Origin of the sequence: Propionicimonas sp. T2.31MG-18, from assembly GCF_964266745.1 — a bacterium.
GTDB lineage: Bacteria > Actinomycetota > Actinomycetes > Propionibacteriales > Propionibacteriaceae > Propionicimonas.
The window spans coordinates 1-55,829 of the sequence record NZ_CAXWGX010000004.1 but is presented as its reverse complement, the minus strand read 5'-3'; the positions used below and the strand labels follow the sequence as shown (position 1 = coordinate 55,829).

Annotated in this window: 52 protein-coding genes (1 of these 52 running past the window's edge); 21 read left to right on the top strand and 31 right to left on the bottom strand. The window is 71.0% G+C overall.

Annotation, left to right across the window (positions count from 1 at the left end):
• Window positions 1-903, bottom strand: the 5' portion of a protein-coding gene (locus ACFQQJ_RS04135; RefSeq protein WP_377104401.1) for an alpha-ketoacid dehydrogenase subunit beta. The gene continues 90 nt to the left of window position 1, outside the view; only the first 903 of its 993 coding nucleotides appear in the window; the start codon lies at window positions 901-903; its stop codon lies beyond the left edge, outside the window.
• Window positions 900-1,898, bottom strand: a complete 999-nt coding sequence (locus ACFQQJ_RS04130; protein WP_377104399.1) for a thiamine pyrophosphate-dependent dehydrogenase E1 component subunit alpha — start codon at window positions 1,896-1,898, stop codon at window positions 900-902. The genes ACFQQJ_RS04135 and ACFQQJ_RS04130 overlap by 4 nt, the downstream gene beginning before the upstream one ends.
• Window positions 1,899-2,083: 185 nt before the next feature.
• Between ACFQQJ_RS04130 and ACFQQJ_RS04125 the strand changes: the two genes are divergently transcribed.
• From ACFQQJ_RS04125 to ACFQQJ_RS04115, 3 genes are read left to right on the top strand one after another with little or no spacing between them, the layout of a single operon-like run.
• On the top strand, window positions 2,084-2,788 hold the full coding sequence (locus ACFQQJ_RS04125) for a triose-phosphate isomerase (RefSeq protein ID WP_377104397.1): 705 nt from the start codon (window positions 2,084-2,086) through the stop codon (window positions 2,786-2,788).
• 8 nt (window positions 2,789-2,796) lie between these two features.
• Window positions 2,797-3,645, top strand: coding sequence for a class II fructose-bisphosphate aldolase (locus tag ACFQQJ_RS04120; protein WP_377104395.1), 849 nt, complete (start codon window positions 2,797-2,799; stop codon window positions 3,643-3,645).
• A 16-nt stretch (window positions 3,646-3,661) separates the two neighbouring features.
• On the top strand, window positions 3,662-4,192 hold the full coding sequence (locus ACFQQJ_RS04115; RefSeq protein WP_377104393.1) for a YjbQ family protein: 531 nt from the start codon (window positions 3,662-3,664) through the stop codon (window positions 4,190-4,192).
• Window positions 4,193-4,198: 6 nt separating this feature from the next.
• Here ACFQQJ_RS04115 and ACFQQJ_RS04110 read toward each other — a convergent pair whose 3' ends face one another.
• The 14 genes from ACFQQJ_RS04110 to ACFQQJ_RS04045 form a co-directional block, all read right to left on the bottom strand.
• Window positions 4,199-5,161 (bottom strand): sugar-binding transcriptional regulator, encoded by a 963-nt coding sequence (locus ACFQQJ_RS04110; protein WP_377104391.1) that lies wholly within the window; start codon window positions 5,159-5,161, stop codon window positions 4,199-4,201.
• A gap of 180 nt (window positions 5,162-5,341) precedes the next feature.
• On the bottom strand, window positions 5,342-6,637 hold the full coding sequence (locus tag ACFQQJ_RS04105; protein ID WP_377104389.1) for an NAD(P)H-dependent oxidoreductase: 1,296 nt from the start codon (window positions 6,635-6,637) through the stop codon (window positions 5,342-5,344).
• A gap of 24 nt (window positions 6,638-6,661) precedes the next feature.
• Window positions 6,662-7,105: a transcriptional regulator GutM gene (locus tag ACFQQJ_RS04100; RefSeq protein ID WP_377104387.1), complete on the bottom strand. Its 444-nt coding sequence runs from the start codon at window positions 7,103-7,105 to the stop codon at window positions 6,662-6,664.
• A gap of 3 nt (window positions 7,106-7,108) precedes the next feature.
• Entirely contained in the window at window positions 7,109-7,486 is a 378-nt protein-coding gene (locus ACFQQJ_RS04095) for a PTS glucitol/sorbitol transporter subunit IIA (RefSeq protein ID WP_377104385.1), read from the bottom strand.
• A 66-nt stretch (window positions 7,487-7,552) separates the two neighbouring features.
• Window positions 7,553-8,557, bottom strand: coding sequence for a PTS glucitol/sorbitol transporter subunit IIB (locus ACFQQJ_RS04090; RefSeq protein WP_377104383.1), 1,005 nt, complete (start codon window positions 8,555-8,557; stop codon window positions 7,553-7,555).
• Window positions 8,554-9,156, bottom strand: a complete 603-nt coding sequence (locus ACFQQJ_RS04085; protein WP_377104381.1) for a PTS glucitol/sorbitol transporter subunit IIC — start codon at window positions 9,154-9,156, stop codon at window positions 8,554-8,556. The genes ACFQQJ_RS04090 and ACFQQJ_RS04085 overlap by 4 nt, the downstream gene beginning before the upstream one ends.
• 250 nt (window positions 9,157-9,406) lie before the next feature.
• Window positions 9,407-10,123 (bottom strand): HAD family hydrolase, encoded by a 717-nt coding sequence (locus ACFQQJ_RS04080; protein WP_377104379.1) that lies wholly within the window; start codon window positions 10,121-10,123, stop codon window positions 9,407-9,409.
• 13 nt (window positions 10,124-10,136) lie between these two features.
• Window positions 10,137-10,622 (bottom strand): CarD family transcriptional regulator, encoded by a 486-nt coding sequence (locus ACFQQJ_RS04075; RefSeq protein WP_377104596.1) that lies wholly within the window; start codon window positions 10,620-10,622, stop codon window positions 10,137-10,139.
• A gap of 246 nt (window positions 10,623-10,868) precedes the next feature.
• Window positions 10,869-12,929, bottom strand: a complete 2,061-nt coding sequence (locus tag ACFQQJ_RS04070; RefSeq protein WP_377104377.1) for a fructose-specific PTS transporter subunit EIIC — start codon at window positions 12,927-12,929, stop codon at window positions 10,869-10,871.
• A gap of 43 nt (window positions 12,930-12,972) precedes the next feature.
• Entirely contained in the window at window positions 12,973-13,932 is a 960-nt protein-coding gene (gene pfkB / locus ACFQQJ_RS04065) for a 1-phosphofructokinase (protein ID WP_377104375.1), read from the bottom strand.
• Window positions 13,929-14,699, bottom strand: a complete 771-nt coding sequence (locus ACFQQJ_RS04060; protein WP_377104373.1) for a DeoR/GlpR family DNA-binding transcription regulator — start codon at window positions 14,697-14,699, stop codon at window positions 13,929-13,931. Before ACFQQJ_RS04060 ends, pfkB begins: the two co-directional genes overlap by 4 nt.
• Before the next feature lie 167 nt (window positions 14,700-14,866).
• A complete protein-coding gene (locus ACFQQJ_RS04055; protein WP_377104371.1) occupies window positions 14,867-15,820 on the bottom strand; it encodes a ribose-phosphate diphosphokinase in 954 nt (317 codons plus the stop codon).
• A 117-nt stretch (window positions 15,821-15,937) separates the two neighbouring features.
• The gene (locus tag ACFQQJ_RS04050; RefSeq protein WP_377104369.1) at window positions 15,938-16,615 is read right to left on the bottom strand and encodes a response regulator; all 678 of its coding nucleotides are present in this window, start codon (window positions 16,613-16,615) and stop codon (window positions 15,938-15,940) included.
• Window positions 16,612-17,733, bottom strand: coding sequence for a sensor histidine kinase (locus ACFQQJ_RS04045; protein WP_377104367.1), 1,122 nt, complete (start codon window positions 17,731-17,733; stop codon window positions 16,612-16,614). Before ACFQQJ_RS04045 ends, ACFQQJ_RS04050 begins: the two co-directional genes overlap by 4 nt.
• A 189-nt stretch (window positions 17,734-17,922) precedes the next feature.
• On the opposite strand from ACFQQJ_RS04045, the gene phoU reads away from it, so the two are divergent.
• Entirely contained in the window at window positions 17,923-18,588 is a 666-nt protein-coding gene (gene phoU / locus ACFQQJ_RS04040; RefSeq protein ID WP_377104365.1) for a phosphate signaling complex protein PhoU, read from the top strand.
• An 82-nt stretch (window positions 18,589-18,670) separates the two neighbouring features.
• On the opposite strand, the gene ACFQQJ_RS04035 is transcribed toward phoU, so the two are convergent.
• Window positions 18,671-19,420 carry a phosphoglyceromutase gene (locus tag ACFQQJ_RS04035; RefSeq protein ID WP_377104363.1) on the bottom strand — a complete coding sequence of 250 codons (750 nt, stop codon included), beginning with the start codon at window positions 19,418-19,420 and terminating at the stop codon, window positions 18,671-18,673.
• Between the two features lie 66 nt (window positions 19,421-19,486).
• Between ACFQQJ_RS04035 and ACFQQJ_RS04030 the strand changes: the two genes are divergently transcribed.
• The gene (locus tag ACFQQJ_RS04030) at window positions 19,487-20,233 is read left to right on the top strand and encodes an SDR family NAD(P)-dependent oxidoreductase (protein ID WP_377104361.1); all 747 of its coding nucleotides are present in this window, start codon (window positions 19,487-19,489) and stop codon (window positions 20,231-20,233) included.
• Between the two features lie 418 nt (window positions 20,234-20,651).
• Here ACFQQJ_RS04030 and ACFQQJ_RS04025 read toward each other — a convergent pair whose 3' ends face one another.
• The 4 genes from ACFQQJ_RS04025 to ACFQQJ_RS04010 are packed head-to-tail and all read right to left on the bottom strand — an operon-like array spanning window position 20,652 to window position 24,359.
• Window positions 20,652-21,014 carry a biotin/lipoyl-containing protein gene (locus ACFQQJ_RS04025; RefSeq protein WP_377104359.1) on the bottom strand — a complete coding sequence of 121 codons (363 nt, stop codon included), beginning with the start codon at window positions 21,012-21,014 and terminating at the stop codon, window positions 20,652-20,654.
• A gap of 14 nt (window positions 21,015-21,028) precedes the next feature.
• Window positions 21,029-21,286, bottom strand: coding sequence for a hypothetical protein (locus ACFQQJ_RS04020; RefSeq protein WP_377104357.1), 258 nt, complete (start codon window positions 21,284-21,286; stop codon window positions 21,029-21,031).
• Between the two features lie 5 nt (window positions 21,287-21,291).
• Window positions 21,292-22,851, bottom strand: a complete 1,560-nt coding sequence (locus tag ACFQQJ_RS04015) for an acyl-CoA carboxylase subunit beta (RefSeq protein WP_377104355.1) — start codon at window positions 22,849-22,851, stop codon at window positions 21,292-21,294.
• Window positions 22,852-22,862: 11 nt separating this feature from the next.
• A complete protein-coding gene (locus tag ACFQQJ_RS04010) occupies window positions 22,863-24,359 on the bottom strand; it encodes a methylmalonyl-CoA carboxytransferase subunit 5S (protein WP_377104353.1) in 1,497 nt (498 codons plus the stop codon).
• 298 nt (window positions 24,360-24,657) lie between these two features.
• Between ACFQQJ_RS04010 and ACFQQJ_RS04005 the strand changes: the two genes are divergently transcribed.
• The gene (locus tag ACFQQJ_RS04005) at window positions 24,658-27,087 is read left to right on the top strand and encodes a leucine-rich repeat domain-containing protein (RefSeq protein WP_377104351.1); all 2,430 of its coding nucleotides are present in this window, start codon (window positions 24,658-24,660) and stop codon (window positions 27,085-27,087) included.
• A 2-nt stretch (window positions 27,088-27,089) separates the two neighbouring features.
• Here ACFQQJ_RS04005 and ACFQQJ_RS04000 read toward each other — a convergent pair whose 3' ends face one another.
• The 3 genes from ACFQQJ_RS04000 to ACFQQJ_RS03990 all read right to left on the bottom strand — a co-directional run bounded on the left by ACFQQJ_RS04000 (window position 27,090) and on the right by ACFQQJ_RS03990 (window position 29,941).
• A complete protein-coding gene (locus ACFQQJ_RS04000) occupies window positions 27,090-28,211 on the bottom strand; it encodes a GTPase family protein (protein ID WP_377104350.1) in 1,122 nt (373 codons plus the stop codon).
• A 102-nt stretch (window positions 28,212-28,313) separates the two neighbouring features.
• A complete protein-coding gene (locus ACFQQJ_RS03995; protein WP_377104348.1) occupies window positions 28,314-29,270 on the bottom strand; it encodes a hypothetical protein in 957 nt (318 codons plus the stop codon).
• Entirely contained in the window at window positions 29,270-29,941 is a 672-nt protein-coding gene (locus ACFQQJ_RS03990; RefSeq protein ID WP_377104346.1) for a hypothetical protein, read from the bottom strand. The genes ACFQQJ_RS03995 and ACFQQJ_RS03990 overlap by 1 nt, the downstream gene beginning before the upstream one ends.
• 173 nt (window positions 29,942-30,114) lie before the next feature.
• Here ACFQQJ_RS03990 and ACFQQJ_RS03985 point away from each other — a divergent pair, with 173 nt between their 5' ends.
• From ACFQQJ_RS03985 to ACFQQJ_RS03975, 3 genes are all read left to right on the top strand, one after another.
• Window positions 30,115-31,638 (top strand): amino acid permease, encoded by a 1,524-nt coding sequence (locus tag ACFQQJ_RS03985; RefSeq protein WP_377104344.1) that lies wholly within the window; start codon window positions 30,115-30,117, stop codon window positions 31,636-31,638.
• 68 nt (window positions 31,639-31,706) lie between these two features.
• Complete coding sequence (gene typA / locus ACFQQJ_RS03980; protein ID WP_377104342.1) at window positions 31,707-33,569, top strand: translational GTPase TypA; 1,863 nt, start codon at window positions 31,707-31,709, stop codon at window positions 33,567-33,569.
• A gap of 189 nt (window positions 33,570-33,758) precedes the next feature.
• A complete protein-coding gene (locus ACFQQJ_RS03975; protein WP_377104340.1) occupies window positions 33,759-34,958 on the top strand; it encodes a DUF480 domain-containing protein in 1,200 nt (399 codons plus the stop codon).
• Here ACFQQJ_RS03975 and ACFQQJ_RS03970 read toward each other — a convergent pair.
• Genes ACFQQJ_RS03970 through ACFQQJ_RS03960 form a run of 3 tightly spaced genes read right to left on the bottom strand, consistent with a single transcriptional unit; the run spans window position 34,955 to window position 37,159 of the window.
• Window positions 34,955-35,728: an alpha/beta hydrolase gene (locus ACFQQJ_RS03970; RefSeq protein WP_377104338.1), complete on the bottom strand. Its 774-nt coding sequence runs from the start codon at window positions 35,726-35,728 to the stop codon at window positions 34,955-34,957. The genes ACFQQJ_RS03975 and ACFQQJ_RS03970 overlap by 4 nt on opposite strands.
• 1 nt (window position 35,729) lies before the next feature.
• A complete protein-coding gene (locus ACFQQJ_RS03965) occupies window positions 35,730-36,665 on the bottom strand; it encodes a YgfZ/GcvT domain-containing protein (RefSeq protein WP_377104336.1) in 936 nt (311 codons plus the stop codon).
• Window positions 36,662-37,159, bottom strand: a complete 498-nt coding sequence (locus tag ACFQQJ_RS03960) for an FABP family protein (RefSeq protein ID WP_377104334.1) — start codon at window positions 37,157-37,159, stop codon at window positions 36,662-36,664. Before ACFQQJ_RS03960 ends, ACFQQJ_RS03965 begins: the two co-directional genes overlap by 4 nt.
• A gap of 254 nt (window positions 37,160-37,413) precedes the next feature.
• Here ACFQQJ_RS03960 and ACFQQJ_RS03955 point away from each other — a divergent pair, with 254 nt between their 5' ends.
• The 4 genes from ACFQQJ_RS03955 (at window position 37,414) to ACFQQJ_RS03940 (ending at window position 40,520) form a co-directional block, all read left to right on the top strand.
• Window positions 37,414-38,370, top strand: coding sequence for a hypothetical protein (locus tag ACFQQJ_RS03955; RefSeq protein ID WP_377104332.1), 957 nt, complete (start codon window positions 37,414-37,416; stop codon window positions 38,368-38,370).
• 203 nt (window positions 38,371-38,573) lie between these two features.
• Window positions 38,574-39,371, top strand: a complete 798-nt coding sequence (locus tag ACFQQJ_RS03950; RefSeq protein WP_377104330.1) for a DUF4184 family protein — start codon at window positions 38,574-38,576, stop codon at window positions 39,369-39,371.
• Window positions 39,325-39,756 carry a D-aminoacyl-tRNA deacylase gene (gene dtd, locus ACFQQJ_RS03945; RefSeq protein WP_377104328.1) on the top strand — a complete coding sequence of 144 codons (432 nt, stop codon included), beginning with the start codon at window positions 39,325-39,327 and terminating at the stop codon, window positions 39,754-39,756. The genes ACFQQJ_RS03950 and dtd overlap by 47 nt, the downstream gene beginning before the upstream one ends.
• Window positions 39,757-39,848: 92 nt before the next feature.
• Entirely contained in the window at window positions 39,849-40,520 is a 672-nt protein-coding gene (locus ACFQQJ_RS03940; protein WP_377104326.1) for a DNA-binding response regulator, read from the top strand.
• 15 nt (window positions 40,521-40,535) lie between these two features.
• Here ACFQQJ_RS03940 and ACFQQJ_RS03935 read toward each other — a convergent pair whose 3' ends face one another.
• Window positions 40,536-42,815 (bottom strand): FlgD immunoglobulin-like domain containing protein, encoded by a 2,280-nt coding sequence (locus tag ACFQQJ_RS03935; RefSeq protein ID WP_377104324.1) that lies wholly within the window; start codon window positions 42,813-42,815, stop codon window positions 40,536-40,538.
• 114 nt (window positions 42,816-42,929) lie between these two features.
• On the opposite strand from ACFQQJ_RS03935, the gene mshD reads away from it, so the two are divergent.
• The 3 genes from mshD to ACFQQJ_RS03920 are packed head-to-tail and all read left to right on the top strand — an operon-like array spanning window position 42,930 to window position 46,834.
• Window positions 42,930-43,832: a mycothiol synthase gene (mshD, locus tag ACFQQJ_RS03930; RefSeq protein WP_377104322.1), complete on the top strand. Its 903-nt coding sequence runs from the start codon at window positions 42,930-42,932 to the stop codon at window positions 43,830-43,832.
• Window positions 43,829-45,940 carry an RNA degradosome polyphosphate kinase gene (locus tag ACFQQJ_RS03925; RefSeq protein WP_377104320.1) on the top strand — a complete coding sequence of 704 codons (2,112 nt, stop codon included), beginning with the start codon at window positions 43,829-43,831 and terminating at the stop codon, window positions 45,938-45,940. Before mshD ends, ACFQQJ_RS03925 begins: the two co-directional genes overlap by 4 nt.
• 6 nt (window positions 45,941-45,946) lie before the next feature.
• Window positions 45,947-46,834, top strand: coding sequence for an NUDIX domain-containing protein (locus ACFQQJ_RS03920; RefSeq protein ID WP_377104318.1), 888 nt, complete (start codon window positions 45,947-45,949; stop codon window positions 46,832-46,834).
• Between the two features lie 19 nt (window positions 46,835-46,853).
• Here the strand turns inward: ACFQQJ_RS03920 and ACFQQJ_RS03915 are convergent, their stop codons facing one another.
• A complete protein-coding gene (locus tag ACFQQJ_RS03915) occupies window positions 46,854-47,894 on the bottom strand; it encodes a LacI family DNA-binding transcriptional regulator (protein ID WP_377104316.1) in 1,041 nt (346 codons plus the stop codon).
• A 165-nt stretch (window positions 47,895-48,059) separates the two neighbouring features.
• Here ACFQQJ_RS03915 and pstS point away from each other — a divergent pair, with 165 nt between their 5' ends.
• The 5 genes from pstS (at window position 48,060) to ACFQQJ_RS03890 (ending at window position 53,147) form a co-directional block, all read left to right on the top strand.
• Window positions 48,060-49,145, top strand: coding sequence for a phosphate ABC transporter substrate-binding protein PstS (gene pstS, locus ACFQQJ_RS03910; protein WP_377104314.1), 1,086 nt, complete (start codon window positions 48,060-48,062; stop codon window positions 49,143-49,145).
• A gap of 239 nt (window positions 49,146-49,384) precedes the next feature.
• Window positions 49,385-50,362 (top strand): phosphate ABC transporter permease subunit PstC, encoded by a 978-nt coding sequence (gene pstC, locus ACFQQJ_RS03905; RefSeq protein ID WP_377104312.1) that lies wholly within the window; start codon window positions 49,385-49,387, stop codon window positions 50,360-50,362.
• The gene (pstA, locus tag ACFQQJ_RS03900; RefSeq protein WP_377104310.1) at window positions 50,362-51,420 is read left to right on the top strand and encodes a phosphate ABC transporter permease PstA; all 1,059 of its coding nucleotides are present in this window, start codon (window positions 50,362-50,364) and stop codon (window positions 51,418-51,420) included. The genes pstC and pstA overlap by 1 nt, the downstream gene beginning before the upstream one ends.
• Before the next feature lie 10 nt (window positions 51,421-51,430).
• Window positions 51,431-52,210 (top strand): phosphate ABC transporter ATP-binding protein PstB, encoded by a 780-nt coding sequence (gene pstB / locus ACFQQJ_RS03895; protein WP_377104308.1) that lies wholly within the window; start codon window positions 51,431-51,433, stop codon window positions 52,208-52,210.
• A gap of 34 nt (window positions 52,211-52,244) precedes the next feature.
• A complete protein-coding gene (locus tag ACFQQJ_RS03890) occupies window positions 52,245-53,147 on the top strand; it encodes a DUF2510 domain-containing protein (RefSeq protein WP_377104306.1) in 903 nt (300 codons plus the stop codon).
• Between the two features lie 9 nt (window positions 53,148-53,156).
• On the opposite strand, the gene ACFQQJ_RS03885 is transcribed toward ACFQQJ_RS03890, so the two are convergent.
• Complete coding sequence (locus ACFQQJ_RS03885) at window positions 53,157-54,356, bottom strand: glycoside hydrolase family 3 N-terminal domain-containing protein (protein WP_377104304.1); 1,200 nt, start codon at window positions 54,354-54,356, stop codon at window positions 53,157-53,159.
• Window positions 54,353-55,627 (bottom strand): FAD-dependent oxidoreductase, encoded by a 1,275-nt coding sequence (locus ACFQQJ_RS03880; RefSeq protein ID WP_377104302.1) that lies wholly within the window; start codon window positions 55,625-55,627, stop codon window positions 54,353-54,355. Before ACFQQJ_RS03880 ends, ACFQQJ_RS03885 begins: the two co-directional genes overlap by 4 nt.
• Window positions 55,628-55,829 lie beyond the last annotated feature (202 nt).

Below are 55,829 nucleotides of genomic sequence, written 5' to 3'. Positions count from 1 at the left end.
CGGGGTGTCGAGGCCGCAGAGGCGCCGCACGGGCGCCTGGAGGGCACCGAACGCGCGCGACTCGGTGATCGTGGCCGACACCTCCGACATGAACCCGCCGAACTTCACGGCCTCCTGAACCAGCAGCACCCGTCCGGTCTTCTCCACCGACGACAGGATCAGCTCGGTGTCCAGCGGACGGATCGTCCGCGGGTCGATCACCTCTGCGCTGATGCCCTGGGCGGCCAGCTGCTCGGCGGCCTCGAGCGAGCGTTGCACCTCGACGGAGGTGGCAACGATGGTCAGGTCGCTGCCCTCGCGCTCGATGCGTCCCTCGCCCAGGCGCGCCTTGGGGAACGTCGCCGGCACCGCGAAGCTCTGCTTGTAGAGCAGCTTGTGCTCCAGCACGATCACCGGGTTGGGGTCCTCCAGCGCGGCCAGCAGCAGCGCGCCGGCGTCCGTGGCGTTGGACGGCATCACGACCTTCAGGCCGGGGACGTGCGCGAACCAGGCCTCCAGCGACTGGCTGTGCTGGGCCGCGGCGCCGGTGCCCGAGCCCCCGGGGGCGCGGATCACCAGCGGGACGCTGGCCTGCCCGCCGACCATGAAGTGGATCTTCGCCGCCTGGTTGACGATCTGGTCCATCGCCTGGGCGGTGAAGTCGGAGAACTGGATCTCGACGATGGGACGCATGCCGGTGAGCGCCGCGCCGACGCCCATGCCGACGATGCCCAGCTCCGAGATCGTCGTGTCGCGCACCCGCTCGGTGCCGAAGCGCTCGTAGAGGTCGTTCTCGACGCCGAAGGCGCCGCCGTAGATCCCGACGTCCTCACCCATCAGGAAGACGCGCTCGTCGGCCTCCATCGCGATCGCCATCGCCTCGCGGACGGCCTCCGCGTACGTCATCGTGCGCATCTCGCTCATGCCCGTGCCTCCGCACCCTGCTCGTCGACCGGCGCGTACACGCCGGCCAGCATCGACTCGACGGTCGGCTCGGCGCCCCTGGTGCCGAACACGACCGCGTCCCTGATCTCCTGCCGGACGGCGGCCTGGATCGCGTCGAGGTCTGCGGCCGTGAGGACGCCCGCCTCGATCACCTGGCCCGAGTAGCGCGCGATGGGGTCCTTGTCCCGCCACTCGGCGATCTCGTCCTTGCTGCGGTAGAGGTTCTTGTCCGACTTGGAGTGCCCGCGCCAGCGGTAGGTCACCGCGTCGACGAAGCTGGGCCCCTGCCCGGCCCGCGCCCGCTCCACGGCGCGGCCGACCGCCGCGGCCACAGCGTCCACGTCGTTGCCGTCGACCGTCTCGCCCGGCATCCCGTAGCCGGCTGCCTTGTCGCTGAGCTTCTCCACCCGATAGGCGGCCAGGCTGGGCAGCGACATGCCGTACTGGTTGTTCTCGCACAGGAACACCACCGGCAGGTCCCACATGGACGCGAGCACCATGGCCTCGTGCCAGGCGCCCTCGCCGACCGCGCCGTCACCGTGGACGCACAGCGTCACCCGGTCGGTACCGCGCATCTTCTGCGACAGCGCGGCGCCGGCCGCGATCGGCAGGCCGCCCGCGACGATGCCGTTGGCGCCCAGGTTCCCGGTCGCCACGTCGGCGATGTGCATGGAGCCGCCGCGGCCCTTGCAGTAGCCGTTCTCACGGCCCAGCAGCTCGGCCATCATGCGGCCGAGGTCGGCACCCCGGGCGATGGTGTGGCCGTGACCGCGGTGCGTGCAGGTGATCACGTCCCCGTCCTCGAGGCACAGGCTCGCGCCCACCGGCACCGCCTCCTGCCCGATCGACAGGTGCATGGTGCCGTGCATCATGCCCCTTCCGTAGAGGTCCTCGACGGCCTCCTCGAAGAGCCGGATCCGCCACATGTCGGTGAGGACGGCGGTGGCCCGCGTTGTCTCTGACGCCACAGTCATGCGTGTCATCGTACGTCGATCGCGCAAGAACTGCCACACTCTCTGATCCCATTTGCATATTCATGCACGAAGGGCCGATATCGGTGGTGAGACGCGTTGCCAACGCGGTGGCCTTGCTGACATACTGAATACGCACATTCGTTCACATTTTAATGCACTATTGTGCAGACTGAGGAGAGAGCGCCATGCTCACCGCACCGAAACTGCGGACCCCGTTCCTGATCGTCAACCCCAAGGCCTACCTCGGCGGCGCCGACACCCTGCGCCTCGCCCTGCTCACCGACGAACTCGCCGGCCAGTTCGACATCGACGTGATCTTCACCTCGCAGGACGCCTACCTGGTCGAGATCGCACGTCGCACGACCCACCTCACCGTGACGGCCCAGCACATGGACCCGATCACCCCGGGCCGGGGCATGGGCCACACCCTGCCCGAAGCGCTGGCCGAGGCGGGCGCGTCGGCGGTCGTGCTGAACCACGCCGAGCACCCGATGACCCTCGCCGAGCTGGACGCGACCATGCGCCGCGCGGACGAGCTGGGCCTGATGACCATCGTGTGCGCCGATTCCGAGCGCCAGTGCCGGGCCGTCGCGCAGCTCGAGCCGAAGGTGATGATCTGTGAGCCGACCGCCAACATCGGCACGGGCTCGATGGACACCGGCGACTACATCGCACGAACCACCCGCGCGGTAAAGCAGATCGACCCCTCGATCCTCGTGATCCAGGCCGCCGGCGTCACCTCCGGCGCCGACATCACCCGCGTGCTCGAGCAGGGCGCGGACGGCTCCGGCGGGACCAGCGGCATCATCGCCGCCCCGGACTGGCGCGTGGTGCTCGAGGACATGTTCACCGCCCTCAAGGGCTTCCAGGCAACCCGCGGCAACCGGTAGGAGCCCACATGATCATCGGCTTGGGCGAGGCCCTCGACTACGCACGCACGCACGGCATCGCCATCGCGGCGGTGAACACCCCCTTCTTCGAGGGTCTCGTGGCGACGATCGACGCCGCGGAGGCCGCCGGGGTGCCGGTCATCCTCCAGCACGCGCAGGTGCACGAGAACGTGATGTCCATCGAGGACATCGGCCCCGCGATGGTCGCGCTGGCCGCGCGCAGCGAGGCACCCTTCGTGCTGCACATCGACCACGGCGAGGACATCGACTACATCGCCCGCGGCCTGGAGGTCGGCTTCAACTCCGCCATGATCGACGGCTCGCTGCTGCCCTTCGAGGAGAACGTCGCCCGCACCGCCGCCGTCGTGGCACTGGCTCGGGAGCGCGGCGTCGGGGTCGAGGGCGAGCTCGGCGTGATGACCGGCAACGAGAACGGCGACCCCTCCCAGGGCGTGGCCGACGCCGACCTCTACACCGATCCCGCGCAGGCCCGCGAGTTCGTGACCCGCACCGGCGTGACCGCGCTGGCCGCGTCCTTCGGCACCGTGCACGGGGTGTACCACCGCGAGCCGGAGATCAACTACCCGCTCATCGACCGGCTCTGCGACGCGACCGGCGTCCCGTTGGTGATGCACGGCGGGTCCGGGCTCACCGCGCAGGAGTACCGCGCCTGCATCGCCCACGGCGTCCGCAAGATCAACTACTACACCTATGCGGCCAAGGTCGCCCTCGACGCCGCCCGCGAGGCGGCGTCCGATCCCGCGACGATCCTCTTCCCGAAGGTCGCCGCCGCCGCCACTCGCGCCGTCGAGGCCGACGTGGCGAGGTTCATCCGCACGCTGGCCGGCCAGGCCTGATCCCGAGGAGCACCCGATGACCGTCCACCTCGAGACCGTCTCCCTGATGTCCCACGGCGGCACGCCCACCTACCTCGACGTCACCCCCGCGGTGAGGTCGGCCGTCGCCGCGAGCGGCATCACCACCGGCACCTGCACGGTGATTTCGCCGCACACCACGTGCGCGGTGTTCTTCGAGGAGTACGTGCACGACCGGCTGGCCGACGGCAGGGAGTTCCTCCAGGCAGACCTCGACGACGCCCTGGCCACCCTCTTCCCGGACCAGACAGCGGTGCCGCCGGCGGGCGAGTACCGCTACCCCGGCCCCGAGCACTACGCGGACGTGGCCTCCTGGCCGGACGCGGAGGCCTACCTCCCCGGTGGCGACAGGACGCAACTGCTGAATGCCGAGGCGCACCTGAAGGCGACGCTGCTCGGCTCCAGCCAGGTGTTCGCCGTCGCCGACGGCGCGCTGGCCGTCGGCGTCACGGGGTATGTGTACTTCGTCGACTTCGACCGCACCCGGCCGCGTCCGCGGCGTTGCCAGATCGTGGTGATGGGCGAGTAGCCCGTCTCACTCCGCGCCGGCGAGGTTCAGCACGGCGCGCGCCAGGTCCTCGTCGACGACCACGCTGTCGAGCGCGCCCGTGCGCAGGGCACCGATCACGCCGGGCGCCTTCTCCACGCCGCCGGCGAGGCCGATCACCTCGGGGACGCCGCGCAGCTGGTCGAGCGTGATGCCGATCACTCGCTCGGAGGTCGGCAGCCCGACCGGCCTGCCCTGGAGGTCGTAGTAGCGGCCGCAGATGTCCCCGGCCGGTGCCTGGCCGGCGAGCTGCGCCGCCTCCTCCTCCGACAGCTGCATGGCCTGCACGACGCGCCGGGAGTTGTGGACACCGTAGGAGCCGATGCCGACGAACGCGACCTCCACCTCCGCGGCCCGCTCGATGGCCCGGACGATGGTCGACTCGTGGTTCATCGCGGCCCAGGTCTGGCGGGACTCGACCACGGCCGGCGACTCGAAGCGGTAGGACTTCGCCCCGCACTTGCCGGCCAGCACCTCCAGCGAGGTGTTGCCGGCCGGTCCCGCATCCGACGGGAGACCGCCGACCAGCGGACAGATGACCAGCCCGCGGCTGATCGGCTCGAGCTCGACGTGCTCAACGAACCGGTCGACGGTGTTGCCCCAGCTCAGTGCCACGGAGGACAGGCCGGTGACGCGCTCCTCGAAGAGCCGGGCGGCCGCCTGGCCGACCACGTCCACCGGCGACTCGCCCCGGCGGCGCGGGACGACCACGGCCGAGGTGATGGCGAACGCCTGGCAGAGCGCGTCCCCCAGCTCGGGGACGCGGGCCAGCGCGCTCGGGTCGTGGATCCGCACCTCGACCACACCCTGCTCGCGGGCGGCGGCGAGGATGCGGGAGATGCTGGAGCGGGAGAGGCCGAGTTCCTTCGCGACCTCGCCCTGTGACTTGTCCTGGAGGTAGTACAGCCGTGCGGCCCGCACCAGGACGTCCTGGGGTCGGGGGGCGGGCATGGTGGTCCTCCTCCTCAGGCGGGCTGCTCCTGCCGGGGCCCCGGGCCCGCCCGCTGCGGAAAAGGATAGCCGCCGGCCCCGGTGGCGGCAGGGAAAGCCGGGGCCCTCCCCCCGGGGAGGGCCCCGGTCGCCTGTCCGCTCCCTCGCTCGCGCGACGGGCAGGCGACGTCTTCGCCCCGCTCAGATCACGTGCGAGGCGATCAGCGCGTCCTGCAGGCGCCGCATGGCGACCAGCGGACGGGTCTCGTCGATCTCGACGTCGTCGTAGGTGAGGATCGCATCGGCGGGGAGGTCACGCGTGAGGCGGCAGCCGGCGACCAGGCCGATCGGGATGGCGTTGAGGCTGCGGGCCTCCTCCGCGTCCACCGTCCAGCCGCGGACGTGGTGCCCGCCCATGCCCTCGAGGGTGATGCCGGCCTTCAGCGGGAACTTGGTCTTGGCGGTCACCTCCGAGCGCCAGGTCTTGGTCTGGAAGTCGGCGCGACGGTCGAGCACGGCCTCGCTGATCGACAGGTGCGCCTCGATGGAGGCCAGGTGGTGGGGGCGGTACACCGCGTAGTACGGGCCGGTGCCGAACTTCAGGTAGTCGAGCTCGTGGGTGACCACGGGGTCCTCGGAGCGGACCACGACGAAGATGCCGGGAGCCACGTCGCCCTCGACGGTGTACTCCACCGCGGGCGTGCGGTTCAGGATGCCGCCGTCGGCGACCGGGATCAGCTTGGTCGCCAGTTCGTCGATCGTGCAGGACGGGCCGTGCATGCTCGCGACGTCGACCGGGATGCCGGTGGCGTTCGACAGCGCGCACATCTCCAGCTGGGTCTTGGTGCCGTCGGTGAACTCGCACAGCATGCGGGGGTTCATGTTCTTGGCCTTCGCCTCCTCCATGACATCCTCGGGGACGTCGGTGGGGCGGTTGGGGTTGTTCTTGCCCTTGCCTGCGGCCACGACGGTGAGCCCGAGGTCCTCGGCGTACTCGACGAGCTTCAGGCACTCCACCGGCTCGTCACCGCGGCAGATCGTGTACACCTGGTTCCCGGCGTTGGCCACGCTGGAAAGCAGCAGGCCGACGGTCACGTCCGCCTCCACCGTCATCAGGGCGACGTCCTTCTTGCCCAGGAGCGAGGCGTAGGCGATCTGGGCGGCGATCTCGGGAACACCGGAGACCTCGAGGACGATGTCGACGGGCAGCTTGGGCATCAGCAGGCCGTCGTTGATCACGACGGGAGTACCCGCGGCGACGAGCTCTGCGGCCCTGGCCAGGTCGGTCTCGACGACGACGTCGGTCCGTCCGGCCTTGGTGAGCGCCTCCACCCCACGCTCGACGGCGATGTCGGCGACGGCGGCGACCTGCATGCCCCTCGCCCGCTCGATCTGCGCGATCAGGCCGCTGCCCATCTGCCCGGCACCGACGACACCGACGCGAACCGGGTGCCCGACCTTCTCCTGCCGCTCGAGGAGCCGCTGGGTGTAACTCATCTCATCTTCCTCTCGATATCTCTTTCAGTGGGTACTGCTCTGGGCCCGCGGGATCCGGATGCGGCCCGCAGGGGAGGTCTGAGGCGCCCGGGCCTCGCCGGAACGCTCGGGAAGCATGCCGAGCGCGCTTTCGACGGCGGCCCGCAGCTGCTTGTCGTCGCCGGCGCGTGCGACCACGTCGCTGACCGGTCCGGCCAGCTCGGACGCGGGACGCAGCCGGGCGAAGATTGTGGAGCCGACCATGGCGCGGGCCTCCACGACCTCACCGGCCGCGGGGTCCACCAGCAGGACGACGACGGCGCCGCGCAGGCGCCCCTTGGCGCGGCCACTGACCAGCCGGAGCCGGCGGCCGGCGTTCGCGCGGGCCATCTCGTTGACGACCTTCATGTACCTGCTGTGCTGCCACAGCGACAAGGCGATGCTCGCCAGGAGCGCGCCGATCAGGATCGCAGCGAATTGCCAGCCCATGGTTCAGGCCTCCGTGGTGCGATGGATGGTGAGGGTGTCGCCGACGGCGGGCACCGGGATGTCACCGGATGCCTTCACGGCCCCTGGCAGGAGCTCCTGGTCGCCGACGTTGAGGTAGATGACGATGTGGCCCAGCTGGCGGAAGTTGTCGTTGGCCATCGAGCCCACCTCCTCGATCACGACCCGGCTGTCACCGATCCACAGCTCGTCGCCGGCCTCGATGGGCTGGAACTCGGCGTCGGGCCCGGTGTGGATCAGGCTGACCTCGGCGAGCGCATCGGGGACGGGCTGGGCGAAGAAGATGAACACTCCGGCTTCGAAGAGTTCCTGGGCGTCCTTGCCGATGAGGACGACGGAGGATTGCCAGACGACCTGGGTCATGGAGTCGGGTCCTTTCGTGCGGTGCCCTGGCGGGCGGGGGGACCCCGCCAGGGCACCAAGGGCGGGCTAGATGAGGAAGGAGGCGAAGTAGGCGATGATCACCGCGACCGGCGAGGTGATCTGCCGGGAGAACAGCACCGCGGGCACGCCCACGGCCACCGTCTCGGGTTCCGACTCGCCCAGGGACAGGCCGACGGGGACGAAGTCACAGCCGACCTGGCCGTTGATCGCGAAGAGCGTCGGCAGCGAGTACTGCACCGGCAGTGACCCGGCCGCGATCTGGGTGCCCATGAGCACGCCGATCACCTGGGCGATCGCGGCACCGGGGCCGAGGATCGGCGACAGGAACGGCAGGCCGACGATCACGCCGAGCAGGATCAGGCCGAACACGTTGCCCGCCAGCGGGGTGACCGCGTTCGCGATCCACTGCGACAGGCCGGTGTAGGTGACGATGCCGATGAGCAGCGACACGTACGCCATGAACGGGATGATCGTGTTCAGCGTCAGCTTGACCGCCTGGCGACCCGAGGACAGCAGTGTGTTGATCAGGTAGCCGATCGCGTTCCCGAACTTCACCACGAAGCCCATGAAGCCGGTGGCCTGGACGGCCGCCTTGGGCGCCATGCCCTGCTCGACAGCTGCCGTCGCGGCCGCGGCGGTGGTCTCGCCGGCCGGCTCGTGGCCGATCGCAACGGCGCCGGCCTCGGCGACGCTGACCTCGTTCGGCGTCACCGCGGAGACGAAGATGTCGTCGGTGATGAACTGGGCCAGCGGGCCACCCGGCTCCCCCGGGTAGATGTCGACCGTGGGGATCCGCTTCTTCGGGTAGACCCCGATGCGGGCGGTGCCACCGCAGTTGATGACCGCGCAGAGCACCCGGTCGTCGGCGATGTTGTTCACGAAGCCGTCCACGGCCTCCGCGCCGCTGAGCTCCGCGATCCGGGCGGCCACGGGGTGGATCCCGCCGCCGGTGACCGAGAGCACGACGTTCTTCGTCTCTGTGGGCTTGAGGGTGAGGCCACTGCCCCAGCCGCCGCGGCCCTTGACGATCTTGACAGCCTGGTAGCTCACAGCACGCTCCCCTCGGTCTTGGCACCCTGGATCTGGCCGGCCTCGTACATCTCGTCGAAGCGCTTGAAGGTCTCCTGGTGGCCACCACGGTTGATGAGCAGGCGCGTGATCCACTGCGTGAGGATGCCGCGCATGAGGATGACGATGATGCCGACGAGGAAGTACAGCACCGCGAGGCGGGCGTAGGACTCGGGGGCGATCTTCAGCACGCCGGCGGAGACGCCGGTCCAGACGAAGAGCTCACCGGCATTGGCGTGCGGGAAGAAGGCCGTCACCGGGTGGACGAAGGACACCGCGGCGTCGTAGAACGCGGGCTTGTACTTCTCCGGGAGGAACCGGCCGAAGGTGTAGGCCATCGGGTTGGTCAGGATGATCACCGCGATGATCGGCATGATCGTGTAACGGGTCACGGAGTACTTGCCGGCCCACTTCACCGCACGCGTCACGCGCTCCTCACCGATCCAGGTGGTGATCGCGTACATGGCGGTCAGCAGCACCAACAGGGTCGGCAGGATGCCGGTGATCAGGCCGAGCAGGCTCTTCGCCGACTCATTGAACAATCCGATGAAATGCTCGGCGAACCATGCGATCTGATCCACTACCGCTCACCCCCCAGGCTCAGCGCCGCCGCGGACGCAACGAAGCTCGGGCTCGATGCCGCGAGCAGGAACGAAACCATCAGTAACTCCTTTGTACTGGTGTTTGCACATCGGTGCACATGAATGCGGGAATATGTGCACGCGATGAGGAGTCTGGCACACCACGCGGGGCATGGCAAGAGGATCGCCGAAATCGAGGAGAAGGTGCGGGCCCCTGAACGCGCGGGGCTCCCGGGGGAGCTGCGAGCCCTCAGGCCGCGAGGATGAAGGCGAGGATGCGCCCGGCGTCGGCCGTGGCCATCCCGCCGGGGAAGAGCAGGTGCGCGCGGGCGAACTCCGGGTCGAGCGGGTTGGTGATCGTGGGGATGGCCACGCACCGCATGCCGGCGGCCAGGGCGGCTCGCAGGCCGGGGACGGCGTCCTCGACGACAACGCATCGCTCCGGGGGGACGCCCAGCCGGCGCGCCGCCTCAAGGAACACGTCGGGCGCCGGCTTGCCGCGGGGGACCTCTTCCGCGCTCACGCGGATGGTGAAGCAGTCCGCCAGACCGACGGCCTCCAGGGAGGCGTCGATGTTCTCCGGCGTCGAGCCGGACGCGACTGCGATCGGGATTCCTGCGCCGGCGAGCCGGCGGACGAGTTCTCCGGTCGCAGGGAACCCGTCCATGTCGGCGATGAGGACGCGCTGGTGGCGCGCCTTGGCCTCGGCGAGGTCGTCGATCGTGGCGTCGATGCCGAAGAGGTCCTTCAGGCCCTGCATGATCTCGGTGTTCGCCAGGCCGACGAAACGCTGCTTGGCGGCCTTGCTGAGCTCGTGGCCGTGCTCGGCGAGCATGGCCTGCTCGGCGGCCAGGTGGACGGGCTCGCTGTCGGCCAGCACCCCGTCGAGGTCGAAGATCACCGCCCGGGAGACGCCGAAGCCCGCTGTCGCCGCGTCAGCGGCAGCAGCGGGCAGGGGTTCGATCACCGACGGCGAGGGCTCAGGAAGCCAGCACCTCGTCCAGCAGCACCTCTGCACGATCCTCAGCGACCTTCTCGGCCAGCGCGAGTTCGGAGACGAGGATCTGCCGGGCCTTGGCCAGCATGCGCTTCTCCCCGGCGGAGAGACCGCGCTCGCGCTCGCGGCGCCACAGGTCGCGGACGACCTCGGCCACCTTCAGCACGTTGCCGGAGTGCAGCTTCTCGAGATTCGCCTTGTACCGGCGGGACCAGTTGGTCGGCTCCTCGGCGTGCGGTGCACGCAGGACGGTGAAGACCCGCTCCAGCCCGTCAGCGTCGACGACATCCCGGACCCCGACCAGGTCGAGGTTGCAGGCCGGCACGCGCACCACCAGGTCGTTCTGACCGACGATGCGCAGAACCAGATAGAGCTTGTCCTCGCCTTTGATCGTTCTGGTTTCCAGGGCCTCGATGACTGCCGCGCCATGATTGGGGTAGACCACAGTTTCACCGATTGTGAACGTCATTTCAGCTTTGACCACCTTTCCCGACTTCCCAGTCTAGCACAATGGCCCCGACAGCCGGAACGTCTCTCCTAGCCAGAGGCGGTTTTGGGGGTTGACAGTGCGTCAGATCTGTGTATCTCACAAGCGGTTCGGGACAGCGCTCCTTGCCAGACCCACATCGGTGCCCACGCCACCGGCCGGCCCTCCGGACGGACGCGAACAACGGGCCCGCCGGAATGCTCCGGCGGGCCCGCGTCCTCAGGTGCGTCAGGCGGTGATCTCCTCGACGACCTTTGCCGGCCAGAACTGCTTGAGCGCGAGCACTGCCGCGGCCCCGACAACCGCACCGATCACGATTGTCAGCAGGAAGAGGAAGAAGTTCTCGATCGCGAAGAACACGAACACACCGCCGTGGGGAGCCTTGCTGGTCACGCCGAGCGCCATGCTCAGGGCACCGGTCACCGCACCGCCGAGCATCATCGACGGGATCACCCGCAGCGGGTCGGCCGCGGCGAACGGGATCGCGCCCTCGGAGATGAACGACGCACCCAGCAGCCAGGCCGCACGGCCGTTCTCGCGCTCGGCCTCGGTGAACTGGTTCTTCCGCACCACCGTGGCCAGCGCCATCGCGATCGGGGGCACCATTCCGGCGGCCATCACCGCGGCCATGACCTTCAGCGAGGCCGGATTGGTGACCGCGAGGTTGGTGGTCGCGAACAGGTAGGCCGCCTTGTTGACCGGGCCGCCGAGGTCGAAGCACATCATCAGGCCGAGCACGATGCCGAGCACCACGGCCGAGCCGGTGGACATGCCGTTCAGAGACGCCTGGAGCGAGTCGGTGACCAGCTTCAGGGGCTGGCCGAGGACGAAGTACATCAGCGAGCCCACGATCGTGGTGACCACCAGCGGGATGATCACCACCGGCATCAGGCCGGCGAGCCAGCGCGGCGCCTTGAAGTCGGAGATCCACATGGCCAGCAGGCCGGCGAGGAGGCCGGTGATCAGCGCACCGAGGAAGCCGGCGCCGACGGTGCCGGCGATGGCGCCACCGACGAACCCGGGCGCGATGCCCGGACGGCCGGCGAGGGCGTAGCCGATGTAGCCGGACAGGGCCGGGAGCAGGAAGCCGAAGGCCGCGGCACCGATGGAGAACAGGATGTAGCCGAGGTAGTTCGACCCTGCGGCCCACCCGGCCTGCATGGCGAGCTGGCCGATCGTGCTGGCGCCCGCGGCGCAGGTGTCGGCCGACGCCCAGACCAGGTCGGCGCAGGTGCGCACGTCCGTGCCCGCGGCGGTGGCCGGCTTCATGACGATGTCGAAGCCGCCGAACAGGAAGCCGAGGGCGATCAGCAGGCCGCCGGCGGCAACGAACGGGATCATGTAGGACACGCCGGTCATCAGCGCGACGCGGATGCGCTCGCCCCAGCCCTTCTGGCTGGCGGCGGCCATCTTGGCCGCGGTGTCGCGCCCGGCGACGTCACCGGCCACGCGGACGGCCCGCGGGTCGGACGCGGCGGACAGGGCCTCCGCGACCAGCTTGTCGGGTTCGTTGATGGCCCGCTTGACGCTGGCCTCGATCACCGGGAGGCCGGCGAACCGGGCGCGCTCGCGCACCGGAACGTCGGCGGCGAAGATCGCCGCGTCCGCACGGGAGATCGTGGACTGGTCGAGCCACTCGACCTTGCCCGAGCCCTGCGGCTCGACGACCAGCTCGATGCCGGCCTTGCGTCCGGCCTGCTCGAGGCCGTCGGCGGCCATGAAGGTGTGTGCGATGCCGGTCGGGCAGGAGGTGACGGCGACGATCAGCTTCTTCGCCCCCGCGGCCTCGACCGGAGCGGCGGCGGCGGCCGGAGCCGTGGCCGGGGCCGGCGGGGTCTCCCCCGCGGTGGCCTCGTTCACCAGGGCGACGATCTCGGCAGGGGTCTTCGCGCTGCGCAGGCCCTCGAGGAACTCCGCCCGCATCAGGGAACGGGCCAGCATGGCCAGCAGCGTGAGGTGGGCGTCGTCGGAACCCTCGGACGCGGCGATCATGAACGCCACGTCCGCGGGGCCGTCGGCCGCGCCGAAGTCGACCTTCGGGCTCAGCCGGGCGAAGGCGAGGGTGTTGGTGTTGACCGCTGCCGAGCGGCAGTGCGGAATGGCGATGCCGCCACCGAGGCCGGTGACCGCCTTCTCCTCCCGCGCCAGGGCGTCGGCGGCCAGCCCCGCCTCGTCGGCACGTCCGGACCTCGCCACGAGCGCGGCCATGTTCTTGATGACTTCGGTCTTGTTGCTGCCCAGATCGACGTCCAGAAGGACGAGATCGGGAGTGATGAGCGGTTCGGACACGGTGTTCCTCTTCTGTGCGGGTGCGGGTGCGGTGGGCGGACGGTCAGCCGACGTCGGTGATCGTGACAGCGGCGGTATTCAGTTGTTCGGGATGCGGCAGGGCCGTCCCGGCCAGGGAGGCGGCGGCGGAGCCGTAGGCGACGGCCAGCCGGAGGCGGTCGGGGGCGTTCAGCCCCCTGGTCTCGGCGAGCACGTAGCCCGCCACGGAGGAGTCGCCGGCACCGACGGTGCTGCGCAGGGTGATCGGCGGCGGGGCGGCGTGCCACGCACCGTCCGCTGTCACGAGGACGGCCCCGGCAGCGCCGAGGGTCGCCATGACCGCGCCGACTCCCCGCGCGACCAGGGAGCGTGCGGCGTCGACGCACGCGCTCGGGTCACCCGCGGCGGCCGCGGCCTCCAGGGTCTCCGGATCGGCGCCGGTCAGCTGGGCGAGTTCCTCGGAGTTGGGCTTGAGCAGGTCGGGCGCGGCGGGCGGGAACTGGTCGGCGAGGGCCAGCAGCGGCGCGTCCGAGGTGTCGACGGCGATCTTGCACCCCCAGGGACGCAGCGCGCGCACCAGGCCCGCGTACCAGTCGGCGGGGACGCCGGGCGGGAGGGAGCCCGACAGCACCACCCAGTCGGCCCGCTCGGACTCGAGCACCAGCAGGTGCGCGAGCCGCTCGACGGTGTCGGCGTCCAGGCTGGGGCCGGGCTCGTTGATCTTGGTGGTGGTGCCGTCCGGCTCGGTGAGGGTGAGGTTGGTGCGCACGGCCTCGAGGAGGGGGACGATCCGGTAGGGCACCCGCAGCGCGTCCAGGCCCTGGAGGATCGGGTCGCTGGGCCCGGCCGGCAGGATGGCGCGGACGGGGTGCCCGGCGTAGTGAGCGACGCGGGCGACGTTGATGCCCTTGCCGCCTGGCTCGACGGTGACCGAGGTGACCCGGTGCACGTCGCCCCGGGTCAGGGGCCGCTCGAGCGTCGCGGTGCGGTCGATGGAGGGGTTGGCGGTGAGCGTGACGATCATGCGATCACGACCTCGATTCCCGCGCCGGCGAGCTCGGCGCGATCGTGGGGCGAGATGCCGGCGTCCGTGATCAGCACGTCGACGGCGGAGAGGGGGGCGAAGGTGACCAGCAGCTCGACGCCGATCTTGGAACTGTCCGCGAGCACGATGACCCGCCGCGCTGCGGCGACCATCGCCTCCTTGACCGCCGCCTCGTCGGGGTCGGGGGTCGAGAAACCGTGGCGGGCGCTGACGCCGTTGGTGCCGACGAAGGCCACGTCGCAGCGCAGGCGGCCGAGAGCAGCCACCGCCTCGCCGCCGACGGTCGCCTGGGTGATCCCGCGGACGCGGCCGCCGAGCAGGTGCACCTGGGTGCCGCCGTTGCCGGCCGCGAGCTGCGCGGCGACGGGGACGGAGTTCGTCACCACGGTGCTCACCGCGCCGGCGGGGATGGTGGCGGCGAGGCGGGCGATCGTCGTGCCTGCGTCGAAGATCACCGTGGAACCGGCCGGCGGCAGGTACTCCAGCGCCACCTCGGCGATCCGGGTCTTCTGGGCGACGAAGGCGGGCTCCCGCTCGGTCAGCGCGGTCTCGACGAGCGCCACGTTCTCCGCCACGACCGCACCGCCGTGCACCCGGCGCAGGATGCCGCGCTTGTCGAGGGCGTCGAGGTCGCGGCGGATCGTCTCTGTGGTGACGTCGAACCGTGAGGCGAGGTCGGCGACCGAGACCCGGTCGTAGCGCAGGGCCAGGTTCACGATGGTGCGGTGCCGTTCCTCTGCGTACATCCGGTCCTCCTGGCGCAACGCCGATGTTGATATGTCTTGTTTTATCTGGTTTTGCTTGTGGTTGTCAAGAGTCTGATCCGAACATCCTCGTGGGAATGGTTGGGATCAGGGGGATGCGAAAGGGCCGGCCGCCCATCGGCGACCGGCCCTGGAGACCGCAGGAGGGACTACTCCCCGTAGGTGTCCTCGTCGGAGAAGAGCCCGGAGACGCTCTCGCCGCAGTTGATGCGGCGCACGGCCTCGGCGAACAGCGGGGCCACCGAGACGGTCGTCAGCCGCTCCAGGCCCTCGGGCGGCGGCACGGTGTCGGTCGCGACGATCTCGACGATGTCGTCCTGGGCGTTCAGCCGCTCGACGGCCTTGCCCGTGAACAGGCCGTGCGTGGTGGCGATGGAGATCGAGTTCACGTGGTAGCGACGCACGGTGTCGATCAGCTCCACCACCGAGCCGGCGGTGGCGATCTCGTCGTCGAGGATGATCACGTCCTTGCCGCCCACCTTGCCGACGATCGCGTCGATGACCACCTTGTCGTCGGCCTGGCGACGCTTGGAGCCGGCGGCCATGCCGACGCCCAGCATCCGGGCGAACTGGTTGGCCTCCTTCGCGTTGCCGAAGTCCGGCGAGACCACCACGGTCTTGCTGAGGTCACGGGTGCGGAAGTGGCGGGCGAGCACGGGGAGGGCGGTGAGGTGGTCCACCGGCATCGAGAAGAAGCCGTGCACCTGCTGGGCGTGCAGCGCCATCGTCAGGACGCGGTTCGCCCCCGCGGTGTGGATCAGGTCGGCCACCAGGCGCCCGCCGATGCTGATCCGCGGGGCGTCCTTCTTGTCCGAGCGTGCGTACGCGTAGTGCGGCATCACCACCGTGACGTGCGCGGCCGACGCGCCGCGCGCGGCGTCCACCATCATCAGCAGCTCCATCAGGTTCTCCTGGGTGGGAGGCACCAGTGGCTGCACGATGTAGACGTCGCGCTGGCGGCAGTTGGCGCGCAGCTGCACCTGCAGGCAGTCGTTGGAGAATCGCGACAGCCGTGACGGCGCCAGCTCGACCCCAAGGATCCGGCACATGTCCTCCGCGAACGAACGGTGGGCGTGGCCAGTGAACACGGTGATGTCGGTCACAAGGGAGCACCCTAGTCGGCGACACAACCGCGACGTCCCGGCCGCGGTCGCGCGAGACGCGTCCGGGACGTGGCCGAAACCGTGCTCACCCGCCCTGCCCCGTCCGCTCGGCGGCCCTCAGGTGTTGAACTTGTAGCCCAGCCCGCGGACGGTGAGCAGGAGCTCGGGGTTGGCCGGGTCGGCCTCGAGCTTGGCGCGCAGGCGCTTCACGTGGACGTCCAGCGTCTTGGTGTCGCCCACGTAGTCGGGGCCCCAGACGCGGTCGATCAGCTGGCCGCGCGTGAGCACCCGTCCGGCGTTGCGCAGCAGCAGCTCAAGGAGCTCGAACTCCTTCAGCGCCAGCTGCACCGGCGTGCCACGGACGGTGGTCTCGTGCCGCTCGACGTCCATCCGGACGCCGCCCGCCTCGACAACGTCGCTGATCAGCTCCACCTCCTGGCCGCGCCGCAGCACCGCCCGGATCCTGGCCACCAGCTCGCGATGGCTGAACGGCTTGGTGACATAGTCGTCCGCGCCGAGCTCCAGGCCGACCACCTTGTCGATCTCGGTGTCGCGCGCCGTCACCATGATGATCGGCACGCTGCCGCGGGCCCGCAGCTGCCGGCACACCTCGGTGCCGCTCAGCCCCGGCATCATCAGGTCGAGCAGCACGATGTCGGCACCCTGCCGGTCGTAGGTGGCCAGGCCTGCGATGCCGTCGGCGGCGAGGGCGACCTCGAACCCCTCCTTCTGCAGGAGGAAGCCCAGGGTCTCCCGGTAGGTCTCCTCGTCCTCGATGATCAGCACCCTGGTCACGCCGGGGCTCCTTCCTGGCTGGCGGGCAGCCTGAGGGTGAACGTCGATCCGTGGCCGAGCCGGCTCCACACCGTCACCTCGCCCCCGTGGGCGTGGGCGACGTGCTTCACGATGGACAGCCCCAGCCCGGTGCCACCGCTGGCGCGGCTCCGGCCGGCGTCCACGCGGTAGAACCGCTCGAAGATGCGCTTCTGGTCGGCCTCGGAGATGCCGATGCCGTTGTCGGACACGCGGATCTCGACCCGTCCGTCCGTGGCGACGCTGCTCACCGCCACCCGTGCGCCGGGCTCGGAGTAGGCGACAGCGTTCTGCACGAGGTTCGTCACCGCCGTCTCCAGTTCCTCCGCGTCCCCGATCACCGACAGGCCGGGCTCCGCGGCCACCGAGAGGCTGATGCCCCCGGCGTGGGCGATCTCGCGGCAGCGGGCCACCGCGGCGTCGATGATGGCGGTCACGTCCACGGTGCGGGCCGCGAGCAGCGGGTCCTCGGCCTGGAGCCGGGACAGCGCGATGATCTGCGACACCAGCTCGTTGAGACGGCGGGCCTCCTTGGAGAGCTTGCCGAGGAAGCTGTGCACGGCGTCCGGGTCGTCCGCGGCCGCGTCGGCGGCCTCGGCGAGCAGCGTGATGGCGCCGATCGGGGTCTTCAGCTCGTGGGTGATGTTGGCCACGAAGTCCCGGCGGGTCTCGCTGAAGCGCAGGTCGGCCGAGCGGTCCTCGCCGACGACGACGGCCGCACCGTTGCTCAGCGGCACCACGCGTACCTCCAGCTGCACGGCCGGGCTCGCCGGGCCGGCGGGGAGCCGGAGGTCGAGGCCCTCCGCGCGCTGGGCCTGACGGGCGCGGGCGAGCGCCTCCACCACGACGGACGGGCCCAGGGACGATCCGCGGGCCAGCCCGCAGGCCTTCGCGAAGGTGGACGCGGCGAGCACGGTGTCGTCCGCGCTGACCACGACGACGGCGGCGGTGAGCGGGCCGAGGATCTCCCCGAGCTGCTGGCGGGCGATCACCTGGCTGGCCGCCCGGGACGCTGCGCGGCGCACGCCCAGCCACACGGCCAGGGCTCCGAGCCCGGCGCCCAGCACCAGGCCCAGCAGGGCCAGAGCGATGGGCGTCATGTTCCGGAGTCTAGACAGGCTTGCGGGGGCCCGAACGCCGAATCCCGGCCGTCCGGGGCCGGCTTCGGCGAAGATTCACCGACTGTTCACCTCCCGTTCCCGACGGTGCCGATCCGGGCACCGGCCACCTGTCTAGCCTTTCGGAGGGACAATTGCGCCAACAGCGGCGCCGGAGACGGAAGAAGCAGGATGCGCGACAACTACCACGAGAGCTTGCAGAGTGTGGTCACCGACCTGGTCGGGATGAGCGAGGCGGTGCAGGTGGCCGTCCGCGACGCCACCAAGGCCCTGCTCGAGGCCGACCTCGCCACCGCCGAGCGGGTGATCAGCCAGGACGCGGCGATCGACCGCACCCACGACGAGCTCGAGGCCCGGTGCTTCTCGCTGCTGGCCCGTCAGGCCCCCGTCGCCGGCGAGTTGCGGACGGTGGTCGCCGCGATGCGCATGGTCGCCGACCTGGCGCGGATGGGCGACCTGGCGGCGCACGTGGCGAAGATCGCCCGCCTGCGCTACCCCGAGCACGCCGTTCCCGACGGCCTGGTGCCCAACTTCACCCTGATGGCGCGGGTCGCGGAGGACATGGTCTCGACGGCCGGCCGCTCGCTGCGCGAGCGCAACGCCCACGACGCGGGCAAGCTCGCCGACAGCGACGAGGAGATGGACGAGCTGCGCCGCAGCCAGTTCCGGGTGATGCTCGGCAGCGAGTGGTCCTACGGCGTCGAGGCCGCGGTGGACGTGGCCCTGCTGGGCCGCTACTACGAGCGGATCGCCGACCACGCCGTGCTGATGGCCTCCCGCGTGATCTACGTGGTCACCGGTCTGCTGCCCGAAGGCGAGAACTGGCCCGTCGCCTGACCGCCCCACCCCTCCCGTTCAGCAAAGTGGACCGAAACCGCCGATCTCGGCGGGTTCGGTCCACTTTTCGTGATGGCGGGGGTTACTTCTTGCCCTGGTTCTTGACGGCTTCGATTGCTGCGGCGGCGGCCTCGGGGTCGAGGTAGCGGCCACCGGGGACGGTCGGACGCAGGTCGTCGTCGAGCTCGTACACCAGCGGGATGCCGGTCGGGATGTTGAGGCCCGCGATGTCGGCGTCGCTGATCCCGTCGAGGTGCTTGACCAGCGCACGCAGCGAGTTCCCGTGCGCGACCACGATGGTGACCTTGCCCAGGCGCAGGTCGGGCACGATCGCGTCGTACCAGTACGGCAGCATCCGGACGACGACGTCGGCCAGGCACTCGGTGAGCGGCCGGGCCTCGGACGGGAGGTCTGCGTAGCGCGGGTCGGCGTACTGCGAGAACTCGTCGTCGGCGGCGATCGCCGGCGGCGGCGTGTCGTAGGAACGACGCCAGAGCATGAACTGCTCCTCGCCGTAGGCCGCCAGGGTCTGGGCCTTGTCCTTGCCCTGGAGGGCGCCGTAGTGGCGCTCGTTGAGCCGCCAGGAGCGCTTCACGGGGATCCAGTGGCGGTCGCACCCGTCGAGGGCGAGGTACGCGGTGTGGATGGCCCGGCGCAGCACGGACGTGTGCACGACATCGGGCAACAGCCCCTCGGCCTTGAGCAGCTCGGCGCCGCGCTTCGCCTCGCCGACGCCCTTCTCGTTGATGTCGACGTCCACCCACCCGGTGAACAGGTTCTTGGCGTTCCACTCACTCTCGCCGTGGCGGAGCAGGATCAGCGTTGCAGTCATGGTCTGAGCCTATCGGCCCTCGGCCGCGCCGATCCGCCGGTCTTCGAGGCTGGCAGAATCGCGCCCATGGGACGAGGACGTGCAGTGGTGACCGGGGCGAGCAGCGGCATCGGGGCGGCCACGGCGAGACAGCTCGCCGCGCAGGGGTTCGAGGTGGTCTGCGCGGCCCGCAGGGCCGATCGCGTGCAGGCGCTGGCCGACGAGATCGGCGGGCGCGCGCTCGCCTGCGACATCACGACCGACGACGGCGTCGCCGCGCTCGTCGAGGCGGCCGGCCCCCGGCTCGACGTGCTGGTGAACAACGCCGGTGGGGCGCTCGGCCAGGAGCCGGTCGCCGAGGCGGACGTCGACGCCTGGCAGCGGATGTACCAGGTCAACGTGATCGGCACGGAGAAGGTGACCCGCGGCCTGCTGCCGGCGCTGGTCGCGGCCCGCGGCGCGATCGTGTTCGTCACCTCCGTGGCCGCCGACGGCCCGTACGAGGGCGGCGCCGGCTACTGCGGGGCCAAGGCTGCCGAGCGGATGATCGCCGGGGCCCTGCGCCTGGAGTTCTGGGACCAGCCGGTGCGGATCACCGAGATCTGCCCCGGCATGGTGCACACCGAGGAGTTCTCGCTGACGCGCTACGGCGGTGACCGGTCCCGCGCGGACGCGGTCTACGCCGGCGTCCCGGCGCCCCTGACCGCAGAGGACGTCGCCGAGGCGATCACCTGGATGGCCACCCGCCCCGCGCACGTCAACATCGACCGGCTGACGATCCGTCCGGTCGCCCAGCCCGCCCAGCACAAGGTGTTCCGCGGCACCTACGAGTGAGCGGAAGGGAACCGTCCTTGGGGTGAGGAGGCAGCCGAGGTCACCTTCGTCCAAGCACGGACGAGGCGGAAGGGGCTGGCGTCCGGCCGCATGGAGGTCGACGCCGCAACCCGGACGATGATCGGCAACATCCCGGCGCGGACCGGGCGAAGCCTGGATGAGTGGTTCGCCGTCCTCGACGCGCCGCAACCGGCTCAGCCTCTGCCCTCCGCTCAGGGAGGACGTCGAGGTGGCGCCGAAGAAGACGTCCGTGTCGCTGCGTCGGTCCACACAGTTCGCCCTGCTCGAGGCGCCGAGCCGCACCCGACGGCGATCGAGTCGGGACGGTTCCGGCGACCGGACCGGTGACGGTCCCAGGACTCCGCACAAAGCCGAAGGGACGGCTCCGAATCCCGGAGCCGTCCCTTCGTCGAAAAGGTCAGTCGAGCTCGACGAGCGCGACGCCGGCCTGGACCGCGGTGCCCTTCTCGACCAGGATGCGGGCCACGATCCCGGCCTTCGGCGCGGTGATCTCGGTCTCCATCTTCATGGCCTCGAGCACGCACAGCACCTCGCCGGCCTCGATCTCCTGGCCCTCCTCGACCAGGACCCGGGCCACCGTGCCGGCCAGCGGCGCGACCACGGCGTTCGCCGAGGACGCCTGCACCGACGCGGTGGTCGGCGCGACCGGCCCGTGGGACGACCCGCCGATCACGATCGCGCCCAGTGAGGGAGTCTCCTGCTCCTCGACCTCGACGTCGATGTCGTACGCGACGCCGTTGACAGTCACCTTCAGTTTCATTGGTCTTTCCTTACTCAGCGCGTGTACAGCGGGTGGTGGGTGTGCTGGGAGCGACGCGTGTTCGACGCCCAGTTGCGACCCGTGGCGAAGCGCCGCTGGCGACGCCGGGCGCGGTGGCCGAGGTACGCGGCGACCGCGGCGGCGATGGCCACCATGGTGTCCTCGGGGACGTCCTTGGTGTGCACCTCGAGCGACTTGATCTTGACCTCGAGCCCCTCGACCCGCTCACTGAGCGACTTGACGAGCTCCAGCAGTTCCTCGTTGGTGGACATGGCGATCACACCGGCCCGAGGCCGTGCTTCTTCGCCGGACGCAGCTCGCGCTTGGTGGCCAGCAGCTCCAGGGCCATGGCCACCTTCCGACGGGTGTCACCCGGATCGATGATGTCGTCCACGAGGCCACGCGCGGCCGCGACGAACGGCGTCGAGAAGGTGCTGCGGTACTCCTCCACCAGCTCGGCCCGCTTGGCGACGGGGTCCTCGGCGGCAGCGATCTCCTTGCGGAAGACGATCTCCGCGGCACCCTCGGCACCCATGACCGCGATCTCCGCCGTCGGCCACGCGAACACCTTGTCCGCACCCAGGTCCTTGCAGGACATGGCGATGTACGCACCGCCGTAGGCCTTGCGCAGGACGACGGTGATCTTGGGCACGGTGGCCGCGGAGTACGCGTACAGCATCTTCGCGCCGTGGCGGATGATGCCGCCGTGCTCCTGGGCGACGCCGGGCATGTAGCCGGGGACGTCGACGAAGGTCACGATCGGGATGTTGAAGGCGTTGCAGAACCGGACGAACTTGCTGCCCTTGTCCGAGGAGTTGATGTCGAGCACGCCCGCCATCACGTTCGGCTGGTTCGCGACGATGCCGACGCTGCGACCGTTGATGTGGGCGAAGCCCACCACGATGTTCGCCGCGTAGCCGGCCTGCACCTCGAGGAAGTCGCCGTAGTCGACCACCTTGGCGATGACCTCGCGCACGTCGTAGCCCTGCTTGCCGTCCACCGGGACGACGTCGTGCAGGGACGGGTCGTAGTCGACGCTGTAGTCGCCGTCGACGAGCGGCGGCTCCTCGTTGTTGTTCTGCGGCAGGAAGCTGAGCAGCTTCTTCGCGATCAGGATCGCCTGCTCGTCGTCGTCGGCAACGAAGTGGTTGACGCCGGAGACGGACATGTGGGCGTCCGCGCCGCCGAGGCGGTCGGAGTCGACCTCCTCACCGGTGACCTGCTTGATGACGCTCGGCCCGGTGATGAACATGTGGGCCTTGCGGGTCTGGATGACGAAGTCGGTCAGCGCCGGGGAGTAGGCCGCGCCGCCGGCGCACGGGCCGGCGATGATCGAGATCTGCGGCACCACGCCGGACAGCAGCACGTTGGCGTAGAACACCTGGCCGTAGCCGGACAGGGAGTCGATCCCCTCCTGGACGCGCGCGCCGCCCGAGTCGTTGATGAAGACGAACGGGGTGCCGGTCTCCAGCGCCGCGTTCATCATCTCGACGACCTTCTTGGAGTGCGTCTCGCCCGCGGACCCACCCATGACGGTGAAGTCCTGGCTGGCGATGTGCACCGGGCGTCCGAGGACAGAGCCGGTGCCCGTGACGACGCCGTCGGCCGGCATGACCGCGGTGTCCATCCCGAAGGTGACGGTGCGGTTCTTCCGGAACAGGCCGATCTCCTGGAAGCTGTCCGGATCGATCAGCGCGTCGATCCGCTCCCTGGCGGTCATCTTGCCGGCGTCGCGCTGCTTCTGCAGGCGGGCCTCGCCACCGCCGGCGCGGGCGGTGAGCCGGGCCTCGAGCAGGTCCTCGACCCGCTTCTTCATCGGTACTGGCTTCTTGCTCATCTCAACTCACCTCACGCCATCTCGACCTGGACGCTGTGCTCGCGCCCGCCGAAGGAAACCTTGTACTTGATCGGACCGCGGACGGCGTTGGCAGCGCCACTGGCGGCGTCCGCCTCGGCCTTCAGCTGCTCGGCCGACTTGCCGACGTTCGTCGGGCCGTCGTCACGCGCGCTGAAGAAGCCCGGGGCGACACCCGGGAACATGGCGTAGGTGAGGACGTCCTCGTCGGTGCCGTCGAAGCCGTCGAGCTTGGACGCGTCCTCGACGAGCTTGTTCCACTCCGGCGGGATCAGGTCGGCCGGACGGACCGTGATCGGGTCCTTCTTGGCCTGCGCCTGGGCGATCGCCACGACCTCGGGGTTGCGCTCGCCGATGCACTCGCCGTAGTAGCCGAGCATCAGGTCGGCGAACTCGCCGGTCATCACCTTGTACTTGCCCATCAGGACGTTGAACACGGCCTGCGTGCCCACGATCTGGCTGGACGGGGTGACCAGCGGCGGGTGGCCGGCGTCCGCCTTGACCAGCGGCACCTCCGCCATGACCTCCTTGATGCGGTCGCCTGCACCCTGGGCCTTCAGCTGGCTCTCCATGTTCGAGAGCATGCCGCCGGGGATCTGGCTGGAGAAGATGTCGGTGTCCACCAGGGTGGCCGACTCGAACTCCGCGTACTTCGGGCGGATCTTGGTGAAATGGTCGCGGATCCGCAGCAGGCGCTCCGGGTCGAGGTCCGTGGTGTACGGGGTGCCCTCGAGCATCGCGACGAGGGACTCGGTCGGGTTGTGGCCCGGGCCGAGCGACATCGAGCTGATCGCGGTGTCGACGACGTCCGCGCCGGCCTCGATCGCCTTCATCAGCGAGACGAGGGTCACGCCGGTGGTCGCGTGGCAGTGGACGTTGACCTGCACGTCCTCGCCGTAGGTCTCCTTGATGCCGCGGATGATGTCGTAGGCGGGCTGCGGCTGCAGCAGCGCAGCCATGTCCTTCAGCGCAAGCGACTCGGCACCCATGTCGAGCAGCTGGCCGGCCAGGTGCACGTAGCCCTCGACGGTGTGCAGCGGGGAGATCGTGTAGCAGATGGTGCCCTGGGCGTGCTTGCCGGTCTTCTTGACCGCCTGCATCGCGTGGGCCATGTTGCGCGGATCGTTCAGCGCGTCGAAGACGCGGAACACGTCCATGCCGTTCTCGGCGGACTTGTCCACGAACCGCTCCACCACTTCGTCCTCGTAGTGGCGGTAGCCGAGCAGGTTCTGGCCGCGCAGCAGCATCTGGAGACGGGAGTTGGGCATCAGTTCGCGGAAGGTCCGCAGACGCACCCAGGGATCCTCGTTGAGGAATCGGATACAGGCATCGTAGGTAGCGCCGCCCCAGCACTCGACGCTCCAGTAGCCCGCCTGGTCGATGTCCTCGCACGCCTCGACCATGTCTTCGAGGGCCATGCGGGTCGCCATGAGGCTCTGGTGGGCGTCGCGGAGGGCGAGCTCGGTCACACCAATGGTTCGCTGACTCATGGTGCAATCCTCTCAGACCCACTACTACGCCTCGTCGTATCCGGCCGATTCGGGACAGGCGTGAGACGCGTCGTCTCATGTGTGAGAAATGGTGCTCGGACCCGCCTCCGGGCCCACTCCACAACCCCGTCCGAATCACCGCTTCGCTACGTGTAGTGCTTCTTCGCGACGCAAGCCCGGGCAGCGAGGCGGAGGACGCGTAGCGAGGCTCCCGACGAAGGTGTACGAAGTCGACCGTTCCGGCGCCGGGTGGGCAGCGGGCTACATATCCTCCTGGGGGAGAGGCTCGGAGGTAGCGATGAAGGCACGCGCACTCTGCGCGCTGGCGTCCGTGCTCGCGCTCGGGATCAGTGGACTGGGAGCGGCACCAGCGAGGGCCGACGATACCGCCGCGGTGCCGGACGCGAGCTTCCGTCACTGCCTGCAACGCAACCTGAACCTGCAGGAGCTCCCGCCGGAACTGACCGCGGAGAACCTGGCGCGTCTGCGACTGGTCTCGTGCTGGGAGTACGGCGACGGTGTGATCCGCGATGTCACGGGCGCGGAATTGCTTACCGGGACGACCGTCCTCTTCCTCGAGAGCACCGCGCTGACCGACCTCGCCCCGATCACCGGGCTCGGCGCGGTCGAGCAGTTCGTCATCCAGACCAGCGAGCCAGTGGACCTGTCGCCGATCGCCACCCTCCCCAAGCTGTGGGCGCTGGGCCTGAAGCTTCCGGAGGTGTCGGATATCGGCATCGTCCGGCACCTGCCGCAGCTCCGCGCGATCCAACTCAGGCTCGACCCGTCGACCTCGCTGGCCCCGCTCGCGGACCTGCCGCTGCTGGACCAAGTGCTGCTCGAGTCGGGCTTCACCGACCTCTCCGTGCTGGACGGCCTGCCCGCCCTCGACCTGCTGCACGTCCGCGTCGACGGCGCGACGCCGGCCGGGCTGCACCTGCCCGCTTCCGTCGCGAGGCTCGACCTCTCCGGCCCACACCTGGAGCGGCTCGACGGCATCCCGGCGGGATCGTCCGTGAAGAACGTCGACATCCGCGCGGCCGGACTCACCAGCCTCTCCGGAATCGGCGCGCTCGAGGACGTCACCCACCTGAACGTCCGCAGCGCGCAGATCACCGACCTCGCCGGGCTCGCGTCCCTGAGCGAACTCGAGAGCCTCGACCTCGGCGAGAACGCGATCACCGACCTTTCTGCGCTCGCGTCCCTTGAGAAGCTGAAGAATCTCCAACTCGCCGGGAATGAGATCACCGACATCTCGCCCCTCACCGGGCTGCACGCTCTCACCACGCTGGACCTGTCCCGCAATCCGGTCGCCGACCTCCGGCCACTGCGCGGCCTCTCTGGTCTCGCCACCCTTGCGCTCGACGAGACGGGTGTCACCGACGTCAGCCCGCTCGGCGAGGTGCCGCACCTGGCCAGCCTCAGCGCCACGGGGAACCACCTTGCCGATCTCGGCTCGCCCGGCACCCTCGCTCACCTCACCGTCGCCCGGCTCTCAAGCAACGGACTCCGCTCCATCGAAGGACTGCGCGGCGCGCGTCTGACTTCGGTGGCGCTGCACCGCAACGAGATCGAGGACGTGGGCCCGCTCGCGTCGGTCGCCGGCGGGGCGGGGGTCGGGCTCGACTTCAACCACGTCCGCGACCTCAGCCCACTTCCGGACACGGCGCTGGTCCATGCGGCCTGGCAGACCCTCACGCATCCCGCCGCAACCGTCGGCGTCCCGAGCGACCTCGGCCTTCGGGACGTCCGGGGCGAGAAGCTCTGCCCCACGTTCACCCCCGCCGCGCCCTGCACCGACGGTGCGGCAACCTTCCCCCTGTCCGGGACCTATCGGGGGGCGGTCCAGGTCAATGACTCGTCGCAGACATTCAGTGCCTCCTACACCGTCGCCGCCGGACCCGATCGCGAGTTCAGCCGGACGTACACGCCGACCGTCGGCGGCGTACCGACGGTTGGCCTTTCGGTGGGCGCGCAGGTGAGGGAGTGGAGCCCGAAGGTCGACCACTTCACCTACCGCTGGTACCGCGACGGCACGGCCATCCCCGGCGATGCCGCGACCAGCTACTACTACAACGCCGTCGGCGCCGACCGCGGCGCACATCTCTCGGTCTGTGTCACTGGGCACCTGGACGGTTACGCCGACACCACTCGCTGTTCGTCTCGCACTCGCGCCACCCTGACCGGGTGGATCAGCTTCCCTGCTCGGCCGAAGGTCGCAGGCCCGGCAGCGACGGACGCGACGCTCACCGCCGTGGCCTCCACGTACAACAAGGAGGTGCGGCTGACCTATCAGTGGCAGCGCAACCGCAAGGACATCAAGGGCGCGACCGCCGCGACGTACACGGTGACGTCCTCGGACGTCGGCGACGAGTTGCGGGTGAAGGTGAGGGGGACCGCTTCCGGCTACTACGCCCACACCGAGTATTCGAAGTCGGTGACGGTCCACAAGGCCCTCCTCCTCCCGGTCGTGCCGACGGTCAGCGGGGACGCGAAGGCCGGTTCCACGCTCACCGCCGATCCCGGTGCCTGGGGACCCGCCCCCGTCAACCTGGCCTACCAGTGGTATGCGGACGGACGCGTGCTGGCGAGGCAGACCGGTAGGACCCACGTCGTCTCTTCCGCCGAACTGGGGAAGACGATCACCGTGACCGTGACCGCGACGAAGCGGGGCTACTACACCTCGCGCCGCACGTCGGTGCCGACCGCGGCGGTCGTCGCGGCCTGACGTCAGTCCTTGTGGCGGATGCGCGGCATCCGCTTCGCGAGCTCGGACTCGAACAGCCGGCCGACGGCGGACGCGTCGAGCTTGCCGTCCAGGGTCGGCAGCGACTTCGTGAACGCCCGCTGGCACACCACCACCCACGCCTGTCCCATGGCCAGCGTGAACGAAGAGGCGACCGAGGCGTTGATCACGCCGCCGACCACGCTGCCCGCGCCGGGGATGAACTTCAGCAGGCCGGCGGCGGCCGCCCGTCCGGCAGAGGTGGCCACAGAGGTGGACGCGATCGCCAGCAGCGCCGACTTGTCCAGGCCCAGGCCGTGCAGCTGGGCGATCCGGGCCATCATCGACAACTGGATCGGCACCAGCATGGCCGCGGAGGAGAACGGGATCGGGACGGCGGCGGCCGCGGCAGCGGCGGTCACGGCAGCGGCGATGGCCTTGTTCGACTGGCTCGCCTTGAGCTGAACATCGATCGCCTGGGCCGCGACGAGGGCTCCCTGGACCGCCTCCGGAGCGCGGCGAAAGGTGGCACCGAGGACCTCCATCAAGCCGTAGGGCGGCTGACCGGTGAACTGGTCCCTCATCGCGTAGGTCAGGTACGGGCGGCCGTCGACGATGGGGAGGCCTCGGGCTTCGAGCTGGCGGGCCAGCTCGATCGCGTCCGGGTGGTAGACGCCGTCGCGCATCGGCACCTGGGTGAGCACCACGACGACCGGGAGCCCGAGGGAGTCCAGGGTGCGGATGAACCGCTCCTCGAAGTCCTCGAAGCGACGGTCCATGCCGCGCAGGCAGTACCAGGCGACGTGGATCTGCTCGTCGATCGGCTTGCCGCGGCTCTGGTTCACCGCCTTGGTGAGCTCGCCGATGATCTTGTCGTCGTCCCGTCCGAGCTCGAGCCCGCGGGTGTCGATGACCCCCAGCGAGCCGCGCTTGTCGAGGTAGAGGTGCGAACCGTTCGTCACGGGGGCGCCGATGCCGGTCACCGCAACCGGCTCGCCGAAGATGGCGTTCACCAGCGTCGACTTGCCGACGCCGGTCTTGCCGAACACGGCGATGTTGACCCGGCCGAGCTCGGCCTCCTGCTTGGCGAACTCTGCCCGGAAGCTCTCGGTGAACCATTGCGTCACCGGGCCAGCCTATTCAGCGGGCCGCGACGGACCATGCCGGGCATGCCCTGAATCGCCCCCGGGTTCGGGCCCTGACCGCGGCCCCGGCGTCCGAGACGGCTGTCAGCCCGGGATGGTGTCCACGGGCCGGTCGGTGAGGACGGCGACGACGGCGTCGATGGTCACCTGCAGGTAGCTGCGCCCGTCGGAGCCGATGACGTTCGGGTCGTAGTAGTGGGCCTTGCCGTTGTGGTGCATCGGGCCGAGGTCGATGATGTCGATCCGCCCCTCCTTGAGGGCGTCGCTCCACGGCGAGAAGGCTGCGCGCGGCCACCGTCCGGCGAACATCACCCCGCCGAGCTTCTCGAACACGTCCTTGGTGCCGCGCAGGTGCCACAGGTGCTCCACCCGCGCCAGGCCCGGGTCGTCGGACATCATCCCCCCGATGGACACCACCCGGACGGGGATCTTCCCCATCCCGAGGTACCAGGCCGCACCGATGGAGATCTGCGCGCCGCCGCTCCAGCCGATGAGCGTGACCGGCTTGCCGCCGTCCAGCTGGTAGCCCTTCCTGCGCAGCGCCTCCACCACCTCGCGGGCGGTGCCGAGGTTGTACGCCGGGCCGTAGCGCCGGTCGGCACTGACGAACAGCTGCATCGCGTTGCGGGCGTTGACGAGCATGCCGGCGAGGGCTTCCGGCTTCTTCAGCCGGGCCTTCTCGATCCGGCTCCACAGCCAGCTGAGGGCACGCTGGCCGGTGAGCCCCTTGTTCGTCACCGAGTACGGGAAGACGTCGCGGATGACGGCGGTGTTCGGCAGCGCCTCCAGCGCCTCCACCAGCGGGAGTTCCTCTGGCGGGATGGAGCGGCCGTCGATCGCACCGATGCCGGAGAGGTAGACGATGTAGTGCTCGAACGGCTCCGGCGTGTCGTCCCCGTCGTCGTCCACCAGAATCTGCTGGACGGTCTGCGCCGCCTCCTCCGCACCACGTTTCGACCACCAGCCCAGCGCCTCCAGGGGCGCCACGGTGAGCGCGAGGAGGACGAAGACAAGGAGCCCAACCAGCAGGATCGTGAGCATCAGTCCCGCCCTCCCTTCGCGGGGTGCTCCTCGACCGGCAGGAACGGGTGGCCGGAGAGCAGGTCGCGGCCGGTGAGCATCACGGGGTGCCCACTCACCAGACGGAAGATCCGGCTGCCGAGGTAGGCGACCGGTCTCGCCAGGGCCCAGGACATCAGCTGCATTGACCCCCATGCCAGCAGGGTGACCACGAGCGCGCGCCACAGGCTGGTGTCGTACAGCACCTGCACGATCACCCACAGTGCCACCACCGACCAGGCCTGGAGGAAACGGGCGATCGCCGGCCCGAAGTACGGGACGAGGGCCAGGACGCCGAACACCATCGGGGCGGTGGACAACAGCATCCCGCGGATCACGAACGGCGCGATGGGGTCGTGGCCGACGACCCAGTCGCCCACGAGAACCAGCACGACGGCCTGCACCAGGTAGAGGCCGATCATGCCCAGCCCGTTGAGCAGCAGCGAGACCCCGAACCGGATCCCGCGCACGCGGTTGAAGAACAGCACGGCCGAGTCGCCCAGGAGCATCGAGATCCCGGCGAGAAGGGCGACGGTGAGCGCGATCTGACCGTTCGCCGGATGGGCGGCGAACCACTCCGCCGTCGAGCGGTCGAGCGTGAAGACCCCCCACAGGGCACGGCCGACCGCTCCCCAGAAGTCGAGGAAACCCACTTCGGCCTCCCTGCTTGTAGGAGTGTGACGCGACGAGGCTAGCAGCGCGGCTTGTCCGTGGCGACGACCGAATGGTGACCACGGCGACCGCCATTCGAGAGACGGGCATAAGTTCCTCAGGTTGCACGTGGGCCGCGAGGAGGCGGCCCCGGTACCCCCGTGAGAAGGACCCCATGAGCCTGCTGCGCACCAAGTCGATCGAGCAGTCGATCGCCGACACCGACGAGCCCGAGTACCAGCTGAAGAAGTCGCTGAGCGCCCTCGACCTGACGGTCTTCGGCGTCGGCGTCGTCATCGGCGCAGGCATCTTCACCCTGACCGGCCGGGCCGCCCACAACGTGGCCGGCCCGTCCATCGTGATCAGCTTCGTGATCGCGGCGATCTGCTGCGCGCTGGCGGCCATGTGCTACGCGGAGTTCGCCTCCACCGTGCCGGTGTCGGGCTCGGCCTACACGTTCTCCTACGCCTCGCTGGGCGAGATCTTCGCCTGGATCATCGGCTGGGACCTGATCCTGGAGATGTTCCTCGGGGCGTCCGTCGTGGCCCAGGGGTGGAGCGCCTACCTCGGCGCGTTCCTGGGCAAGCTGGGCATCACGCTGCCCGAGGCCCTCAGCTACGGCGGCGTCGTGGACCTGCCGGCGATCCTGCTGGTGATCGTGCTCGGCTTCCTGGTGACGATCGGCATCAAGGAGTCGCTGCGGGTCAACCTGGCCCTGGTCGGGCTGAAGCTGTTCATCGTCTTGTTCGTGATCTTCGCCGGCATCGGCTTCATCAACCCCGCGAACTACACCCCGTTCATCCCGCCGGCGGCGCCGACGGCTTCCGGCACGGGTGCAGAGGTGTGGACGCAGCCGCTGCTCCAGTTCGTCACCGGCGCTGTCCCGTCCACGTTCGGCGTGGGCGGCGTCCTTGCGGGCGCGGCCCTGGTGTTCTTCGCCTACATCGGCTTCGACGTCGTGGCGACCACGGCGGAGGAGACCAAGAACCCGCAGCGCGACCTGCCGATCGGCATCATCGCGTCCCTGGCGATCTGCACGGTGCTGTACTGCGCGGTGGCCCTCGTGGTGACCGGCATGGTGCCCTACGACCAGCTCGACCCGAGCGCTGCCCTGGCCAACGCCTTCGCGTTCCACGGCCAGGCCTGGATGGCCACCCTGATCTCCGCCGGCGCGGTCGCGGGCCTCACCACGGTCGTCCTCACGCTGATGATCGGCGCGACCCGCCTGATCTTCGCGATGTGCCGCGACGCGCTGCTGCCGATGGGCCTGGCGAAGGTGCACCCGAAGTACCGCACCCCCTGGCTGATCACCGCGATCGTCACCGGCGTGGTCGCGGTCGTGGCCGGCTTCACCCCGGTCGGCGTCCTCGAGGAGATGGTGAACATCGGCACGCTGTCGGCGTTCGTCCTGGTCTCGATCGGGATCGTGGTGCTGCGCAGGAAGCGTCCCGACCTGCCCCGGTCGTTCCGGGTGCCGCTGTCGCCGTGGCTGCCGATCCTCTCCGCGGTGATCTGCGGCTACCTGATGCTCAACCTCTCTGTGGAGACCTGGCTGAGGTTCCTGATCTGGCTGGTCATCGGCTTCCTCATCTACTTCCTCTACTCCCGCAGCCACTCCCGGCTCGCCACCGGCGTCCGCATTCGTCCCGACATGCTCGCCGCGATGGAGGAGGGCCACGCCCCGCACGACCCGCGTTAGCCCCCGCCGGGGGGCGCGGAGCGGCGTCCGGTAGGCTTGGCTGGTTCCCTGAAGATCCGGAGTCCGGCATGCCCGCACGCGCAGACCTGCGCAACGTCGCCATCATCGCCCACGTCGACCACGGCAAGACCACCCTGGTGGACGCCATGCTGTGGCAGTCCGGCGCCTTCCGCGAGAACCAGGACGTGAACACCCGCGTCATGGACTCCATGGACCTGGAGCGTGAGAAGGGCATCACGATCCTGGCCAAGAACACCGCCGTCGACCACGTCCTCGGCGACGGCTCCACCGTCACGATCAACATCATCGACACCCCCGGCCACGCCGACTTCGGCGGCGAGGTCGAGCGCGGCCTGGAGATGGTGGACGGGGTCCTGCTGCTGGTGGACGCCTCCGAGGGGCCGCTCCCGCAGACCCGCTTCGTGCTGCGCAAGGCGCTGGCCAAGAACCTGCCGATCATCGTGGTGATCAACAAGGTCGACCGCCCCGACGCCCGCATCGCCGAGGTGATCGACGAGGTGTACGCCCTGTTCCTCGACCTGCTCGAGGACGACGAGGCACACCACCTGGACTTCCCGATCATCTACTGCGCCGCGAAGGCCGGCCGGGCGTCGATGACCAAGCCCGAGGACGGCGGCATGCCCGACTCGCCGAACCTGGAGCCGCTGTTCCAGCTGATCATGGAGACGATCCCGGCCCCCCTCTACACCGAGGACGCCCCCCTCCAGGCGCACGTGACCAACCTCGACGCCTCCCCCTACCTGGGACGGCTGGCGCTGTGCCGCATCGTCGAGGGCACCATCACCCGCGGCCAGACGGTGGCCTGGTGCCGCCACGACGGGACGATCAGCAACGTCCGGCTGTCCGAGCTGCTGATCACCAGGGCGCTCGAGCGGGTCCCGGCGGAGTCGGCCGGCCCCGGCGACATCGTGGCCATCGCCGGCATCCCGGAGATCACCATCGGCGAGACCCTCGCCGACCCGAACGACCCGCGTCCGCTGCCGCTGATCCACGTCGACGAGCCGTCGATCTCGATGACGATCGGCATCAACACCTCACCGCTCGCCGGCCGGGTGGGCAAGCTGCTCACCGCCCGCCTGGTGAAGAACCGCCTCGACACCGAACTCGTGGGCAACGTGTCGATCCGGGTGCTGAACACCGAGCGTCCCGACACCTGGGAGGTCCAGGGACGAGGCGAGCTCCAGCTCGCCGTGCTGGTGGAGATGATGCGCCGGGAGGGCTTCGAGCTGACCGTCGGCAAGCCGGAGGTGCTCACGCGCGAGATCGACGGGCACCTCCACGAGCCGGTCGAGCGGCTCACGGTGGACATCCCCGAGGAGCACGTCGGCACGATCAGCCAGTTGATGGGCACGCGCAGGGCGCGCATGGAGCAGATGGTGAACCACGGCACCGGCTGGGTGCGGGTGGAGTACGTCATCCCGGCCCGGGGCCTGATCGGGTTCCGCACCGAGTTCCTCACCGAGACCCGCGGCACCGGCATCATGCACCACGTCTTCGAGGGCTACGAGCCGTGGGCGGGCGAGATCCGGACGCGGCTGACCGGCTCGCTGGTCGCCGACCGGCTGGGCACGGTCACCTCCTACGCGCTGTTCAACCTCCAGGAGCGGGGGACGCTGTTCGTCGCCCCCGGCGACGAGGTGTACGAGGGCATGATCGTCGGGGAGAACCCCCGCGCCGACGACATGGACGTGAACCCCACCAAGGAGAAGAAGCTCACCAACGTGCGCTCCTCCACCGGCGACGAGCTGGAGCGGCTGATCCCGCCGCGCCTGCTCAGCCTCGAGCAGTCGCTGGAGTTCTGCCGCTCGGACGAGTGCCTGGAGGTCACGCCGAAGAATGTGCGCATCCGGAAGGTCACCCTCGGCGCGGACGAGCGGGCCAAGCTGCGCAACCGCGCCAAGAAGGCCTGACCACCGGTCTGTACGGACACGGCGTCCGCTCCCGCCACACCGGCGGCACCGCCCTAGACTCTGGGCGGACAGCTGACCCCCGGGAGCGCGCATGACCAGTGGCTGGGACGGCATACCCGATCCGGAGTCCTGAACCCGACGGTGCCCACGGCCGGCGACGCACGCCGCCGGGCTGGCTAGCCTGCTGCCATGTCCCTTCCGGTGCTCGACGCCACCGACCAGCGCATCCTCGGCAGCCTGCTCGAGAAGCAGCACACCGTCCCTGGGAGCTACCCGCTCACCCTGAACGCGCTGCGCACGGCCTGCAACCAGACGTCCAGCCGCGAACCGGTCACCGACTACGACGAGAAGACGCTCACCGAGGCCCTCAAGGGGCTGCGGGACCGGCGGCTGGTGCGTGTGGTCTGGGCCGAGAAGGGCTCGCGGACGCTGAAGTACCACCAGCTGCTCGACGCCGAGCTCGCGCTGGCCGACGACGAGCGGGCGCTGCTCACCGTCCTGCTGCTGCGGGGCCCCCAGTCGCCCGGGGAGCTGAGGACGCGCACCGAACGCCTCCACCCCTTCGCCGACAAGGACGCCGTCGCGGCCTGCCTGGCCCGGCTGGCGTCGGCCTCGCCGCCGCTGGTGCGCGAGCTGCCGCTGCAGCGCGGCCAGCAGGACCGGCGCTGGGTGCACCTGCTGGGCCCGGTGGCCGCCGGCGCGCCGGCCGCAGACGCCCCCGCCGACCGCGAGGCCGTCCTCGCCGGTGGCGCGGCGGCGCGGGACGCGGCCGTCCTCGCCGCCTACGACGCCGCGGCAGCGGCCTACTCCGAGGCGCTCATCGACGAGCTGGTCGGCAAGCCGTTCGACGTCTGGATCCTGGAGCGGATCGCGGCCGAGGCCGACGGCCCGGTGATGGACCTGGGCTGCGGACCCGGCCAGATCATGGCGTTCCTCGCCGACACCGGCATCGAGGTGCACGGCCTGGACGGATCCGCGGCCATGGTCGAGCAGGCGCGCGCCAACTTCCCCGACCTCGACGTCGCCGTCGGCCGGTTCCACCAGCTGCTCCGCCCCCGCAACGCGGCGGCGTGGGGGGCCGTCGTCGCCTGGTACGCCTTCGTCCACCTGGCTCCGTCCGAACTGGCGCCGACGATGGCCGGCGTGGCCGCCACCCTGCGTCCCGGCGGCACGCTCGCGCTCGCGCTCCACCTGGGCGAGGGCATCGTGCACGCCGACACCCTGTGCGGCGTCGCGGTCGACCTGGACGTCGTCACCCACGACCGCGACCAGGTGCTCGCTGCCGTCGGCGAAGCCGGCCTCGAGGTGGCGGAGTGGTACGTCCGCTCGCCGTATCCGGACGAGGCACAGACCACTCGCCTGTACGTGCTCGCGCGTCGCCCGGCCTAGGACAACCCGCCGAGAAAGCCGGCGACAGCGTCGATGACCTGCTGTTCCGCCTGCGCCCTGCTGACGCCAGGCACCCCGTCGCCGGCCTGCGGGCCGTAGCGGCCGAAGAAGCTGTGCACGGCGCCCTGGACGTCCACCAGCGGCGTGCCCGCGGGGAGCCGGGCGAGTCCGCCCGCGACGTCCGCGGCATCGGCCACGCCGTCGTTGGCCGCCCGCAGGCTGAGCGCGGCCAGGCCGGATCCGCTGAGGTCGGCACCGTCGGGAGGGTAGGCCGCCATCAGCACCAGTCCCGCGGCCGGACGCCGTCCCGCGCGCTGCTCGTCCGCGAGGTACTGGGCGGCCATCGCCCCGCCGAGGGAGTGGCCGGCGAGCACCACCCTCCGGCCCTGCCCGTAGTGCGCGATGAGCGCCGTCGCGCGCCCGGGATCGGTGACGGCCAGGTCGAAGGAGAACTCGGGGATCACGGTCTCGTACCCGCGCACGGCCAGCGCCCTGGCCAGCCACTCGTAGGCCTGGGGACGCACCAGTCCCCCGGGGTACAGGACCACCAGGATGTCCTTGCGCGAGGTGCCCGTGGGGGGCGGGACGTCGATCACCCGGCCACCGCCCGCGGTCTCCAGCACCGGGGTGACACCCGCCGACGCGGCGTCCGTGACGGCGTCCTGGCCCAGCACGAGCGGCGGCCGGACGATCACTGGCCACGCGGAGCCCACGCCGAAGGCGAGGGCCACGGCGACCACGATGCCGACCCAGGCGAGGACGCGCCGCACGTCAGGCCCTGCCCAGTCCCGGCTCCGGGCGCCAGTGCAGCCCGGACTCCGGGTCGACCAGTGCCTCCTGGGACGCCGCCACCCCGTCCACCTCCAGCACGGCGTCGACCGGGACCGTCCGCTTCAGCAGCGCGAGGCCCACCGGGCCCAGCTCGTGGTGGCGCTCGGAGGTGCCCATCCGGCCCACCGCGCGGCCCTCGAGCAGCACGTCGGCCCCGACCGTCGGGAGCCGCTCCGCGCTGCCGTCCAGGTGCAGCAGGGCCAGCCGGCGCGGCGGCCGGCCGAGGTTGTAGACCCGCGCGACCGTCTCCTGGCCCGGGTAGCAGCCCTTGCGCAGGTGCACGGCGGGCCCCAGCAGGTCGCCGGAGGGATTCGCGAGCTCGTTGGGGATCGTCCGCTCGTCGGTGTCGAGGAAGATCCGCGGCGTGCCGGACGCGATCCGGACGGCCTCCATCGCCCAGGTACCGGCGCGGGTGTCGCCGAGCACGGCCTCGACCTCCGCCGCCGGCACGATCACCGGCCCGGTCGTCGATCCCGGGGGAAGCACGAGCGCGTGATCAGCGCCGAGCTCGGCCACCTCGACCCGGGCGGCGAAGACCATCCGGCGCAGCCAGGCCACCAGCGCGTCCCGGCGACCCGGCTCGGTGTGGCACCACAGGATGGTGCCGTCGTCCACGGCCCCGAACACATGGGTCAGGTGGCCCTGGGCGTCGAGGATGTAGGCGACCGTCGGCGTGCCGGGCGCGAGCGAGGCGAAGTCCTGGCTGGTGATGTCGTTCAGCCAGCGCAGCCGGTCCGCGCCGCCGACGGTGAACAGGGGCCGGTGGGACAGGTCCACCCCCGCGCGGCCGGCCTCGAGCGCCTTCTGCTCCCGGAGGGGGTCGCCGTAGTGCCAGACGGCACCGGCGTCCACGCCCTCGGGGACCCGGACGGTCACCGGCGTTCGAGCTGCGCCCACAGGTAGGGCTGCAGCTCGTGGTCCTCTGTGGCGCGGTCGAAAGAGAACAGCAGGCGTCCCTCGACGTTGCCGTACAGGCGCCGGCCCGCGGTATAGGCCACCTTGGCGTCCCGGGTGCGTGCGACCGCGTCGGTCACCAGGTCGAGACGGCCCGGCTGGAGCTTGCCGAACCAGATCTCGGCGAAGCCGTCCGGCGAGCACATCACGACGTCGACCGTGCCGTCGGCCAGCGGGCGCCAGAAGCCGGTCTCCATGAACAGCGGCTTCGTCGGCGCGCCCGCCTCGTCCACCTCGAACGCCTGGCACAGGTAGTGCAGGTAGTCCTCGCCGTTGTCGGCGAAGTCCACCTGGAGCGCGTAGCTGTGCTTCTCCAGGCCGGGCCACTGGCGGTAGCCGGTGCCCTCCCAGCGTCCGCGCAGCCACGCGACGCCGACCAGGGCCGGGTTCAGGTCGGACGGAATCTCGAAAGCCATCTCACTCCCCTCTTCTGCCGCGCACCAGCGCGACGATGCCGAGCCCGGCGAGGACGAACAGCACCAGGCAGGCGGTGAACACCACCACACCTGTCACAGAGAGCGGGGTCAGCACCTGTGCAGCATAACCGCCGGGGCACGCCGTCCCTTCCCGGCCGGGGGCGCCGTCCACAGGCTCGCGCGGCCGGCGGCGTCGTCCACAGGCCGGGGGCGAGTGTGACCGCGGCGGGGTGCGTCGACCGGAGGATCAGGATGTGCCCGCACCCATTCCCTGGCTCCGTCCCACCCGTCCCACCACCGCCGCAGCGCTGCTCGACACGGGCGTGACGAAGCGGATGATCACCACGGCGGTGTCGCACGGCGACCTCGTGCGGCTGCGCCGGGGCGTCTACCTGGCGCGCGCGTCCTGGCCCGACGACCCCGCCGCCCGGCACCTGCTGCGGGCGCGGGCCGAGGTGGCGGCCAACCCGTCCGGCGTGCTCAGCCACCAGTCGGCGGCCCTGGCCTGGGGGATGCCGTCCCCCGGCCGGCCGTGGGAGGACCTCCCCGTGGCGATCACGCTGCCGTCTGGTACCGGCGTCCGCGCGGTGCGGGCCGTCGGGGAGCACCACACGGCCCGCCTTCCGCGGGGCCAGGTGATCACCGATGCGGACGGCACCCCGGTCACCAGCCCCGCCCGCACCGCCGTCGACCTCGCCGACGGCCTCGGCCTGCCGGAGGCGCTGGTGCTCTTCGACGCCGCCGCCCGCCTGCTCTGCGCGGGCTTCGTGGCGCAGGTGCGCCGCCAGGACTACACGAACCCGCACCTGGCGGACGCGGCGCGCGAGCACCTCCGCGAGGTTGCCGGGTCCCGGCGCCGCACGTCGCTCGCCGCGTCGATCGCCCTCGCCGAGCCCTGCCGGGAGTCGGCTGCGGAGTCGCTGTCGGCCGGCCACTTCGCGCTGGCCGGCCTGCCGCGACCGGAGTACCAGGCGCCCGTCCGCACGCCCGCCGGGTTGTTCTTCCCCGACTGCCTGTGGCGCGCCCACGGGGTGATCGGCGAGTGCGACGGCGCGGTGAAGTACGCCGACCCCCGGGCGTTCGTGCGCGAGAAGCAGCGGGAGCAGGTGTTCCGCGACCTCGGCTTCCAGGTCGTGCGCTGGCTCGCCGAGGAGATCATGTTCCGGCCCTGGGAGGTGGTCGCCCGGGTCGACCGGGCCCTCGCCCGGTGACTCACCGCGGCTTTCGGCGCGCTGCAGCGCCCGTCCCGCACGCCGGCCGCGCTCAGCGCGGGTTTCGGCGCGGAAAAGGGCGCTCCAGACGGGGTTTGGCGCGTCGAAACACGCGGTGAGGCGGGCTCGCGACCGACCGGGCCGTCCGTGCGCGCCGAAACCCGCGGTGAGGCGGGCTCGGGGAGGCGACCTATCCTCTGGGCATGCCGTTCACGCCCAGCCACGTCGCTGCGGTGCTGCCGCTGCGGCGGGTGGGCGGCGGCGTGCTCCCCTTCGCCGCGCTGGCGGCGGGCAGCATGGCTCCCGACCTGCCCTACTACCTGCCGGTTCTCGGCGTGCTCACCCCGTGGACCCACACCGCTGCCGGCGTGGTCACCGTCGACGTGGTGCTCGGGCTCGCGATGTGGGCGCTGTGGCGCTCCGCGGCCGACGCCCTGCACGGCCTGTCCCCGGCCGCCGTCCGGGAGCGCTGGGCGCCGACCGGCTGGACGGTCGGCGCCTGGTGGGTGGTGCCCCTCGCGCTCGCGATCGGTGCCGCCACCCACGTGGGCTGGGACGAGTTCACCCACCCCGGGCGCTGGGGCACGACGGCCCTTCCCGCGCTGGCGGCCAGCTACCCGAGCCCGGTCGGCCCGCTCGCCGGGTACCGCTACGCCCAGTACGCCAGCGGGGCGGTCGGGCTGGCGGCGGTCGCCCTGGCCGCGTGGCGGCGACCCCGCACCCAGGGGGAGGGCGATGCGGGCCACCCAGCGCTGGCGCGGTCACTGCCCTGGGTCGTCGGCGCTGCCGGGCTCGCCGGCGGCGTGGCGCGGGTTCTCGCCTCCGGCGGCTTCGGCCTGCCGTGGGACGCGATCGCCTTCGCCGGCCTCACCGGCGGGATCGGCGTCGCTGCCCTCACGCTGCTGGCCGTGTGCTGGGGCGTCGGCCTCGCTCCGCGCATGGTTGGATGGGCGCGTGCGGGTGGTGGTGCAACGGGTCAGCCGGGCGAGCGTGCGCGTTGACGGGACCGTCGTCGGCGCGATCGGCGAGCCGGGCCTGCTGGTCCTGGTGGGGGTGACGCACACCGACGACGCGTCGATCGCCGACCGGCTCGCGGAGAAGACCTGGCAGCTGCGCATCCTCGACGGTGAGCGCAGCTGCGCCGACCTCGGCGCCCCGCTGCTCGTGGTGAGCCAATTCACGCTCTACGCCGACACCCGGAAGGGACGCCGGCCGTCGTGGAACGCCGCCGCGCCGGGCCCGGTGAGCGAACCCCTCGTGGACGCCTACGTCGGAGCACTGCGCGCTCGTGGCGCGCGGGTGGAGACCGGACGGTTCGGGGCGGACATGGAGGTGTCGCTGGTCAACGACGGCCCGGTGACGCTCGTCCTCGACCTCGACGCCTGATCCCCCGGTTCGGTCCGTGTATCGGCAGGGACCGAGGTATCACTAAGGTTTACCCGGGTCGATCGGGCGAGGTGTCCGGGGAGGTGGTGATCATGGCGCAGCTGCTGCTGGTCAGCAACGACGTCGCGGCCGGCGCCGAGCGGTCGCTCCCTGTGCTCGCCCTGCTGCCCCACGACATCCACCTGGTCGGTGCCGACACCCAGGCGCTCACCGAGTCCGCGCGCGCCGACCTCGTCGTGCTCGACGGGCGTTCGGACCTCGCCGGGGCGCGCATGATGGCCCGGCTCTTCCAGTCGTCGGGATCCACCGTGCCCCTGCTGCTGGTCCTCGCCGAGAGCGGGCTGGCGGCCGTGGCCGCCGACTGGGGCATCTCCGACATGGTGCTCGACACCTGCGGCCCGGCCGAGTTCGAGGCGCGCATCCGGCTGCTCGTCACCGCGGCCGCGAACGACGGGCTGATCTCCTCCGGCGGCATCGTGATCGACGACGCCGCCTACTCCGTGATGCTGGACGGCGAGCCCCTCGACCTCACCTACACCGAGTTCGAGCTGCTGAAGTACCTCGTGCAGCACCCCGGACGGGTGTTCAGCCGCGAGCACCTGCTCGCCGACGTGTGGGGCTACGACTACTACGGCGGCACCCGGACGGTCGACGTGCACGTGCGCCGGCTGCGGGCCAAGCTCGGCCCGGAGCACGAGGCCCTGATCGGCACCGTGCGCAACGTCGGTTACCGGTTCTCCCCGGACGCCGGCGTCCGCCGCTGAACCTGCCGCAGCAGCTCAGCGGGTGACCCGGACCGTACCCGTCGCCGCGCGCAGGCCGTCCACGCTGGTCACCAGCCCGCTGCCGTCCGCGGCCTGGGCGACCAGGGTCCAGGCATAGGTACCTGCGGCAACCCGGGCACCGGACGCGTCCCGCCCGTCCCAGCTGACGCCGCGCACCGAGCCTGTGGTCGTCGCTTTCGTCGGCAGGGTGCGCACGAGCGTTCCGGCGCGGTCGCGCAGTTCGAGGCTGCCGGCCGCGACCGCCTTCGTGAGGTCCAGCGCCGGCTTCCAGTGCCGGCTCCCCTTCGCCGCGAACGTCGACGGAGCCAGGGTGCCGAGCAGCCGGGGCGGCGACGCGGCGAGGCCCCTCACCGTTGTCAGCTGCTGTCCCGCCGGGCCGGACCAGCCGAATGTCCCGACGCCGTCTGTCGTCACCTCGTAGAAACCGGCGCCGACCGGGAGCGACGTCGACCTGGCACCTCCGAGAACGCGAACCTGCGCGGTCCCGGCGTCGCTGTTGCCCAGCAGGACATAGTCATCGCCCAGCCCGAACACCGTGCCCGCTCCGGTCAGGTCGACGACCTGGCTGGTGCGGTAGTTGAACGCGAGTTGCCCGTAGGAGCCGCCGGCGTCCTGGTAACCGACCGTCAGCCATTCACCCCACAGCCGCCACGGGTTCTGGGTGTAATGCCCGATGGCGGCGTAGACCCGGCCGTCCGGCTGGGGCAGGGCCACCGGAACCGGCGGTTCGCCCGGGCGGGCCAGGTCGCGTACCTGGAACGTGCGGCCGGCCACCGGTCCGGCCGAGCTCGCCTCGACCACGAGGCTGCCGAACAGCGCCATCACCGGGCCGGTACCGACCACGTGCCCGTCGACGCGGACGACCGTCGTCCGGACGAGCGCATAGGGACCGCCTGCCATGTTCAGCCAGGACCTGGCCGGCGCAGCGTAGCTCCCGGTCCTGGTCGTGCCGTCGTAGAACACCACGGTGTGGTGGTTGCCGTTCGCCGCGCGGTCCCACTGCACGGCCGTCCGTCCGGCCGAGGCCGCCGTCCCGTAGATCTCGCGGGTGGTCAGGCGGGTCGGCCCGCCCAGCGCGGTGCCGTCGAAGCTCCGGGAGAAGGTCTGCCAGGTCACCCCCGTGCTCACCGCGTAGTGCCGCTGGTTGTACACGACCCGTCCGCCCGCGAGCGTGAGACTGCTCGGCGGCGCACTCTCCTGCGGCCCGACGAAGAGCCGCGTGGCCTTGCCTGCGGCGCTCACCGTGACGGCCGCCTTCAGCGCGTCACCCTTGGCGAAGGCCAGCGCCACCGGCTTGGTGGTGTCGCGGAACGGCAGCCAGGTGAGCGAGGACGCCACCCGCGACACCCTGCCACCCTGGACGATCCAGCGGCGCGAGTTCCGATCGGTCTGGACCGTGACCTGCGCGGCGCCCGCCGACGCGCCCAGCTCGTGTTCGACCAACCTCGACCTGCGGTAGTCGCCCTTCGCCACCGTCACGCAGGACGCCTTCGCCGGCGCGGTCGCCGTCGCGCGGCACTCCTTCAGCCGGGTGGCGGTGCCGGTGAGGTAGTGGATGTTCATTCCGCTGACGTCCATCGACAGGAGTCCCGGGATCTTCCGCGTGACCGCACCGGGGCCACCGTCGGTGGGTGCGACCGCCAGCAGCCCACTGCCTGCCTTCACCACGAAGGCGCCGTCCCGCGTGAGGGCGGCCTGACGGGAGCGGGGCGCCCCGGCGGCGAAGACCGGGTGGAGCTCGACAGCCTGCTCGCCGTCCAGGCGGAAGACCCGCCCGTCGCTGAGCACCGTCGTGGAGCCGACGTAGTCCACCACCACGAGCCCTTCGGACTCATCGTCGAACGGGTCGACCAGATCCGGCTGGAAGGTCGTGACGGTGCCGGTGTCGGGATTCCAGCGCTGGAGGCGCCGCAGGTCCTTCCCGGAGCCCTGCGTCATGCCGAGGAACGTGCCGCCGTAGCCGAACGTCTCGTCGGCGAGCTCGGTCGCCTCGCCGTCCCTCTGGTAGCCGAAGCCGGCCGGCACCGGCTGCCAGGTGTGGCCGTCGTCGGGGGTGTAGAGGCCCAGGTTGGCGTTGTCCGACGGCGGCACCAGGAACCGCGTCCCGGTGCCGGCGATGACCTGCAGCGGGTCTGTCGGCACCGAGCCCGGCGGGAGCGTGGCCACAGGGCCGACGACCAGGTCGTCGGCGGCGTGGGCGTCCGGAACGACCGAAGGACTGCAGGCGAGTGTGAACAGCAGCGCCAGGGCGAGGGCGGGACGAGCGAGACGCATGATCGATAGCTCCGGGACTCGGGTACACCTCCATCGAAGACCGCGCTCGGGCGCCACGGGGCCGGGCGGGTGAGGGTCGTACGACTTCGGCGCAGCCCCGGCTAGCCTGCACTCGTGACCCTGACCGCCGAACTCTCCGCCCAGGTGCGTGCGCTGGCCGCCCGCGCCGCCGAGGCCGACGGCGTCGAGCCGCTGAACGAGGAAGCCCACTTTGCCCTGCGGGACGGCTCGGGCGGGCACCACCTGGCCACCGAGGACGGCGCCGTGGTCGGCTACCTGCACTGGCAGCCGGCGTACCGCACCGCACAGCTGGTCGTCGATCCGGCTCATCGCCGCCGAGGGCACGGACGCGCCCTACTCGGCTCGCTCTCGAACTCGCGTGGCGGCAGTGAACCCTCGGGTGGTGAAGGCGAGGGCGAGGAGCGGCCGGCCTGGGGAGTCTGGGCCTTCGGTGACCTGCCGCCCGCGCGGGGCTTCGCCGCGGCGCTCGGGCTGGGCGCCACGCGCGGCCTGCTGGTGATGGAGCGCAGCCTGGACGGGGTGACCGCACCCGACCCGGACGGGCTCACGCTGCGCGGCTTCGCCGACGCCGACGCCGGCGACTTCCTGGCAGTGAACGCCGCGGCGTTCGCGCACCACCCCGAGCAGGGCGCCCTCGATCGTCACGGGCTCGAGGAGCGCATGGCCGAGCCGTGGTTCGACCCGGCCGGGCTGATCCTCGGCTTCGACGAGGACGGCCTCGCAGGTTTCCACTGGACCAAGCGGCTCGGTCGCGTGGGCGAGGTGTACGTGATCGGCGTGGCCCCCAGGGCACAGGGACGCGGCTACGGGCGGGTACTCCTCCAGGCGGGCCTGCACCACCTGGCCCGGGCCGGCGCCGACCACGTGGTGCTCTACGTCGACATGGCCGAGCCGGTAGCGGTAAGAATGTACGAAAGCGCAGGATTCCGCGTCGCCTCCCGCGACGTCCTCTACGCGCCGGAGCACGGGCACGTGCAGAAGCAGGAGCAGCCATGACCGCGGTTGAGGACGAGGACATCGAACTGGAGCAGCCCGACCTGCCCGCCGACCGGTTCTCCGACCGGGAACTGTCCTGGCTGGCGTTCAACAACCGCGTGCTCGACCTGGCCAAGGACGCGAAGCGCGTCCCCCTGCTCGAACGTGCGCGCTTCCTGGCGATCTTCTCCTCGAACCTGGACGAGTTCTTCATGGTCCGCGTGGCCGGGCTGAAGCGGCGCATGGCCGCGGGCGTGGCCGTGCCCAGCAACTCCGGCCTGATGCCACGCGAGCTGCACGACGCCATCCTGACCCGCACCCGCGAGCTGGTGGCCGACGCCGCTGCGGTGTTCGCCGACGACGTCCGCCCCGCGCTGGCGCAGCACGGCATCGAGATCCTGCGCTGGGACCAGCTCACCGACGACGAGCGCCGCCGCATGACCGAGCTCTTCGAGAACCGGATCTTCCCCGTCCTCACCCCGCTCGCGGTCGACCCGTCGCACCCGTTCCCCTACATCTCCGGCCTGAGCGTGAACCTCGCGGTGCTCCTGCGCAACCCGGTCACCGGCGTCCGCCAGTTCGCCCGGGTGAAGGTGCCGACCATCCTGAGCCGGTTCGTCCCGCTGGGCGGGGGCCGGTTCGTCCCGCTCGAGGACGTGATCGCCCGGCACCTCGGCCAGCTCTTCTCCGGGATGCAGATCATCGGCCACAGCACGTTCCGGGTGACCCGCAACGAGGACGTCGAGGTCGAGGAGGACGACGCGGAGAACCTGCTGTTCGCCCTCGAGAAGGAGCTCCTGCGCCGCAAGATCGGACGCCCTCCGGTACGCCTGGAGGTCGAGGACGACATCGACGACAAGATGCTCGAGCTGCTGATCAGCGAGCTGGACATCTCCGACAAGGAGGTGTTCCGCGTGCCGAGCCCGCTCGACCTGCGCGGGCTGTTCTCCCTGGCCGACCTCGACCGCGAGGCCCTGCTCTACCCGTCCTTCCTGCCCAAGACGCACCCGGAGCTGGCCGAGGTCGAGACCGCCCAGCCGGCCGACCTGTTCGCGGCGCTGAAGAACCGCGAGGTCCTGCTGCACCACCCGTACGACTCGTTCGCCACCAGCGTTCAGCGGTTCATCGAGCAGGCAGCGGCGGACCCGGCCGTCCTGGCCATCAAGCAGACGCTGTACCGCACGTCCGGCGACTCCCCGATCATCGACGCCCTGATCGAGGCCGCGCAGGCGGGAAAGCAGGTGCTGGCGCTGGTGGAGATCAAAGCGCGGTTCGACGAGCAGGCGAACATCGCCTGGGCGCGCAAGCTGGAGAAGGCCGGCTGCCACGTCGTCTACGGCATGCTCGGGCTGAAGACCCACTGCAAGCTGTCGCTGGTGGTGCGCGAGGAGCCGGCCGGCCTGCGCCGCTACGTCCACATCGGCACCGGCAACTACAACCCCAAGACCGCGCGGATGTACGAGGACATGGGCCTGCTCACCTCGAACGCCGTGATCACCGACGACGTCGCCCGCCTGTTCAACCACCTCTCCGGGATGGCGCAGGAGACCCACTACAAGCGGCTCCTGGTGGCGCCGCACGGTGTGCGTCGCGGACTGGTCGAGAGCATCAACAACGAGATCCTCAACCACAAGCGGGGGCTGCCCGCCGGCGTGCGGATCAAGGTGAACTCGATCGTCGACGAGGCCACCACCGACGCGCTGTACCGGGCGTCGATGGCCGGCGTCCCGGTGGACCTGTGGGTCCGCGGCATCTGCTCGGTGCGTCCCGGCGTCCCCGGGCTCAGCGAGAACATCCGGGTGCGCAGCATCCTGGGCCGCTTCCTCGAGCACAGCCGGCTGTTCTGGTTCGCCAACGCCGGCGAGCCCAAGGTGGGCATCGGATCGTCCGACCTCATGCACCGCAACCTCGACCGCCGCGTCGAGGTGGTGGTCGGGCTGAACAACCCCAAGCACATCGCGCAGATCGAGAGCCTGTTCGACCTCGCCTTCGACGAGGGCACCGCGTCGTGGTGGCTGGAGGGCGACACCTGGACGCAGCGGACGCTCGGCGCGGACGGAGAGCCGCTCCTGGACATTCAGGAGCACCTCATCGCGACCATGGGGCAGCGCCGGGCGCTCGAGCGCTAGGACATCATGGGCACCAACGCGGCAAAGTCGATCACCGCGGCCGGCACGGTCGTGCTGCGCCCCGGGGAGGAGGAGCCGGAGGTGCTCATGGTGCACCGGCCCCGCTACAACGACTGGAGCCTGCCCAAGGGCAAGGTCGCCGGCGACGAGTACCTGCCCGGCTGCGCGGTGCGCGAGACCCACGAGGAGACCGCGGTCACCGTCCGGCTGGGCATCCCGGTGAGCCGCATCACCTACCCGGTGGGCGGAGGCACCAAGTCGGTCTCGTACTGGCGCGGCCACCCGGTCGGGGAGGGGGCGCTCACCCCGAACCACGAGGTGGACGAGGCCGCCTGGCTTCCGGTGTCGCTGGCGCTGGAGCTGGTCACCTACGCCGACGAGCGCCCGCTGCTGCGCCAGGCCCTCGCGCTGCCGGAGGCCACGCCGCTGCTGGTGGTGCGCCACGCCAAGGCGATGGCCCGGGTGAACTGGTCGGGACGCGACCAGGCCCGTCCGCTCGACGAGCGCGGACGCCGGCAGAGCCGACTGCTGGTGCCGCTGCTGGAGGCCTACGGCGTGGAGCGGCTGGCCTCGTCCACATCCGTGCGGTGCGTGAAGACCCTGCAGCCCCACGCGAAGGCCCACCGGCTCGAGGTGGAGTGCTGGACGACGTTCACCGAGGAGCAGGCCGCGACAGACGCCAAGGCGGTCGCGACGCTGATGAAGCGGCTGGCCCGCCAGACCGCGGAGTCCGGGACGCCCACGGCGATCTGCGGCCACCGTCCGGTGCTCCCGGTGATGCTGGAGGCGATCGGGGTGCCCAGCAGGGCGCTCCAGCCGGGCGCGGCCCTGGTGGCCCACCTGGCGCCGCAGGGCGAGGTTGTCGCGGTCGAGGTGCACAAGCCGCGCGTCTGAGCAGCCCGCGCGCCGGGGTTCAGCGAGACGGCGGTGCCGCGCTGGCGCGGACGACGAGTTCGGGCTCGAGGACGAGGTGCTGGGTCGAGGCGACCCCGCGCTCGATCATCTCCAGCAGCAGGCCGACGCTCAGCCGTCCGATCTCGTCGAAGTCCTGGCGGATCGTGGTCAGGCCCGGGGAGAAGAACTCGGCCTCGGGGTAGTCGTCGAAGCCGACCAGGCTGACGTCCTCGGGACACCGCAGCCCCAGTTCGTGCATCGCGTGCAGCGTGCCGAGGGCCATCGAGTCGTTGGCGACGAAGATCGCCGTCACCTCCGGGTTCGCCAGCACCTGGCGGGCCGCGGCGTAGCCGGATGCCGCCGACCAGTCGCCGGCCTGCACCGGCGGCACCTCGGCGCCGGCGGCCTGGAGCGCCTCCTGCCAGCCGACGATGCGCTCGAGCCCCTCGTACCAGGCCCGCGGGCCGGAGATGTGCCACACGGTCCGGTGACCGAGGCCGAGCAGGTACTCGGTGGCCATCCGTGCCCCCACCCGCTGGTCGACCGACACCGCGGGGTAGGAGCCAGGGGTGCCGGCGTGGATCGCGACCATCGGCGGCAGGTCGGCGACCGCGGGCGACGCGTCCGCCTCGACCTCGGAGATGAGCGGCTGGAGCAGGATCACGCCGTCGGAGGACCGGGAGCGCAGCAGGCTGGCGCCCTGCGCCACCGCGGTCAGGTCGGGGTCGCTCAGGTGGGCGATGGTGACGCTGTAGCCCCGGTCGCGCGCGGCGAGCTCGATGCCGCGCAGCGCCGCCCGCGGTCCGTAGAGCGTGGTGTCGACGGTGAGGACGCCGATACTGCGGGAGCGCCCGCTGGCGAGGCCGCGCGCGAGCATGTTCGGCCGGTAGTCCAGCGAGTCCATGGCTGCGCGCACCCGGTCACGGGTCTGCGTGGCGACCTTGGCGTGCCCGTTGATCACCCGGGAGACCGTCATCGTCGACACGCCGGCAAGCCTGGCGACATCGGTGAGCGTCGGTGCTCGATACCCCGCAACGCCGCCGCCAACGACGTCATTCATGGGTGTTAGCGTATTACACCCCGCTCCGCACGCGGATCTCCCACTCCAACTTCTCGGACGCAGTTCACCCTGCGTTCACCCGGCGGTCCCGGATCGGTCAACCGGGATCCCTAGCCTCGGCGGCAGAGCAAAACCGCTCTCGTGTACTCAAGTCGAAGGAAGAGCGTGAGAATCAAGCCGATCGCCGCCGCTGCCCTGGTCACCGCGACCACCCTGGCCCTCGCTGGCTGTGCGACCAACGAGACCCCCGCCGCCGGCAACACCAGCGCCTCGGGCGGCAGCCAGACCCTGACCGGTGTGGGTGCCAGCTCGCAGAAGGCCGCCCAGGAGAAGTGGGTGGCCGAGTTCCAGACCAAGAACCCCAACATCACCGTCAACTACTCCCCCGACGGCTCCGGCGCCGGGCGTTCGGCGTTCATCGCCGGCGCGGCCGCCTTTGCCGGCTCGGACCGTCCGCTCAAGGACGAGGAGATGGGCGCGGGCAAGTTCGCCGGCTGCGCCGCCGACTCCAGCGCGCTGAACCTGCCGGTCTACATCTCCCCGATCGCGGTCATCTACAACATCGAGGGCGTCACCGACCTGGCCCTGGACCCCGAGGTCGTCGCCGGCATCTTCGCGGGCAAGATCACCAAGTGGAACGACCCCGCGATCGTGAAGACCAACCCGAGCGCCAAGCTGCCGGACGCCACCATCACCGCGGTGCACCGCGCTGACGACTCCGGCACGACCAACAACTTCACCGACACGCTGAACAAGCTGGCCCCGTCGGTGTGGACCGTCCCGGCGTCCGACACCTTCCCGGCCGACTTCGGCGGTGAGGCGGCCAACGGGACCTCCGGTGTCGTCCAGGCCGTCACCGGTGGCGCCAACACGATCGGCTACGCCGACGCGTCCGCCGCCGGCAGCCTGGGCAAGGCCAGCATCATGGTGAACGGCAAGCCGCTCCAGCCGACGGCCGAGGCCGCCGCCGCCATCCTCGACAACTCCAAGACCGTCGCCGGGCGCGAGGCCAACGACCTCGCCTACAGCCTGGACCGCACCTCGGAGGGCGTCTACCCGGCGGTCCTGGTCTCGTACGCCATCGTGTGCCAGACCTACAAGGACTCCGCGGTCGCGACCCTGGTGAAGGACTACGTGGGCTACATGGCCTCCGCGGACGGCCAGGCGGCCGCAGCGAGCGCAGCCGGGTCCGCCCCGCTGTCCTCGGCGCTGCAGGCCAAGGTCAAGACGGCCCTCGACTCGGTGAAGTGAGCCCCACCGAGTGACGACCGGAGTGGGCGGCGGCGCCATCCACGCGGTCTGGGGGACGGTGTACGTCACCGGCATGGCCACGCTCATCTCGGTGCCCATCGGCCTGCTGACGGCCATCTACCTGGCCGAGTACGGCGTGCGGAACCGACTGNGTGACGACGGCTGGGGGCGGCGCCGGGGGCCCGGGCCCCGCCCCGCCACGTACCCTTTGGGAAGCCACCAGAAAGCAGAACGAGCCGATGACCGAGAAGCTCACGCGGCCACCCACGGCCGACCCGGACGCAAGGCCGCCCGCGCAGGCGGATCCTCGCCGCCCGGGTGAGGCGATCTTCCGGGGCCTGGCCACCGGCGCGGGCATCACGATCCTGGTGATCCTCGCCCTCGTCGCCACCTTCCTGCTGATCCAGGGGTCCCCTGCCCTGTTCGCCGACCCGGCCAAGCTGGCCAGCCAGGGCTACGGCGAGTTCGCGTCCTGGGTGCTGCCCTACGCGTTCGGCACGGTCTGGGCCGCGCTGCTCGCCCTGCTGCTGGCCGTCCCCGTCGCCATCGGGATCGCCCTGTTCATCTCCCACTACGCCCCCCGCCGGCTCGCGCAGCCGCTGGGCTACGTGATCGACCTGCTCGCCGCGGTGCCCTCGGTGGTCTTCGGCCTGTGGGGCTCGCTGGTGCTGGCCCCCGCCGTCCGCCCGCTGTACGAGGCGCTCAACACCCACCTCGGCTTCATCCCGCTCTTCGCCGGCCAGGTGTCGGGCACCGGCCGCACGATCCTGACCGCCGCCATCGTGCTGGCGACGATGATCCTGCCGATCATCACCAGCCTGTGCCGCGAGGTGTTCCTCCAGGCGCCCCGGCTGCACGAGGAGGCCGCCCTCGCCCTCGGCGCGACGCGCTGGGAGATGATCAAGATGGCCGTCCTGCCGTTCGCCCGTCCGGGCATCATCGCCGCGATCATGCTGGGCCTGGGGCGCGCGCTGGGCGAGACGATGGCGGTGACCATGGTGCTCTCCGGCAGCCGCAACATCACCTTCGAGCTGCTCACGAGCCAGAACCCGAACACCATCGCGGCAACGATCGCGCAGAACTTCCCCGAGGCGTTCGGCCTCAAGACCAACCAGCTGATCGCCGCCGGCCTGGTGCTCTTCGTGATCACCCTCGCCGTGAACAGCATCGCCCGCTGGATCGTGGCGCGGCGCGCCGAGTACTCGGGAGCGAACTGATGGCCACCATCGTCCACGCCGCGGAGACCCTCACCGCCGGGCGGCTGCCCCGGGCAACCGTCCCGGTGTCGCTGGTCGGGAGCGTCCTGCTGGGGTACGCGCTCGCGATCCTGTTCACCGGCGGCGCCAACATCGGGCTCGCCGTGGCGCTGGCCTACCTGCTCTTCCTGCTGGTGATGGAGATCGCCGCCCGGGTCGTCGAGGGCCCGCGGCAGGCGTCGGACCGGCGGGCCACGAACCTCGTCGTCGGCGCGTTCGTGCTGGCGCTGCTCCCGCTGGGCTCCCTGGTGTGGGAGGTGCTCAGCAAGGGCTTCCCGCGCTTCGACGTGCCGTTCTTCAGCCAGTCGATGCGCAACGTCGTCGGCGCGGGCGGCGGCGCCATCCACGCGGTCTGGGGGACGGTGTACGTCACCGGCATGGCCACGCTCATCTCGGTGCCCATCGGCCTGCTGACGGCCATCTACCTGGCCGAGTACGGCGTGCGGAACCGACTGTCGAAGGCGATCACCTTCTTCGTGGACGTGATGACCGGCGTTCCGTCCATCGTGGCCGGCCTGTTCGCCTACGCGTTGATGGGTCTCCTGCTCGGCCCCGGCAGCCGTTCCGGCTTCGCCGGCAGCATCGCGCTGTCGGTGCTCATGATCCCGGTCGTGGTGCGCTCCAGCGAGGAGCTGCTGAAGCTGGTGCCCAACGAGCTGCGCGAGGCGGCCTACGCCCTCGGCGTGCCCAAGTGGCTGACGATCGTGAAGGTCGTGCTGCCCACGGCGGTCTCCGGCCTGGTCTCCGGCGTGATCCTTGCCATCGCCCGGGTCATCGGCGAGACCGCCCCCCTGCTGATCGCCGCCGGCTTCACCGCGTCCATGAACAACAACCTGTTCGAGAATCCGATGATGACCCTCCCGGTCTTCGTCTACGACTCCTACGCCCACCCGGGCACCGACGTGCAGGCCTACTGGGACCGCGCGTGGGCGGGTGCGCTCACCCTGATCCTGATCGTGATGATCCTGAACCTGGCCGGCCGGCTGATCGCCCGCCGGTTCGCACCGAAGACGCGCTGAGAGAGAACCCATGTCCAAGCGGATCGAGACCACCGACCTGAACGTCTACTACGGCAACTTCCGCGCCGTGGAGGACGTGACCATCACCATCGAGCCGCGCTCGGTGACCGCCTTCATCGGGCCGTCCGGCTGCGGCAAGTCGACTTTCCTGCGCACGCTGAACCGCATGCACGAGGTGATCCCCGGTGCCTACGTCGAGGGCGAGGTGCTGCTGGACGGGGAGAACCTGTACGGCCCCGGCGTCGACCCCGTCCGGGTGCGCCGCCAGGTCGGCATGGTGTTCCAGCGCCCCAACCCGTTCCCCACGATGTCGATCAAGGAGAACGTGCTGGCCGGCATCCGCCTGAACAACCGCCGGATGCCCAAGGCCGACCAGGACGACCTCGTCGAGCGGTCCCTGAGGGGGGCGAACCTGTGGGAAGAGGTCAAGAACCGCCTCGACCTGCCCGGGTCCGGGCTGTCCGGCGGCCAGCAGCAGCGCCTGTGCATCGCGCGGGCCATCGCCATGGAGCCGCAGGTGCTGCTGATGGACGAGCCGTGCTCCGCCCTCGACCCGATCTCGACCCTGGCGATCGAGGACCTGATGTCGGAGCTGAAGGAGCAGTACACGATCGTCATCGTCACCCACAACATGCAGCAGGCCGCACGGGTGTCCGACGTCACCGCGTTCTTCAACATCGCCGGCACGGGCTCGCCGGGCAAGCTGATCGAGGTCGGGCCGACCGACAAGATCTTCTCCGCCCCGGACGTGCAGGCCACGGAGGACTACATCTCCGGCCGCTTCGGCTGACCGGCCACCCAGCCTCCTCGCCTAGTATTTGGGCGTGAGCAGCAGCGCGGGGTGGTACCCCGATCCGGGCGGCCAGCCGGGCATGTACCGATGGTGGACGGGTACGAGCTGGACCACCGCGATCACCGCGAGCCCGCAGACCACGCCCCCTCCGGTCACCGCCGGAGGCGTGGGCCAGGTGGACTACGGGTCGGGCGGCTACCCGTACGCGCCGACCCGGCGCAAGGGCGTCCTCGGCTGGTGGCTGGGCGGCGCCGCTGCGCTCGTGGCCGTGGTGGTCGCGATCATGCTTGTCGTGCAGCAGTTCGGCGGCGGCACCGGGCCGCTGCTGCCCGACATCGGCAACAACGAGCCGACCTCGAGCGTCACCCCGAACATCTGCCCCCCCGCGTCGACGTCCGACACGGCGCCGCCGACGTCCAACGCCCCGTCGGGCTGGGTGGCCAGCGGCAACCTCGGGTTCCCCGAGCTGGGAGCCCCGTGGGAGAACACGCTCGACAACCGCGTCCCGTGGGGGTCGCTGTCGCGGGTGCAGGAGGTCGTCGACCAGGCCAACTACGACGGTTCCGGGTCCAACTGGGTGGCCAGCATCCTGGTGAGCGACCTGTTCGTCGGCGACGGCTTCGCCAGCACGAAGGTGGCTGCGGAAACCGTGCTGAAATGCGTCCTCGGCACCTACTACGCCGACACGGTGGTGACCACGTCTCAGCTAAGCAGCGCACAGCACGACGTCGACGGCCACCCGGGGTGGCTGATCGAGACCCAGCTGAGCTTCGACATCCCCCAGCTCAACGCCAAGGGCGAGCGGGTCCTGCTGCTGGTCGTCCAGACCAGCGACGACGACTACGGGCTGTTCTACGCCTCCGTCCCCGACACCAGGTCGGAGCTCGTCCCGGACGCGCGCAAGGCCCTCGCCGGCCTGCGGGTGTTCAGCTGACCGGCGGCCCTAGCCGCAGCTGAACCGGCCCAGCCGCGCCTTCAGCGCGAGCACGCGGGCCGCGGACTCGGCCACGCGTGCCGCGAGTTCCGGGTCGTCCTTCGCCGCGGCGTAGAGGCCGTCCGCCATCGCGCCGGCGGTGCGTGCGTCCACGGTGAGGGCCAGGTCGCCCCCGGCGGCCACGAAGCGCTCGGCGCGCCGGGCGACGGGCACCGAACGCAGCGCCGCCGCCGCGCCGAGGTCGTCGCTGACCACCACGCCCTCGAACCCCCACTCCCGCAGCAGCCCGACGACCGTCGGGGAGAACATCGCCGGACGGTCGGGGTCGATCCGCCGGTAGGTGGCCGAGGACACCATCACCGCGTCCGCTCCGTGCTCGACGGCGTCGCGGAAGGGCGTGAGCAGGGCGCTGGAGGTCGTCGTCGTGGTGTCGAGGACGGACGTCGCGAAGTCGGTGTTGCCGCGGACGGCGCCGAGGCCGGGGAAGTGCTTGACCGCCACGCCGACCCCCGCGGCGTGCAGGCCAGCGGAGAACGCGGCGACCTTCTTCGAGACCTTCTCCGGGTCGGACCCGTAGCCCCTGCCGAGCCGCGCGACGGGTTCGTTGGACGCCCGGAACTTCGCCGGCACGACGTCGGCGACCGGGGCGAGGTCGAGCAGCACGCCGGCCTTCGCCATCGCCCGCCCCCAGCCCTCCGCGGCCGCGGCGAGGCCGGCGTCGGTGAGCCGGGCCTGGCGAGCAGCGGACGGGATCGTGCCGAAGCCCGGACCCTTCAGCCGTTGCACGAGCCCACCCTCCTGGTCCGCGGCGACCAGCAGGTCCTCCCCGCCCAGTTCGCGCAGCCGGGCGGTCAGCTCGGCGACCTGCTCCACGCCACCCGGGGTGGGGCCCATCACGATGGCGGAACCGAGGTGGTGGTCGGTGATGGCGGCCTTCTGCGTGCCGGTGAGGTCGACCCCCACCCCCACCATCACCAGCTGGCCGACCTGCCGTCGCAGGCCGAGCGCGCCGGCCTCCGCGGTGCAGGCGGGTGCCCCGGCCGGCGTGGCCGACGGGCCGGACGGAGTGGGCGCGGCCGAGGTCGCGGACGGCGTCACGGTGGGGGGCTGCGGCGATGGCGCCGTGGACGGCCCCGCCGGCGCCGTGCACCCGGCCATCACCAGGCCCGCCAGAACCAGCCCGGCCGTGCCCGTGGCGCCGCGCCTCATCGCAGCGCCGCGTCCAGCGCGTCCACGACGACCCCGAAACTGGGGTGCACCTGGTCGCGGGAGAGCGCGGCCACGTCGTCCGCGGTCACCAGCGGTTGCAGCAGCTTGGTGGCGTCCGGCCCGAGCAGGTGGGCGCCGAGGAGCCCGCCGTCCGCGTCCAGGATGACCTTCGCGTACAGGTCCGGCGCGACTCCGGGCGCCGTGATGCCGGCGCGTTCGGCCACGCCCACCCGGTACGCCAGGCCCTGCTCCCTGCACGCCCGCTCGGTGAGGCCGAGGGCGGCCACCTGCGGCCCGCTGAAGACCGCGCGCACGCCCGGTCGCCCCGCTCCCGACGCCGACCCGGCGGGGTCGAGGAGCTGCCGGCGCAGCGCGTGCAGCGCCGCGGCCGGGGTGCGCCCCCGCGGGTCGCAGAGCGCCCATACTCCTTCCGCTGTGGTCCGCTGGTGGTCGTCGACGCGGATCCGGCCCTCATCGTCGGTCTCGACGCCCGCGCGCGGCAGGTCCAGGCCCGCAACGTCCGGGACCCGGCCGGTGGCCAGCAGCAGGTGGTCGGCCTCGAAGAAGTACTCGATCCCGTCGTCGTCGGTAGTGCCCACCTCGACCCGCCCCCCCGCCTCCGCGACCGAGGCCAGGTGCTGTCCCAGCCGCAGCACCACGCGGCGGCTGAGCAGGTCGGTGAACCGGCGGGAGATGTCGTCGTCCTCGCGCCGCAGCAGGCGCCCACCCCGGTGCAGCAGGGTCACCTGCGTGCCGAGGGCGGCGAAGATGTGCGCGTACTCGGCGGCGGCGGCCCCGCCACCGACGATGATGAGTGAGGCCGGCAGCGCCTCCAGCGCGAGGATCGAGTCGCCGTCGTGGATCCGGCCGGCCAGGTCCGGGTCGTCCGCGCCCGGCACGTCCGGCAGGTGGGGACGGCAGCCGGTGGCGATCACGAACCGGTCGGCGCTGATCTCCTCGCCGTCCACCCGGAGGGTGCGCGGGGCGAGGAAGCGCCCCGGCCCGTCGAACGCGACGATCCCGGGACCGGTGGCGGCGGGGACGGCGGCGGCGACCCGGTCGCGCAGGTCGGACCAGCGGACGCGCACCTGGCCGGTGTCGATGCCCAGCGCGGACGCGTGGCGGGCCTGCTCGGCGACGTCGGCCACCTGGGCCAGCAGGGGGACGACGTCACCCGGACGCTGGTGCCCGTCCACCACGGCGACGTCCCAGCCCGCGAAGTGCTCGCCGAGGACGGCGGAGCCGATCACGCACAGGTCGAAGTGCCGCATGCCCCGATTGTGGCACGCACCACCGACCGTCCGGCCCCCCGGACGGCGGGTCGGTGGCCGGCCCGTGCGGCTAGATGTACTCGGCCAGGACGTGGGTGACACCGGCTGGTTGACGAAAGAGGAGAACCCCCACTGGGGTGTGACTTGCGAAGGTCCACATCCCAAGGAGGTTCTCCCGTGTCCCAATGTAGGGCTCATCTGA

What these genes read in the sequence shown, in the direction of transcription:
- ACFQQJ_RS04130 (WP_377104399.1), bottom strand. Translation starts at nt 1,898, where the DNA reads ATGACTGTGGCGTCAGAGACAACGCGGGCCACCGCCGTCCTCACCGAC.
- ACFQQJ_RS04125 (WP_377104397.1), top strand. Translation starts at nt 2,084, where the DNA reads ATGCTCACCGCACCGAAACTGCGGACCCCGTTCCTGATCGTCAACCCC.
- ACFQQJ_RS04120 (WP_377104395.1), top strand. Translation starts at nt 2,797, where the DNA reads ATGATCATCGGCTTGGGCGAGGCCCTCGACTACGCACGCACGCACGGC.
- ACFQQJ_RS04115 (WP_377104393.1), top strand. Translation starts at nt 3,662, where the DNA reads ATGACCGTCCACCTCGAGACCGTCTCCCTGATGTCCCACGGCGGCACG.
- ACFQQJ_RS04110 (WP_377104391.1), bottom strand. Translation starts at nt 5,161, where the DNA reads ATGCCCGCCCCCCGACCCCAGGACGTCCTGGTGCGGGCCGCACGGCTG.
- ACFQQJ_RS04105 (WP_377104389.1), bottom strand. Translation starts at nt 6,637, where the DNA reads ATGAGTTACACCCAGCGGCTCCTCGAGCGGCAGGAGAAGGTCGGGCAC.
- ACFQQJ_RS04100 (WP_377104387.1), bottom strand. Translation starts at nt 7,105, where the DNA reads ATGGGCTGGCAATTCGCTGCGATCCTGATCGGCGCGCTCCTGGCGAGC.
- ACFQQJ_RS04095 (WP_377104385.1), bottom strand. Translation starts at nt 7,486, where the DNA reads ATGACCCAGGTCGTCTGGCAATCCTCCGTCGTCCTCATCGGCAAGGAC.
- ACFQQJ_RS04075 (WP_377104596.1), bottom strand. Translation starts at nt 10,622, where the DNA reads ATGACGTTCACAATCGGTGAAACTGTGGTCTACCCCAATCATGGCGCG.
- pfkB (WP_377104375.1), bottom strand. Translation starts at nt 13,932, where the DNA reads ATGATCGTCACGCTCACCGCCAACCCCTCCATCGACCGCACCGCGACG.
- ACFQQJ_RS04060 (WP_377104373.1), bottom strand. Translation starts at nt 14,699, where the DNA reads ATGTACGCAGAGGAACGGCACCGCACCATCGTGAACCTGGCCCTGCGC.
- ACFQQJ_RS04045 (WP_377104367.1), bottom strand. Translation starts at nt 17,733, where the DNA reads ATGACGCCCATCGCTCTGGCCCTGCTGGGCCTGGTGCTGGGCGCCGGG.
- phoU (WP_377104365.1), top strand. Translation starts at nt 17,923, where the DNA reads ATGCGCGACAACTACCACGAGAGCTTGCAGAGTGTGGTCACCGACCTG.
- ACFQQJ_RS04035 (WP_377104363.1), bottom strand. Translation starts at nt 19,420, where the DNA reads ATGACTGCAACGCTGATCCTGCTCCGCCACGGCGAGAGTGAGTGGAAC.
- ACFQQJ_RS04030 (WP_377104361.1), top strand. Translation starts at nt 19,487, where the DNA reads ATGGGACGAGGACGTGCAGTGGTGACCGGGGCGAGCAGCGGCATCGGG.
- ACFQQJ_RS04025 (WP_377104359.1), bottom strand. Translation starts at nt 21,014, where the DNA reads ATGAAACTGAAGGTGACTGTCAACGGCGTCGCGTACGACATCGACGTC.
- ACFQQJ_RS04020 (WP_377104357.1), bottom strand. Translation starts at nt 21,286, where the DNA reads ATGTCCACCAACGAGGAACTGCTGGAGCTCGTCAAGTCGCTCAGTGAG.
- ACFQQJ_RS04015 (WP_377104355.1), bottom strand. Translation starts at nt 22,851, where the DNA reads ATGAGCAAGAAGCCAGTACCGATGAAGAAGCGGGTCGAGGACCTGCTC.
- ACFQQJ_RS04010 (WP_377104353.1), bottom strand. Translation starts at nt 24,359, where the DNA reads ATGAGTCAGCGAACCATTGGTGTGACCGAGCTCGCCCTCCGCGACGCC.
- ACFQQJ_RS04005 (WP_377104351.1), top strand. Translation starts at nt 24,658, where the DNA reads ATGAAGGCACGCGCACTCTGCGCGCTGGCGTCCGTGCTCGCGCTCGGG.
- ACFQQJ_RS03995 (WP_377104348.1), bottom strand. Translation starts at nt 29,270, where the DNA reads ATGCTCACGATCCTGCTGGTTGGGCTCCTTGTCTTCGTCCTCCTCGCG.
- ACFQQJ_RS03985 (WP_377104344.1), top strand. Translation starts at nt 30,115, where the DNA reads ATGAGCCTGCTGCGCACCAAGTCGATCGAGCAGTCGATCGCCGACACC.
- typA (WP_377104342.1), top strand. Translation starts at nt 31,707, where the DNA reads ATGCCCGCACGCGCAGACCTGCGCAACGTCGCCATCATCGCCCACGTC.
- ACFQQJ_RS03975 (WP_377104340.1), top strand. Translation starts at nt 33,759, where the DNA reads ATGTCCCTTCCGGTGCTCGACGCCACCGACCAGCGCATCCTCGGCAGC.
- ACFQQJ_RS03960 (WP_377104334.1), bottom strand. Translation starts at nt 37,159, where the DNA reads ATGGCTTTCGAGATTCCGTCCGACCTGAACCCGGCCCTGGTCGGCGTC.
- ACFQQJ_RS03950 (WP_377104330.1), top strand. Translation starts at nt 38,574, where the DNA reads ATGCCGTTCACGCCCAGCCACGTCGCTGCGGTGCTGCCGCTGCGGCGG.
- ACFQQJ_RS03940 (WP_377104326.1), top strand. Translation starts at nt 39,849, where the DNA reads ATGGCGCAGCTGCTGCTGGTCAGCAACGACGTCGCGGCCGGCGCCGAG.
- ACFQQJ_RS03935 (WP_377104324.1), bottom strand. Translation starts at nt 42,815, where the DNA reads ATGCGTCTCGCTCGTCCCGCCCTCGCCCTGGCGCTGCTGTTCACACTC.
- ACFQQJ_RS03925 (WP_377104320.1), top strand. Translation starts at nt 43,829, where the DNA reads ATGACCGCGGTTGAGGACGAGGACATCGAACTGGAGCAGCCCGACCTG.
- ACFQQJ_RS03920 (WP_377104318.1), top strand. Translation starts at nt 45,947, where the DNA reads ATGGGCACCAACGCGGCAAAGTCGATCACCGCGGCCGGCACGGTCGTG.
- ACFQQJ_RS03915 (WP_377104316.1), bottom strand. Translation starts at nt 47,894, where the DNA reads ATGAATGACGTCGTTGGCGGCGGCGTTGCGGGGTATCGAGCACCGACG.
- pstC (WP_377104312.1), top strand. Translation starts at nt 49,385, where the DNA reads ATGACCGAGAAGCTCACGCGGCCACCCACGGCCGACCCGGACGCAAGG.
- pstA (WP_377104310.1), top strand. Translation starts at nt 50,362, where the DNA reads ATGGCCACCATCGTCCACGCCGCGGAGACCCTCACCGCCGGGCGGCTG.
- pstB (WP_377104308.1), top strand. Translation starts at nt 51,431, where the DNA reads ATGTCCAAGCGGATCGAGACCACCGACCTGAACGTCTACTACGGCAAC.
- ACFQQJ_RS03885 (WP_377104304.1), bottom strand. Translation starts at nt 54,356, where the DNA reads ATGAGGCGCGGCGCCACGGGCACGGCCGGGCTGGTTCTGGCGGGCCTG.
- ACFQQJ_RS03880 (WP_377104302.1), bottom strand. Translation starts at nt 55,627, where the DNA reads ATGCGGCACTTCGACCTGTGCGTGATCGGCTCCGCCGTCCTCGGCGAG.